The organism is Hydrogenophaga intermedia, assembly GCF_023715105.1.
GTDB classification, from domain to species: Bacteria; Pseudomonadota; Gammaproteobacteria; order Burkholderiales; family Burkholderiaceae_C; genus Hydrogenophaga; species Hydrogenophaga intermedia_A.
The window spans coordinates 57672-114155 of the sequence record NZ_JAMBNO010000003.1 but is presented as its reverse complement, the minus strand read 5'-3'; the positions used below and the strand labels follow the sequence as shown (position 1 = coordinate 114155).

Below are 56484 nucleotides of genomic sequence, written 5' to 3'. Positions count from 1 at the left end.
CCGCCGGCGATCAGGTGCCCCGTCATGGCCGCGATGATCGGCTTGGCCACGCGGCGCTGGCGGGCGTGGAAGGGATCCTTCATCTTCGTCAGGATATCGACGCCCTCTTCCTGCTTCACGCGCGCGGCCTCGCGCAAGTCCAGCCCGGCGCAGAAGGTGCCGCAGTCTGCGGACGTGAGGATGGCAACGCGGACGTTCCGGTCCGCATCGACTTCTCCCCAGCAGTCGTGCAGCCGGTTGGCCGCCGCCGGCGACAGTGCATTGCGGATCTCGGGCCGGTTGATCTTGACGGTGGCGATGCCGTCGCGGACTTCATAGATGACGGTGTCGGCGTCGCTCATGGCTGGCTGTCTCCTTCATGGGTGGGCACTGCGGCATCGACCTGTGCGACGAGCGCGCCCCGTTCGACTGTCTGCCCGGCGGCGACGGTCAGGCTGCGCAGGACACCCTCGTGCTCGGCACAGATCTTCATTTCCATCTTCATCGATTCCATCGTGACCACCACGTCCCCGGCGCGCACCATGTCTCCCACGGCCGCGTGCGTCTTCAGGATGGTGCCCATCATCGGCGTGCGCAGCTCGCCGGAAGTGACCTGGGCCGCGGCGGCCTGGGCTAGGTAATCGATGGCCTCGAAGTCGAAGGCCCCCTCGCCGGCTTGGACGTACAGCCGGCCGGCCCGGCGCGCGATGGCCACGTGCTCCACGGCGTCGCCCAGGTTCAGCTGCCACAGATCGCCGTCGGCCCGCAACGCCAGGCGCAGGCGCTCCTGGCCCACCTGCACCAGCATCTCGCCACCAGGCTGGCGCGCGCCGAAACGGACCTCGTGCAGCCTGACGCGGTCGCGCAGCAGCAGGCCGGGCACCGCAGACACCGGATCGTCGCCCGCGTGCATCTGCCAACCGGTGACATCGGGGGCAGACCAGGCGCCATAACCGGCGCCCTGCGCCCGCATATCGAGAAGCCACCAGGCTGCGGCCGCGGCAACCAGGCGCAGCGGCGCCACCATCGCGCCGGCGCCATCCTTCAGCAATTCGTCGACGGTACGCGTATGGAAGCTGCCATCGCGCGTCTGTGCAAGCGCGATCAACTGCTGCAGGAACCGGCCGTTCGTGGTCACCCCCAGCACCTGCGTTGCGGCCAGCGCGAGCGACAGGCGATCCAGCGCAGCCTGGCGGTCTGCGGCATGCACGATCAGCTTGGCGAGCATGGAGTCGTAGTACGGCGTCACCACGGAGCCGGCGCGCACGCCCGTCTCGACCCGCACGTCCCACGCGGGAAAGCGCAGCACGACGATCTCGCCGGTGGACGGCAGGAAATCCCGTTCGGGGTCTTCGGCGCACAGACGGGCCTCGACCGCATGGCCGCGCAGCGACACGTCCTGCTGGCGCAGGGGCAGCCCCTCGCCCGCTGCGATGCGCAGCATCAGCTCCACCACGTCGACCCCGGTCACCTCTTCGGTCACCGGGTGCTCCACCTGCAGCCGTGGGTTCACCTCGAGGAACCAATGACGATCGCGCGCGACCAGGAACTCCACCGTGCCTACCCCCCGGTAGTTCAGCCGCTGCGCCAGTCGCACCGCGTCGGCCAGCAACTGCTCTCTCAGGCCTTCCGGCAGCGGCGCGGCCGGGGCCTCCTCGATCAGCTTCTGATACCGGCGCTGCAAGGTGCACTCGCGCTCGAACAGATGGATGACGTGACCGCGCCCGTCACCGGCAATCTGAACCTCGACATGCCGGCCGTGTTCGACGTAGGGCTCCACGATCAGCGCGGGGTCGCCGAAGGCGCTGCCCGCCTCCCGCATCGCCGTGGCGATGGCATCCGCCAATGCGCCGGGGTGGCGCACCACATGCATGCCCTTGCCGCCGCCGCCGGCCGCGGGCTTCAGCAGCACCGGCAGCGGCAGCGCCCGTGCCCGGGCCGCCACCACCTCGGCGTCGGCGCTCGCCTCTTCGCCGCCGCCCAGAACCGCAATGCCGGCGCAGCGGGCCTCGGCCTTCGCCGAAGCCTTGTTGCCCAGCCGGTCGATGACCTCGGGGGTGGGCCCGATGAAGACCAGTCCGGCGGCCTCCACGGCACGGGCGAAGGCAGGATTCTCGGCGAGGAACCCGTAGCCTGGGTGGATGGCCTCCGAGCCCGTGCGCAGCGCGGCTGCGATCACGGCATCGATGCGCAGGTAGCTCTCGGTCGCCGTGGCGCCGCCAAGGCCGATCGACTCACCGATCTCCACCGTGTGCAGCGCGTCGCGGTCGGCGCTGGAGTGCACACCGGCCACCGCAATGCCCAGGCGCTTGCAGGTGCGCGCGATGCGGCAGGCGATTTCCCCGCGGTTGGCGATCAGGATCTTCCTGAACACTAGCGCCCCGCCCAGCGGGGCGCCCGCTTTTCGTTGAAGGCTCTCACCCCCTCGAGCCGGTCCTCGGACGATACGAGCACGTTGTAGGCCGCTATGTCGAGCGCGTAGCCGGAGTGGAAGTCCACCTCCCCTCCCCGAGACGCCGCCACCTTGACGTAGTGCGCGGCCATGGGCGCGGCCAGCACGATCTCGCGCGCCTCGGCCACCGCCGCGGCCAGCGCCTGGCCCGGCTCCGCAACGCTGGTCACCATGCCCCACGCCGAGGCCTGTTCGGCCGAGAAGCGCCGGGCCGTCAGCAGCAGTTGCTTCGCGCGACGTCCGCCGACGGCGCGCACCAGGTTCTGGATGCCGCCGCCGCCAGGCATGATGCCGCGCCGCACCTCGGGCAGCGAGAACGCTGCCGTGCGCGCGGCCACGATCCAGTCGCACATCAGAGCCAGTTCGCAACCCCCGCCATGGGCGTGGCCCTCCACGGCGGCGATCACGGGGCGCGGAAAGTCCTTCACCGCCAGCAGCACCTCCTCGGCAAGCTGGTGCTGCTTGCGCCACGCGAGATCGGTCATCCCGTCACGCTGCTTCAGGTCGCCGCCGGTGCAGAACGCACGCTCGCCGGCACCAGTGACGATCAGGACGCGCAGGCCATCGTCGAAAGCGAGTTCGTGCAACGCCTCGCGCAGGTCGACGAACATCTGCGTGTTCATCGCGTTCATCACCTCGGGGCGGTTCAGCACCAGGCAATGGATACCGTCCGCCGGTACGGTCCCGGGCGCAGCATGGATCAGCAGGGTGTCGTAGCCCATGGCGTTCCCACGTCAATAGGAGCGGGGCATGCCCAGCAGGTGCTCCGCCACCTGCGCCAGCACCAGGTTGTTGGAAATCGGCGCGGTGCGGAAGAGCCTGCTTTCCTTCCACTTGCGCTCGATGTCGAAGTCGCAGGCCACCCCGTAGCCGCCGAACGTCGTCATCGCCGCCTCGGCGGCCTCCCAAGCGGCTTCGCTGGCCAGGTACTTGACCATCGTCGCCTCGCGGCCGCAAGGCAGGCCCGCGTCGAACAGCGTGGCCGCCTTGTTGCGCATCAGCTCGGCGGCCTCCACGTTGATGTGCGCACGCGCGATCGGGAACTGCACGCCCTGGTTCGCACCGATCGGACGGTCGAAGACGACGCGCTCCGTGCCGTAGCGCGCCGCCTTTTCGACGAACCAGTGCCCGTCGCCGATGGCCTCGCTGGCCACCAGCAGCCGCTCGGAGTGCAGCGAATCGAGCAGGTAATGGAAGCCCTTGCCTTCTTCCCCGATACGGTCGTCCTCGGTCAAATGTAGGTCGTCGATGAAGACCTGGAAGGTGTGGTGATTGATCATCGTGCGGATGGGCGTCGCTTTCAACGACGCGCCTGCCTTCTTGATGTCGATGAGGAAAAGGCTCAAGCCATCGGTCTTCTTCTTCACATCATCGATCGGCGTCGTGCGCGCGATCAGCAGGTACATGTGGGAATGGCTGTAGCGGGACGTCCATATCTTCTGGCCGTTCACCACGTAGCCTCCCGGCACCTTGCGCGCGAAGGTCTTGATCGCCAGCGTGTTCGACCCCGCATCCGGCTCCGTCACGCCGAAGGCCTGCAGCCGCAGGCTGCCGTCGGCGATGCGCGGCAGCGTGCGCCGCTTCTGCGCTTCGCTGCCGTGGCGCATGATCGAGGCCATCGTGTACATCTGCGCGTGGCAGTGCACGGCGCTGCCGCCATTCTGGTTGATCTCCTGCAGGATCAGACAGGCGTCGAGTAGCGGCAGCCCGGCGCCGCCGTATTCCTCGGGAATCAGCGCCGCCAGCCATCCGGCCTTGGCCATCGCGTCGACGAAGGCTTCGGGGTAGGCCCCCTCCTGCGCGCAACGTCGCCAGTATTCGGGGCCGAAGCCCTTGCACAGGTCCCTGACGCCGGCGCGGATCTGGTGCTGTGTGTCGCTGTAGTCGAAGTTCATTGCCGGTTCTGCTTGGCGCGGCTCACATGCGGAACACGCCGAACTGCGTGTCGCGCTTCGGCTGCCGGCCGGCCATCTCGAGCAGCAGCGCCATCGTGTCACGTGTTTCCAGCGGGTCGATGACCATGTCGCACCACAGATGGGCGGCATAGTTGTAAGGGCTGGCGAACGCCTCGAACTGTTCGCGGATGGGCTGCTTGAAGCGCTCCTTCTCTTCGTCCGTCCAGCTCGTGCCCTCGCGCTGGTGAATGTTGTCGCGAACCATGCTCAGCGTGGTCGCGGCCTGCTCGGGACCCATGAGCGCCGCGCGGCCGGTGGGCCACATCATCATCACGTGCGGCTTGAACGGCCGCCCGCACATCGCCAGGTAGGCAGCGGCATAGGAGCCGCCGGTGATCAGCGTGTAACGCGGCACGTTGGCAGAGGCCATGGCGGTCATGAACTTGGCGCCGTGCTTGGCGATCCCCTCACGCTCGACCGCCTGCCCCACCATGAAGCCCGAAACGTCCGCGATGAACAGCAGCGGGATATCGCGCTGGCAGGCCAGCTCGATGAAATGCGCGCCCTTGAGCGCACTCTCGGAGAAGATGACGCCGTTGTTGGCCAGGATGCCGACCTGGAATCCATTGATGCGGGCGAAGCCGCAGATCATCGAGCTGCCGTACAGTGGCTTGAACTCCTGCAGGTCGCTGTCGTCGATGAGTCGCGCCAGCACCTCGCGGTTGTCGGTGGGGTGGCGGTTGTCGGCGCTCACGATTCCATAAATGTCGCGCGGGTCGAAGCGCGGTGGCTTCGGCGCGGCAACGTCCCAGCGCTGCCGCGGGCCGGTGCCGAGGTTGGCGACGATGCCGCGCACGATGGCGATGGCGTGGCTGTCGCTCTCGGCCAGGTGGTCGGTGACGCCGCTGACGCGGCTGTGCATGTCGCCGCCGCCCAGGGTTTCGACATCGACCACCTCCCTGGTCGCCGCATACACCAGTTGCGGCCCGCCCAGGAACATCGCACCCTGGTTGCGCACGATCACCGCCTCGTCGCACAGTGCCGGCAAGTAGGCGCCGCCGGCCGTGGACGGGCCGTGGACGGTGGCGATCTGCGTGATGCCCTCGCCCGACATGCGGATCTGGTTGTAGAAGATCGAGCCGAACTGCCCGTCGTCGGGAAAAATGTGCGCCTGCTCGGGCAGGTTGGCGCCCCCCGACTGCACCATGGTGATGCACGGCAGGCGGTGCTGCCAGGCGAACATCTGCGCCCGCACGTGCTTCTTGGCGGTGATTCCGTAGTAGGTGCCCCCCTTCACCGTGGCGTCGTGGATCATCAGCATGCAGGCGCGGCCGCTGACCAGGCCGACGCCGGTGATGATGCTGCCGCCGGGCGGAACGCCTTCGTACAGCCCTTCGCCGGCGAGCTGGCCGAACTCGAGGAAAGGGGAGCCCGGGTCGAGCACCGCCGCCAGCCTTTCCCGCGGCAGCAGCTGGCCGCGCTCCTTGTGCAGCCGGCGTGCCTTCTCAGGGCCGCCCGCCAGCGCGCGGGCGCGGCGCGCATGCAGGTCGGCGATGCGCGCCAGGTAAGCGTCCCGGTTGCGGGCAAAGTCGCCGCCACCGGGCGACACAGTGGTCGTCATCAGGGTCATGCAATGTCTTTCCCTGCGAACGGGGACATCGACGGTTGCATCCCGGCGCGGCGCCGCTGCACCATCACCCGGCCGCGCAGGGCGGCGAAGCAGTGGGCATGGTTGGGCCAGATCTTCAAGCCGTTGACGGCATAAGGGTCGCCGGCCGGCGTTGCGGGGGTCTTCAGGCTGGCCAGGTCGCAGCCGGCGTCATGCTCGAAAAGCTGCCGCTGGGCGCGATCATCCTCGCGGAACGACGGATCCATGCGCGGGATTTCCGGTCAGAGGGAAAGCCCGCCGCCGCAGATCAAGGTCTGGCCGCTGATGTAGTTCGATTCCGGCGTGCACAGCAAGTACACGGATCCGGCGGCTTCCTCGGGCGTGCCGCCCCGGCCGAGGGGGATGCTGCGCTCCATCATGGCCAGGAGGTCAGGGTTGACGCCGACCTTGATCTTGCGGCCCTCGACGTCGATGGAGGCGTCTCCGCCCGCCGGTGCCTCGGTCAGCCTGGTCCTGATCATGCCGAAAGCGACCGCATTGACGTTGACCTTGTACCGCCCCCATTCCTTGGACAGGGCCTTGGTCAGGCCGATGATGCCGGCCTTGCCGGCCGAGTAGTTGGCCTGGCCCGCATTGCCGCCGGTGCCGGCGACGGAGGAAATGTTGACGACCTTGCGGAATACTTCCCTGCCCGCCTCCGCCTCGAGCTTGGACTGGTGACGGAAGTAATCGGCGGCAGCCCGCAGGATCCTGAAGGGCGCCGTCAGGTGCACGTCCAGGATCGACTGCCACTGTTCGTCGGTCATCTTCTGGATCACGTTGTCCCAGGTGTAGCCGGCGTTGTTGATGATGATGTCCAGGCCACCGAACCCGTCGATGGCGGTCTTCACGAAAGTCTCGGCAAATCCGTCTGAAGTGACGCTGCCGGCGCACGCCATCGCCTGGCCGCCCGCGGCCTTGATGTCGGCCACGGTCTGCTCGGCGGGTGCGGCGTCGAGGTCGTTGACGACGACCTTGGCGCCTTCGCTGGCGAGCTTCATCGCGATGGCGCGGCCGATGCCGCGTCCGGAACCGGAGACGATGGCGACCTTGCGGTCAAGCTTCTTCATGGGTCTGTCCTCGATGTCGGGAAACTGTCAGTCCAGTGCCACAAGCGCTTCTCCGGCCAGCGTCACTTCACCGCTGTGCTTGGTGGCGATGAGTTCAATGCGCGCGCAGGGGCGCCCCGCCCGGGTCAGCTTCTCCACCACCTTGCCACTGCACTGCACGCGGTCGGCCACGTGTGTGATGGCGGCAAAGCGCACCGCATAGCTCAGGATGCGCTGCTGCGGAACCCATTGGGTCAGCGCGCGGGCCAGGTAGGCCATCGACAACATGCCGTGGGCGAAGACGTCCTTCATGCCGGCCTTGCGGGCGAAGTCGATGTCGATGTGGATGGGATTGTGGTCGCCCGACGCGCCTGCGAACAGTGCCAGCGTGGTCCGGCTGATTGGCGGCAGCTGCAGCACCGGCATCGCGTCGCCGATGGCGACCTGCTGGGGGTTGAATGTCATTGCCATTCCTTCATCCGTGGCGCACGACGATGACCGCATGCAGATCGGCGACATGCTCGCCGAACTGGTTCGTGACCGTCGTGTCGTTTACGACGAATTCCAGTGCGCCACCCTTCTTGTCGTAGATGTCGCTGACCCTCGTCTGGAAACGAAGCGTGTCGCCGGCGCAAACGGGCCCGTGGTAGTCGAAACGCTGCTCACCGTGCAGCACCTTGCCGAGGTCGATCTCCAGTGTCTCGATCAGTTTCATCGTCTCCCCCGAGTCCCCGGGGGCGCCGAAGATGAAGGTCGGTGGTGCGACGATGCCGCGGAAGCCGGCTGCCTTGGCCGCGGCTTCGTCGGTGTGGATTGGATCGGTGAGCCCGACCACCTTGGCGAAGAAGGCGATACGGCCCTTCTCCACGTCCCAGAGGATGGGCGGCGGCGCATAGCCGATATGCTTCTTGTCGATCACGTTCAGGCGGTCTCGTAAAGCGTCACGACGCAGGCGCCGCCCAGCCCCAGGTTGTGTTGCAGTGCCACACGCGCGCCGGCAACCTGTCGCTTGTCGGCCGTGCCGCGCAGCTGGTGCGTCAGCTCGTAGCACTGCGCCAGTCCGGTGGCGCCCAGCGGATGGCCCTTGGACAGCAGGCCGCCCGATGGGTTGGTGACCACCTTGCCGCCGTAAGTGTTGTCGCCGTCGCGCACGAACTTCTCGGCGCCACCTTCCGGACACAGGCCCAGGCCCTCGTACGTGATCAGCTCGTTCTGCGCGAAGCAGTCGTGCAGTTCCACCACGTCGATGTCGCCGGGGCCGATGCCCCCTGCCTCATAGACCTGCCGTGCGGCATCGCGCGCCATGTCGTAGCCGACGACGCGCATCATGTCCTTCGATTCGAAGGTGCTGCTGAAGTCGGTGGTCATGGCCTGCGCCGCGATGCTGACCCGGGTGTTCAAGCCGTGCCTTTTCGCGAACCCTTCCGAGCAGATCACGGCAGTTGCGGCGCCGCAGGTCGGCGGGCACGCCATGAGGCGCGTCATCACGCCTTCCCACAGCATCGGCGAGGCCATGACATCCTCGGTGCTGACCTCCTGGCGGAACAGCGCGAGCGGGTTGTTTGCTGCATGTCGGCTGGCCTTGGCGCGGATGGCCGCGAAAGTCTCCAGCCGGGTACCGTACTTGTCCATGTGCGCCTTGCCGGCACCCCCGAAGTAGCGCAGCGCGAGCGGGATTTCGGGATGGCCGACCAGTTCGTCGGTGATCCGGTCGAACTCGTCGAAGGGGGTGGGGCGGTCGGCGAAGGCCGCCCTGATCGCACCCGGCTGCATCTGCTCGAAGCCCAGTGCCAGCACGCAATCGGCCGCCCCCGACTGCACCGCCTGGCGTGCGAGGAACAGCGCCGACGATCCGGTGGAGCAATTGTTGTTGACATTGAGCACCGGGATGCCAGTCATTCCCACCGGGTAGAGCGCGCGTTGCCCGCAGGTCGAGTCGCCATAGACATAGCCCACGAATGCCTGCTGAACGGCCTTGTAGTCGACGCCCGCGTCCTGCAGGGCCAGCCGGGTGGCCTTCTCGCCCATGACATGGTAAGGCTCGCTGGCCCCGGGCTTGGCGAAGGGGACCATCCCGACGCCGGCGACAATGACAGTGTTCTTCATGAGAGTTCCATTTGGAGCGGACAGGAGGAATCGGACGGAGGGGCCGCTACCTGGTCAGGACGGCGGGCCGAGCCACATGCGCTCGATCTCGTGCCGCTGAATCTTTCCGGTGCTGCTGCGGGGAAACGCGGCCACTTCGACGACCCGGAACGACTTCGGCACCTTGTAGCCAGCCAATTGCTCACGGCAGGAAGCGGCGAGTGCGGCCGTGTCAGCGTCGACACCGGGCTTGAAGGCGACGAAAGCGACCGGCACCTCTCCCCAGCGCTCATCGCGCTGGCGCACCACCGCGGCGTCGGCAACAGCCTCGTGAGCCAGCAGGACACGCTCGATTTCAGCCGGATAGATGTTTTCCCCGCCGGACTTGATCAGATACTTCGCGCGGTCCACGAAATCGAGCGTGCCATCGTCGTGCCGCACGAACAGGTCCCCCATGTGGAACCAGCCTCCGCGAAAATCGTGGGCATTCACATCGGGTGCATTCCAGTAGCCCGAAAAAAGAGTGGGACCGCGCAGCGCGGCTTCACCCGGCGTTCCCACGGGCACATCGCGATCGTCCGCATCGACCAGGCGGACGCGGCAGAATCCGGATTCCTGCTTGGCCAGGCTGGTGGGCAGGACGCCGGGTGCGAGCAGCGCAGCAGAGGCCGGCGCCAAGCCCGTCTCCGTCGCGCCGAAACTGTTCAGGTAGGGCGCGTTCAGCAGCCTTGTCAGCTCGGCGATCTGCTGCAGGGGGACCAGATCGGCCATGGCACCGACCAATTTGACGCCGCGCGGCCGGGTGCCGTTTCTGCGGAGGCCGTCGATCAGGCCATCGATCATTCCGGGCATGGCCACCAGCCAGCCGATGCGCTCCCGCTGGATCGTGGCGCACAGCCGGTCGACGTCCAGGCCGTCCTGCACGATGACCTTGCCGCCGATGATCAATGTCGCCAGGCTGAAATCGGTGGCTGCCATATGAAAGAACGGCGACCACGCGACATAGCTGTCGTCCGGCCCGATGCCGTATTGCACCGCGAAGCACATGGCCCGCGCCATCATGGCGCGCTGGCTGATCACCGCCCCCTTCGGCAGCCCGGTGGTGCCACTGGTGTAGAGAATCACGAGGCCTTCTTCGGGGTCCACGTGTCCGGTCGGCTCCTCATCGAGCGACGCGGCCAGCAGGCCCTCGTATTCCCGCTCGATGTGGACGACACGAGCAACGCTGTGGGCCGCGCGTTGCAGCGCGGCCGCGAACCGGTCCGATACGAAGATCATCGCCGGGGACGTCAGCCCTATGCAGTGGCTCAATTCACCTGCAGACAACCGCCAGTTCAGGCAGGGGACGATCACGCCCAGCTTCGCGGCTGCGAGTTCCAGCTCGATATACGGGATGCAATTTTCGGAAAGTATCGCTACCCGGTCGCCCCGCTTCACGCCATGCGCGAGGAGCGCGTGGGCCAGCCGATTCACGCGGGTGTTCAGCTCGCGGTAACTGAGGCCCTTCGCCGCATCCTCGACAGCGATGACCTCCGGGCGCAGCGCGGCATGCTTGGTCAGCGCGTCCGCCACGCTGAACTGAAAGGTTGCACCGCTCGCTGCGATCGTCATGCGAGGAATCTACCTAACAATTGACAGGTAGGCAAGTCGGGACTAGAGTTGCCCGCTCAAGTGCCGTCGCGTCGTTGCGCCGCGTTTGGCGGCGCGAGCTCCATTTGCGGATCTGCCCGGCATCAGTCTCGATTGCGCCGATTTACCGAGAGCAAGTTACAGCATGCACTCCATCAAGAAATCAGTTGCAGGTGCCTTGGCGGCCCTGGCCGTTTCCGCTCCGTGCACGGCGCAGATCTCCGACGGCATCGTCAAGATCGGCCTGGTGGTGGACCTCACCAGTCTCTACGCTGACGTGACGGGCCAGGGCGTGATCGAAGCCATGAAAATGGCGATCACTGACGCGGGCGGATTGGTCAACGGCAAGAGGATCGAACTGATTGCCGGGGATTACCAGAACAAGCCGGACATCGCGGCCAGCAAGGCACGCGAGTGGGTCGACAAGGAGGGAGTCGACCTCCTGGTGGCAGCTACGAACTCGAGCGCGGCCTTGGCGGTCGCCAGGGTAGCGCACGAAAAAAGGCGCCCCCTGCTCGTCGTCAGCACCGGGACGGCGCGGCTCACCAACGAGGAGTGCAACCCGTACACCATCCACTACGGGTATGACACCGTCGCGCTCGCCAGAGGAACGGGGTCGGCCGTTGTCAAGCAAGGCGGAAAGTCCTGGTACTTCCTCACGGCCGACTACGCCTTCGGCTCCTCGCTCGAAAAGGACACGTCCGACGTCGTGAAGGCCAGCGGTGGCACTGTCCTCGGCAGTGTCAGGCACCCTCTTTCCGCATCGGACTTTGCGTCTTTTCTGCTGCAGGCACAGTCATCGAAGGCGCAAGTTCTCGGCCTGGCAAACGCCGGGGCCGACACCGTCAATGCCATCAAGGCGGCGAGGGACTTCAACGTCACCAAGACAATGAAGATGGCGGGCCTGATCCTGTTCGTGAACGACATCCACGCTCTCGGACTGGATCTCGCGCAGGGCATGTACCTGACGGACAGCTGGTACTGGGACCAGAACGAAAAATCGCGCGCATGGTCGAAGCGCTACTTCGAGAAAATGAAGAAGATGCCCAACGCGATTCAGGCATCCGGCTATTCGGCCACCGCGCATTACCTCGCATCGGTGAAGGCCTCGGGCACCGACGGTTCGGACAAGGTGATCGCGCACATGAAGGCTGCGCCGATCAGGGACATGCTGACTCCGAGCGGTGTGATTCGGCCGGACGGCAGGATGGTGAGCGACCTGTACCTGCGGCAGGTCAAGTCGCCTGCAGAGTCGAAATACCCGTGGGATTACTTCAAGGGTGGCGATCGCATTCCTGGCGCCGAGGCATTCACCACCAAGGAGGAATCCAAATGCCCGCTGTGGAAGTGATGAAGGCCGGGGCCGGCGAAATGTCCGCGACGACCACCATTCGCGTGGAGCAGCGCGCCGGTGTCGCCTGGATCACGTTGGATCGCCCCGACGCGATGAATGCGTTGTCTGACACGATGTGCGCCGAGCTGCTGGCGGCCGTCGAGCGCATCGAAAGCGACGCCGCCATTCGCGTGGTGGTCCTGACCGGCTCGGGACGCGCCTTTTGTGCCGGAGCCGACCTCAAGGGATTGTCGGAGCACACCAGCATACGGGGCGCGGCAGATGATCCTCTGCTGAAGTTCCTCGAACTCGCCGCCGGCATGATGGAACGCCTGCGCGCCGTTCCCAAGGTGACCATCGCGGCGCTCAACGGCCTCACCATGGCGGGCGGGCTCGAACTGGCAATGGCCTGCGACCTGATCCTCGCCGCCGAAAGCGCGCGCATCGGCGACGCGCATGTCAATTTCGGCGTCTTTCCGGGCGCCGGGGGCGCGGCAGTCTTGCCGCGGCGCATCGGCGCCCCCGCGGCCAAATACCTGCTGTTCACCGGTGACACGATGTCCGCCGCGGAGCTTGTGCCGCTGGGCCTGATCAACCGCGTCGTGCCCGACGCACTGCTGCTGGCGGAGGCCGAGAAGCTGGCTGCGAGAATCGCCAGCAAGAGCCCGCTGGTACTGCGTCGCATGAAGCAGGCGGTGGCCGACGGCCTCGAGCAGCCGCAGGCGGCCGCCCTCCGGATGGAGCGCCTCGTGCTGGAAGCGCATCGCCATTCACACGACCTCGCGGAAGGATTGGAGGCCTTCGTCGGCAAGCGCAAGCCGGAGTTCAGGGGCTACTGATCCCGGGCACGAACGCAGAAACCGAGACATGACAACCCCTCGACCCGCTGTGTACATCGCCGGCATTGGCATGACGCCGACCGGCAAGTTCCTCGACCGCAGCATCAAGCAACTCACCGCCGACGCGGTCACCGCCGCGCTTGCCGACGCCGGCCTGTCCGCCGGCGACGTCCAGTCGGCCTTCTACTCCAACGCTACGCAGGGCGTGCTGGAGGGCCAGACCATGGTGCGCGGCCAGGTCGCGCTGCGCAGCATGGGCTTCGAGTCCATTCCGATCTACAACCTGGAGAACGCCTGCGCCAGCGCCAGTTCGGCATTCAACCTCGCCGTGCAGGCGGTGCGCGCCGGCGAGGTCGAGATTGCACTGGCCGTCGGCGCGGAGAAAATGTTCTGCGCCGACAAGGCGAAGATGTTCAGCGTCTTCGACGGCGCCTGGGACGTTCACCAGGTGGATGCCAACAAGTCCACGCTGTTGCAGATGGGGCAAGGCGTCGAGCCGCCGGCAGGGAGCGCGTCCAAGGCCCCGTACAGTCTTTTCATGGACATCTATGCCGCGTTCGGGCGTTTCCACATGCGCGAGTTCGGCACCACCCAGCGGCAGTTCGCCGCAGTGGCATCGAAGAACCATGGGCACTCGGTCCACAACCCTCTGGCGCAGTACCGAACAGCCTACACGGTCGACGAGATCCTGGCCGCACCACCGATCACCTACCCGCTGACGCTGCCGATGTGCGCTCCGATCAGTGACGGGGCCGCCGCCGCGCTGGTCTGTTCCGAAGCCGCGCTCGCGCGCATCGCCGAACGGCGCCGCGCGATCCGCGTGCTTGCCTCGGTGGTCGCCACCGGAACGACGCGCCGGCCCGAGGAGGTTTCGAACCACGTGACGGTTCAGGCATCCCGGCTCGCCTACGAACGTGCAGGCGTCGGGCCACAGGACATCTCGGTGGCCGAAGTGCACGACGCCACGGCGATCGGCGAGATCGTGCAGACGGAGAACCTCGGCTTCTGCGAGTTCGGTGCCGGCGGCCGACTGGCCGAAAGCGGCGCCACCACGATCGGGGGGCGTATCCCGGTCAACACCTCGGGCGGACTTGAGTCCAAGGGCCACCCGATCGGCGCCACCGGCCTGGGCCAGTTGCACGAACTGGTCACCCAGTTGCGCGGCGAGGCCGGCAAGCGCCAGGTGCAGGGCGCACGGCTCGCCATCGCGGAGAACGGCGGCGGCCTGTACGGCATCGAGGAAGCCGTCTGCGCCATCACCATCCTGGGTCGCTGACGCGAAAGCCCCCGTGAACATTTCCTCCAAGGTCGCTCTGGTCACCGGTGCCGCGTCCGGGTTGGGCCGCGCGGTCGCCGAGGCATTGCTGCTTGCCGGTGCTCGCGTCGTACTGTTCGACCGCGATGCAGAGCGGGGCGCCGATTTCGCGGCCGCTGCGGGCCCTGCCGCCCTGTTCGTGGCCGTCGACGTGACCAGCGAGGCGCAGGTACAGGCAGGCATCGATCGCGCACTCGGGGAGTTCGGCGCCATCCACATCTGCGTCAATTGCGCCGGCGTGCCCGATGCAGCAAGGACTGTCGCCGACGGCAAGCCATTCCCGCTGTCGACCTGGGACAAGGTGATCGCCGTGAACCTGACCGGCACCTTCAACGTCCTGCGGCTCGCCGCCGTGGCCATGACTCGGAACGAGCCTGATGGCGACGAACGCGGCGTCATCGTCAACCTCTCGTCGGGCGCGGCGCACGACGGCCAGATGGGACAGGCAGCCTACGCCGCCAGCAAGGCTGGCGTCATCGGCCTGACGCTGCCCGTGGCCCGTGACCTTGCCGAACACGGCATCCGCTGCGTCGCAGTGGCGCCGGGGCTGTTCGACACTCCGATGGTGGCCGGGCTGCCGAAGAAGGTGGCGCAGGCCATTGTGGACCGCATGATTCTTTTCCCGCGCCGCATGGGCCGTCCGCAGGAGCTGGCACAACTGGTGCGCAGCATCGTCGCCAACCCTTACATCAATGCCACCTGCCTGCACATCGATGCGGGTGCGCGGATGAGCGCGCGTTGACGACGCCGCACCAACCCTCAGGGCCGCTTCATGAACTTTCTGCCGACAGACGAACAACGCCTCGCCGTGGAGGGATTCAACCGATTCCTCGACACGAAGCTCTCGCCCATCGTGCGGCGCTACCAGCCCGACAAACTGATCGAGAAGGAGCAGATGCTCGAGATCTTCCGCATGATGCTGCCCTACGGCATGGGCGGCAACGGACTGATCTCCGAGGGGCACGGGGGCATGGGCATGCCGTGGCTGACTTACGCGATGATGTATGAGCGGCTCGCGCGGTTGTCGGGGGACGTCGCCATCTCGCTGCTGATCCAGCAGCTGGGCGCCTACTCGCTCGAGGTGTGCAGCAACGAGGCGATGCGGCAGAAATACCTGCCGCGAATGCTGCGGGCGGAGATCATCGCCTGCAGCGGCATCAGCGAGCCCGGCGTGGGATCCAACGTGGCCGAAGTCACCTGCCGTGCGCGCGCCGACGGCGACCACTTCGTGGTCAGCGGCGAGAAGACCTGGATCTCCAACGGCCACTACTCGGACTTCTGCATGGTCATCGTTCGCACGGCCGACGAGGGCGCGCGGGGACTGTCGATGATCCTCGTCGACCGTGCGGAGCACGGATATGAAAGCCGCAACATAGACAAGCTGGGGCTGAACAGCACCTCGACGGCCCAGCTCTTCTTCGACGACGTCCGCGTCCCCGCCGCCAACATGCTGATCACCGCCGGCACCGGGCTGAAGAACACCCTGGTGCTGTTCGAAAAGGCGCGACCGATGGTCGGCCTCACCTCGGTAGGCATCGCGCAGGCGGCGCTGGACAAGGCGCTCGCTTATGCCAAGGAGCGTCGGCAGCACGGCAAGCCCATCGGACAGCACCAGCTGATCCAGGGCATGCTGGCCGACGCCGCGATCGAACTCGACGCGGCGCGCCTGCTCGTCTACCGCGCTTTCAACCTGATCGACCACGGAGTGCGATCCGAGGTCGAAAGCGCCATGGCCAAGTGCTACGCGACGGAAATCGCGGTCGACGTCGCCTCCAAGGCGGTCCAGATCCACGGCGGCAACGGCATCACGAAGGATTTCGGTGTCGAACTGCTGTTCCGCAACGCGCGGATGATGACGATTCCCGACGGCACGACCGAGATTCAGAAGCTGATCATCGGTCGGGCGCTGACGGGTCTCAACGCCTTCTCCTGATGTCCGCGGCAGTGTCGACCTCCGTCAAGAAGCGCTCAACGGCGGTGCTGCGGGCCGAGGGCATCACGCTGCGATTCGGTGGTGTCACGGCGCTGTCGGAAGTGAGCCTCGAAGTCCGCCCCGACGAAATGCTCGCCGTGATCGGGCCCAACGGCGCAGGGAAGAGCTCGCTGCTGAACGTCCTCAGCGGCTTCTATCGCCCGCAAGTGGGACGGGTGAGCTACGAGGGCCGGGACACCCGGGCCCGAGCCGTGCACGAGATCGCCCGGGACGGCGTCGTGCGCACGTTCCAGGGCACCCACCTTTTCCCCCACATGAGCGTGCTCGACAACATCCTCATCGGCCGTCACGCGCACATGCACTCGGGGCTCCTGCAGGCCTTTGTCTATTTTCCGTGGAGCCAACGCGAGGAGGCGCGGCACCGCGAGATAGCGGAGGACATCATCGAATTCCTGGAGATCGAGAACATCCGCCACCAGGCGGTGGGCTCGCTGGGGTACGGGCTGCGCAAGCGCGTGGACCTCGGCCGCGCGCTGGCCATGGAACCCAAGGTTTTGCTGATGGACGAGCCGATGGCCGGGATGAACACGGAGGAGAAGGAGGATCTGGCGCGCTTCGTCATCGACGTGCGAGAGGCACGAGCCATCCCCGTCGTGCTGGTCGAGCACGACATGGGGGTGGTGATGGACCTCGCCGACCGCATCGCCGTGCTGGACTTCGGGCGCAAGATCGCCGACGGCACACCGGGACAGGTGCAGTCCGACCCGGCGGTGATCCAGGCCTATCTGGGAGCGGCTGCATGAGCGCGCCGCCGCTTGCCGTCCACAAGGCCATCGGGGCGACGAGCCCTCCCGCCAGCGCATCCGCCCGGTCCCGCGCCGCGGCAAGAGGGCAGACGCTGCCGCAAATGTTGGTGGCGCACGCGCAGTCGCGGCCGGGTGACCTGGCCCAGCGCGTCAAGCGCAAGGGCATCTGGCGCTGCCACACCTGGGCCGATCTTGCCGAGAAGGTCCGGATGCTGGCGCTAGGCGCCGCGACGCTGGGCCTGTCGCGCGGCGACACCGTTGTGGTGGTCGGGGAGAACGAGCCGGAGCACTACTGGGCACTCTTCGCAGCGCAGTCGCTCGGCATGAAGACCGTTTCCGTGTACCCCGACGCCACTGCCGAGGAGCTTCAATACCTTTGCGACGATTCGCAAGCCCGCATGATCTTCGCGCAGGACCAGGAACAGGTCGACAAGGCCCTGCACATCGCGCCGGGGCTGACGGACCTGCGCGGAGTGGCTTACTGGGACGACTCGGGCATGTGGTCGTACAGGCACGACCTGCTGCACAGTTTCGACAGCCTCATGGCGGCCGGTCGCAGGGAGCACCAGCGCGACCCGCGCCGCTTCTACGAGCAGGTCGCATCCGGGCAGATCGACGATCTGGCACTCCTGACCTACACGTCCGGAACCACAAGCAAACCCAAGGGGGTGATGATCAGCCACCGCTGGCTCGTGGACAACGCCACGCGCATGCGAAGCGCGCTGCAGCTCGAAGCAGGCATGGAATACCTGTCGTATACGCCGCTGGCCTGGATCACGGAGCAGCTGCTCGGGGTGACACTGGGCCTGACAGTGCCTCTGGTCGTCAACTTCCCCGAAGGGCCCGACCAGGTGCTGCCGAATCTGCGTGAGCTGTCGCCCCACATCGTGCTCTTCGGTCCCCGCCAGTGGGAGAGCATCGCGGCCACCATCGAGGCGCGCATGCTGCACGCAAGCCGTGTGCCCAGGGCGATCTACCGTTGGAGTGTGGCGGTGGGCCATGCGGTGCGCGTGGCGAGGCTCGAAGGCCGCGCGGCGCCCCTCGGCGCGCGTGTGCTGCTGCCCCTGGCCGAAGCAATGTGCCTGCACGCGGTGCGCGACCAGTTCGGTTTCCTGCGCTCGCGGGTCGCGGTGTCGGGTGGCACGGCGATGGCGCCCGATGTCTTCCGCCTGTTCCATGCGCTCGGCGTTCCGCTGCGCAACATCTACGGCTGCTCCGAGTTCGGTTTGGTGGCCGGCCATCGCGGCACCCGGTACGACCTGGAGACAGTGGGACCGCTGCTGGATGTGGATCCGGCGTACGGCGAGCAGCTCCAGGCGCGCATCGAAAGCAGCGGCGAATTGCTGCTGCGTGGCGGCACCGGCTTCCTGGGCTACTGGCGCAAGCCGGACAAGACGGCCGCGCTCGACCGCGACGGCTGGTTTGCCAGCGGTGACGCCGTGCAACGCACCAGCAGCGGCGAGCTGGTATTCCTAGACCGCATCGAGCACCTTGTCAAACTCGCCAACGGACATTCCTACCCGCCGCAGTTCATCGAGACCCGACTGCGCTTTTCGCCCTTCATCAAGGACGTGATGGTGCTCGGCGATGCTTCGCGACCGTGGGTTGGCGCGCTGATCAACATCGACATGGCCGTGGCTTCACGGTGGGCCGAGGAGCGGCGTATCGCCTTCTCGACATTCACCGACCTGTCCCAGCGCCCCGAGATACTTGGCTTGGTCCGCGACGAAATCAGGCGCATCAATACGCTGCTGCCCCCAGCGTCCCGGGTGGTGCGCTTTGCCAACTTCCCAAAGGAACTCGACGCCGACGAAGGCGAGCTGACGCGCACGCGAAAGCTGCGCCGCGAGTTCCTGGAACATCGCTACAGGCCGCTGATCGAGGGGCTCTACGCCGGGGCGGCGGAGATCGACTGCAGCATTCCGGTGACGTACCAGGACGGACGCCAAGGCGTGTTGCGCGCCCGCGTGGCTGTGACCGACATCGAGAGCGGGCCATCGCGATGATCATCGAGTTCTTCAACTACGCCCTCAACGGCGCCCTTCTCGGCCTGCTCTACGCCCTGGTCGCGATGGGCTTCGTTGTCATCTACCGCGCCAGCAAGGTCTTCAACATGGCCGTGGGCGAGATGCTGGTGCTTGGAGCCTTCCTGGTCTGGTGGGCCATCGCCTCCCGGGGAATGCACCCTGCGATCGGACTCGGAGCGGCCGTGGCCATCTCGGTCCTCGTGGGTCTTGCGATCGAGCGGCTGCTGTTCCGCCGGCTGATCGGCGAGTCCGTGTTTTCAATGGTCATGGTCACCATCGGCCTGCTGATCCTGATGCGTGGCCTGGTGCTCGTGATCTGGGGACCGCAGGAACGCGCGTTCCCGGTCCTGATCCCGCTGCAACCGATCATCGTCGGCGAAATGATCGTTCCCCGCCCGCTGCTGGCCGCCGGCGTTCTGGCCGTGCTGTTTGCCTTCGGCCTGCATTGGTTCTTCAATCGCAGTCGCGCCGGACTGGCGATGTCGGCCGTGGCCGAAGACCACCAGATCGCGCTTTCCATGGGGATCAGCGTGCGCCGGTCCATCGCCTTTGCGTGGGCTTTGGGTGGGGTCATGTCGGTGGTCGCCTCCGTCGTCTACCTCAGCGGCAAGTCGCTCACTTTCCTGTCGTCCGAGGTGGGCTTCGCCTCGCTGCCCGTCGCGCTTCTCGCGGGGCTCGAGTCGCTGCGGGGCCTGCTGCTGGCAGGCCTGATCGTCGGTGTCGTCCAGGGTCTCACCGCTGCTTATGTCGACCCACTGATCGGCGGCAACGCCGCTTCCGTCGTCCCCTACATCTTCATGCTGGGCGTCCTGATCGTGCGTCCCACGGGGATGTTCGGCTGGCGGCGCATCGAACGAGTCTGAGCCATGGATCCCTCCGGCATCTTCTTCACACGCTACGAACAGGACAGTTCACTGGTGCGAACGCGCGCACAATGGACCGCACTGGGGCTGTTCGTCCTGGCCTTGGTCCTGTTTCCATGGTTCGCGTCGCCGCGCCTGGTCGCAGTGGCCAATCTGATGCTCGTCACGGCGATCGTCGTCGTCGGGCTGCAGATCACGACCGGGTACGCAGGACAAATCAACCTCGGGCAGGCGGCCTTCATGGGGGTGGGGGCCTACGGGGCTGCCGCCATGGAGGTGAGGCTCGGCCTGCCATTCTGGGCGGCCGTGCCGATCGGAGGCATCCTGGCGGCCCTGGTCGGCTGGGCGTTTGGGCTGACTGCAGCGCGCATCAAGGGCTTCTACCTGGCGCTGACGACGATCGCCGCGCAGTTCCTGTTCGTGTTCGTCGTGCTCAACCTGCCCTCGTCATGGCTGGGGGGCGTCAACGGCTTCAGCCTGCAGCCCGCGGCCGTCGGGCCCCTGGTCCTCGACAGCGACCGGAAGCTGTACGCGCTGTTCCTCCTTGGTGCCGCAGTGATGATCTTCGGTGCTTTCGGCATCGTGCGCAGCCGCCATGGGCGCTCCTTCGTGGCGGTGCGGGACGACGATGTCGCCGCCGCGATGATGGGAATCGACGTGCCCGCGACCAAGGCCCGCGCGTTCATCGTCGGCGCGTTCTACGCCGGCATCGGCGGCGCCTTGTGGGCGTATCAGATCCGCTTTGTCTCGGTGGACCAGTTCACGCTGTTCCATTCGATCTGGTTCATCGCGATGATGATCGTCGGCGGAATGGGATCGATCGTCGGCGCGCTCGTCGGCACTTTGCTGATCCGCGCAGTTCAGGAAACGATCACCACGGTCGGCCCCGATCTGGTCGAGCGCGTTCCCGCACTGAGCTCGGACTTTGTTTTCGCAAGCATGAACGTCTTCCTGGGAGCGATCATCGTCGCCTTTCTCCTGCTGGAGCCCAAGGGTCTCATGCACCGCTGGAACATTGCCAAGGCGAGTTACCGGCTGTGGCCGTTCCCGCACTAACCACGCAAGCACCGCTGCCGCGCAGCATCCACCACCGAGGAGCATTCATGCAAAGACGCACCCTTCTGGCCCGCAGTTTCGCTGCGCTCGCCGCCGCACTGCCGTTTGCCGCGGCGCAAGCACAGACCACGATCAACGTCGCAGCCATGGCGGACTTCGCGGGTCCTTACGCCAACGTGATGAACGAAATGCAGGGCGGGCGCCAGGCAGTGATCGATTGGTGGAACAAGGAAGTGGGCGAGTCGCTCAAGGTCCGCGTTGCCATGAAGACCTACGACACGCGCTACGACGTGGCGCAGACGGCGAGTCTGTGGCCCGGCATCAAGGCGGAGTTGAAGCCCGTCGCGGTGCTGGGCCTCGGCGGCCCTGACGCCGCTGCACTGCAGCAACGCTTGCCCGAAGACAAGGTGCCCATGCTGTTCGGGACGGCGGCCTACGGATTCGGCTGGAAACCCGGGCAGTGGGCGCTGAACCTGCGGCCGACCTATCCGCACGAGGCGGCGGCGTTCCTCGAGTGGTTCCGCAGCACGCGGCTGGAGAGCAAACGTCCCGTGAAAGTGGCCATCATCACGTCGGAAGCCACACCCGCTTATGCCGACATGGCCAAGGGCCTGCAGGCGTACACCAAGTCGAACCCGGACAAGGCCACATTTGTCGAGGCGATCTGGACCGAGGTCCAACCCGCGGACCTGACGTTGCAGATCCGCCGCTTGGCCAATGCCGGCACCGACGTGATCGTGATCCAGACGAACACCGCCCAGGCGGTGGCGACCAAGCGGGCCCTGCAAGCCCTGGGGAAGAACATCCCGATCGTGCTGTCGCTGCACAACGGCGTGCTTGCATCGTCGAAGGCCATGGGCAACCCCAACGCCTTCGCGGGTGATTACGAGGTTGGTGCGATCGCCGACGCCAGCGAGGACGACAGTGCGGCACGCCGCTTCTACCGGATGCTGCAGGAAAAGTACGGGCTGAAGTCCGGTTGGAATGCGATGACCACCATGGGGCTGGCGCAGGCCGTCACAACGGTCCGCACCATCGAGGCGGTCGTGAAGGCCAAGGGGCCCGCGGTCACCGGCGACGCCGTGCATGCTGCGCTGCTCGGAAAACAGTTCAGCGGCGCAGAACTGATGGGCTTGTTGCCGGGCATCGACTTCTCCCCGGAAAACCCGTTTCCCACCGGCAACGCGAAGGTGAACATCGCGACGATGAAGGACGGGAAGGTCGTCCGTGCAGCGGGGGATGTGGCCGTTCCGGCCATTCCGAAGTGGTGAGCCCATGAGGACCGGCAGCGAGGCGGCCTATGTTGAAGCCATGTCCGACGGGGCAGGCACGCGGCAGACAAACGGTGCGTCTCCGTCCCCTCCGCTGCTGGCGCTGTCGAACGTCGAGGTGCTCTACGCGGAGGTGATCCTCGCGCTCAAGGGAGTGTCGCTCCGGGTAGGCCCCGGCGGATGCGTCGCGCTGCTCGGCGCGAACGGCGCCGGCAAGAGCACCACGCTGAAGGCGATCTCCGGAGTGATCGGCTCCGACGACGGCCGTGTCTCGGCCGGGGGAATCAACTTCGAGGGCCGCGCGATCCGCGGACAAGACACCGCCGACATCGTGCGTGCCGGCCTGGTCCACGTGATGGAAGGCCGGCGGGTGCTGCCGCACATGACGGTGGAGCAGAACCTCGTCATCGGCGGGCACATGTTCCGGTCGTCTTCGGCGATGCGGCGCGCGCTCGATGCGGTGTTCGCAGCCATTCCGCGGCTGGCCGATCTGCGCTCGCGGACGGCCGGCTATCTCTCCGGCGGAGAGCAGCAGATGCTGGTGATCGGCCGCGCCATCATGGCCGAGCCGCGCCTGATGCTGATCGACGAGCCTTCGCTCGGGCTGGCGCCGCGCATGATCGAGGAGGTGTTCGCTGTGCTGCACCGGCTGCGGGCGCAGGGGCTGGCGCTTCTCATCGTGGAGCAGAACACGCGGGTGGCCCTCGAGATCGCCGACTACGGGTACGTGATGGAAGGCGGGCGCATCGTTCTCGAAGGCGACGCAGCCGAACTTCGATCCAACGAGGACGTGCGCGAGTTCTACCTGGGACTCGACCGCGAAGGCGTCCGCAGGAGCTTCCGGGAAGTCAAGCACTACCGCCGGCGCAAGCGTTGGCTCGGATGAGAGCGACGGAGCAGCATGAAATGACGGGTCCCTTGAAGAGTCTGAAGGTCATCGAGTTCGGCGGCATCGGCCCCGGCCCCTTCTGCGCAATGATGCTGGCCGATATGGGTGCGGATGTCATCCGCCTGGACCGCAAGTCCGACAAGGGCCGCGACCGCGGATCACCGGGATTCCTGACGGCGGGCAGGCGCAGCGTCCTGCACCGGGGCCGCCGTTCCATCGCCGTCGACCTGAAGTCGCCGGTCGACCGCGACAAGGTGCTGGCCCTGCTGGACGGCGCCGACGCGCTGATCGAAGGCTACAGGCCGGGCGTGATGGAGCGTCTGGGGCTCGGGCCCGACGTGCTGCTCGCGCGGAACCCGCGGCTGGTCTATGGCCGCATGACCGGCTGGGGCCAGGACGGCCCGCTCGCTCAGGCAGCGGGACACGACATCAACTACATCGCGCTGTCCGGCGCCTTGTCCACCATCGGCCGCAAGGCCGGGGGACCGATCGCGCCGGCAGCGATGGTCGGCGATCTCGGCGGCGGCGGCATGATGCTTGCCTTCGGCATCATGTGTGGCGTGTTCGAAGCCAGGAACTCAGGCCGCGGACAGGTCGTCGACGCTGCCGTGCTCGACGGCGCCGCGCTGCTCACCTCCATCGTGTGCGAGCTGCGTGGCATAGGCCACTGGAAGGACGAGCGCGAGTCCAACCTGCTCGATGGCGGTTCTCATTTCTACGACACTTACGAGTGCGCCGACGGGCAGTGGATCTCCATTGGCGCCCTGGAGCCGCAGTTCTATGCGCTGCTGCTCGAGAAGCTTCAAATTGAAGACCCGGAGTTCCAGCGCCAGCGCGATCCCGCCGCGTGGGCGTCGCTGAAGGCCAAGATGGCGGCTGTCTTCCGCAGCCAGCCCAGCGCCCACTGGTGTGCGCTGCTGGAGAATACCGACGTCTGCTTCGCCCCGGTGCTGAGCACCGGCGAGGCTGCGCGCCACCCGCACAACGCGGCGCGCGCGACTTTCTTCGAAAGCCAGGGAGTGGTGCAGCCATCGCCGGCGCCGCGCTTCAGCCGCACCCCGGCGCGCCGGCCCCTGCCCGCACCGTACATCGGCGAGCACGATGACGAACTGCTCTGAGCTGGAGGAGCGATGCAACTCGGACTGACGGACAAGGTCGCGATCGTCACCGGCTCGGGCCGGGGCATCGGCGCCGAAACCGCGCGCGCGCTGGCCGAGGAAGGCGCGCGCATCGTCGTGACCGACATCGACGCACGAGCCACCGCCGACAGCTGCGCTGCGCTCAAGGGCGACGGCTTCCAGGCCATCGCCGTGCCGGCGGACGTGACGAATTCCGCCGACGTGAAACGCCTGATGGAGGCTGCACTCGATGCCTTCGGCAGCGTCCACGTCCTGGTCAACAACGCCGGCTTCGCCCGGGACGCCCGCATCACGAAACTCAGCGAAGCGGACTGGGACGCGGTGGTCGACACCGTCCTGAAGGGTGCCTTCCTTTGCACCAAGGCGGTGGCACCATCGATGGCTGCGCAGCGCTGGGGCCGTGTCGTCAACGTCTCGTCGCGCGCGCACCTGGGCAATCCCGGCCAGGCCAACTACTCGGCGGCAAAGGCCGGCATCCTCGGCTTCAGCGCCGCTCTCGCCCTCGAACTCGGCCGCGACGGCATCACGGTCAACACCATCGCGCCGGGCTTCATCGAAACCGACGGCGTGCGCAATCTGCCTCACTACCAGAAGATCCGGGACAACGCGATCGCCCGCACGCCACTCGGGCGCCCCGGGGCGCCGAGGGACGTTGCCGCCGCGGTCGCCTTCCTGGCGAGCGAGGCCGCTGGCTACATCACCGGCGCGACACTGCATGTGACCGGCGGCCGCTACGCAACTTGAAGAAGGACCGCCATGGATTTCGGCTTCACCCCGGAGCAGGACGCGATGCGCGACTCGGTGCGCCGCTTCATGCGCGACCGCGTCACGCCGCGCATCCGGGAATGCGAGGAGCAACGGGACTTCGCCTGGGATCTGCTGCCGCAACTGCAGCCTTTCGGCTACCTCGGCGGCTTGCTGCCCGAAGAGGCGGGCGGCTTCGGGCTGCAGTACTCCGACTGGGCCGTCCTGATGGAAGAGGCCGGCTACTGCTGGCTGTCGCTGCGCGTCATGCTGAACTCACTCAACATCCTGGCCCAGCTGCTGCATCGAAATGGCACGCCGCAGCAGCAACAGAGCTGGCTCAAGCCCTTGCTGGCTGGTCGGTTGAAGCACTGGATGGCGATCACCGAGCCCAACCACGGTTCCAACGTCGCCGGCATCGAAACCCGCGCCGAGGACCGCGGCGACCACTATCTGGTCAACGGCAGCAAGCTGTGGATCACGAACGGCATCCATGGCGACTTCGGCGTGCTCGTGGCACGCACCTTCAGCGCGAGCTGCGATGGCGGCATCAGTCTGTTCATCATTGACCGCACCCAGACCCGGTACGAGGCACGGCGCGCGGACGTGATGTTCATCCGGGCCACCGGCACCTCGCAACTCGCGTTCCAGGATGCGGTCGTGCCCAAGGCCAACCTGCTTGGCCGGGAAGGAGAAGGCCTGAAGGCGATCCTCACGGGCCTCAACTTCGGCCGCCTCAACGTGGCCATGGGTGCGGTCGGTGCGGCGCGCTGCGCGCTGGACCTGTCCATTGAGTACGCAAAGCAGCGCAGGCAGTTCGGCAAGCCCATCGCCGGCTTCCAGCTCGTGCAGAAACTGATCGTCGACATGACGGTGCGCTGCGAAGCGGCGCGCGCGCTCGGCTACCGTGCCGCCTGGGCGCTGGACCAGGGTGGCAGCGCGCGCACCGAATGCTCGATCGCCAAGCTCTATGCTGCCGAGGCCGCGCACGAAGTTGCGAGCATGGCGCTGCAGGTGCACGGCGGCTCGGGGTACAGCGAAGAACTGCCCGTCGAGCGCATCTTCCGCGACACCCGCGGCGGCATGATCCCGGAGGGCACCACCGAGATCCAAACGCTGATCATCGGGCGCGAGGTGCTCGGTGTCTCCGCATTCCACTGAGGAGGCCATCCCGATGGGCATGACCTTGCTGCACGCGCTCCGCCTGAATGCGCGCCGCAACCCGCGGCGCGTGGCGGTCCGCTTCCGCGACAGCGCGCTCACCTACGCCGAGTTGCTGGCGAGCACCGAGCGGGCGATGTGCGCCCTGGCTGGTCTGGGCATCGCGCCGGGCGAAAAGGTGCCCATGCTGTCGCTCAACCACACCGACATGCTGGTGGCCTACTTTGCGCTCACCGGCATCGGCGCGATCCCGGCGCCGCTCAACTACCGGCTGTCCGACGAAGACCTCAGGCACGGGATGCGCGCGGCGCATTCCCGCTTCGTGCTTCTGGGTTCGGGCTTCGCCGAGCGCGCGGACGCGCTGGCCGCCCCGGCATGGCGCTGGATCTGGTTCGCGGACGCCGAGTCTCGGGCGTCGGAGGGCGCAGCGCGCTGGCAGGCGCTGTTGAGTGCGGCCGAAGGCCCCGTGCCCGAAGGCCGCGCCGGCAACACCGTGATGCTGCACACCTCGGGAACCACCGGCCGGCCGAAGGGCGCCTTGCGCTCGCGCTTCGGTTTCGAGGAGCGCGCGATCGAGCAGGGCTTCGGCATGGACGACCGCACGCTTTGCGTCCTTCCGATCTGCCTTGCCGCGGGCTGCGTTTACACCCTGCTGCCCTTGTACCTTGGAGCCAGCGTCCGGTTGCACGAACACTTCGACGCCGGTGCAGTGATCGACGCCATCGAGCAGGAGCGTATCCACTCGACGATGCTGCTGCCCGCGATGCTGCAGGCGATGGTCGAGCATCCGCGCTTCGACAGAGCCGACCTGTCCAGCCTGCGCGTCATCCAGTCCGGCGCCGGAGCGCTGTCGGGCGCCCTCAAGCGCACGCTGCTCGAGCGCTTCGGCGACGGGATCCTCAACATCTACGCCGCGTCGAGCGAGGTCGGCCCCTACGCCAACCTGAAAGGCGCGGAGGTGCGCGACCACCTGGAAGGCAACTGCGTGGGCCGGCCCTTCTTCGGCGTCGAACTGAAGCTGCTCGGCGAAGACGGCGTCGAGGTGGCACCGGGCGAGGTCGGCGAGATCTGCTGCCGCAGCGAATCGCAGTACGACGAGTACTTCGAGGATTCGGAGTTGACCCAGAGCACCCGCCGCGGGGAATTCCTGACCGTCGGTGACCTGGGCCGGATTGACGCAAACGGGCTGCTGCACTTCGTGGGACGCAAGCGCGACATCATCAAGAGTGGTGGCATCAACATCCATGCATCCGAGATCGAAGAGGTGCTGCAACGCCATCCGGCCGTGGCCGAAGTGCATTGCGTTGGCTTGCCGGACGACCGCTGGACCGAATTGATCTGCGCCGTCGTCGTGCCGCGTGCCGGCCACCGGCCGACGGCCGACGAGATCACCGCCTTTGCCGCCAGCCACCTGGCCGCCTACAAGAAACCACGCCGGGTGGTCTTCATGGCGGAAGTTCCGAAGAACCTGACCGGCCGCGTCGTGAAGACGCAGCTCGTCGAGCGGGTGCTCGCCCTGCCTGACCCGCAAGTCGATTCAGAGGACACCGCATGAGACCCGACATGGCCAGCCTGCACGCCGAACCCTGCTACTTCGAGGACCTGGGCGTGGGCAACACGTTCGACAGTCCGACGCGCACCGTCACCGAAGCCGATGTCGTCAACTTCGCCTGCCTCTCCGCCGATTTCAACCGCCTGCACGTGGACGCCGAGTTCGCCAAGGACTCCCCCTATGGCCAGCGGATCGCGCACGGCCTGCTGGTGCTGGCGGTGATGTCGGGGCTGGTCACACGCATGCAACTGAACCAGCACCTCGAGTCCAGCCTCATGGGGCTGCTGGACATCCAGTGCCGCTTCCCCAAGCCCACTTTCATCGGGGACACCTTGCGTGTGCGCGTCGAAGTGGCGGGGAAGAACGAGACCTCCAGGCCCGACCGCGGCGTCGTCGAATTCAGGCGCCAGGTCATCAACCAGCGCGGCGAGGTGGTGGTCGAAGGCGCCTGGAAGCTGCTGGTGCGCCGGCGTCCCGCGTGAGAAGTGAACTGCCATGACCATCAAGACCCCCATCGGCTACACCACGCGCGACGACATCTTCGTGCGCGACCGCAACATCGCCACCGAGATCATCGGCAAGCTCGACTTCGTGGACATGATCTTTCTTGCCGCCACAGGCGTCCCGCCGACCGGCGCGATGAAGCGCATGAGCAACGCGCTGATGGTTGCGGTCACGGACCATGGTCTCACGCCCAGCGCGATCGCCGCGCGACTGACCTTCCTGGGCGCGCCCGAATCGATCCAGGGCGCAGTGGCGGCGGGATTGCTCGGTGCCGGAAACCATTTCCTCGGCACGATGCAGCTCGCCGCGCAGTTGTTGCAGGACACGGTGGCAACGCTGGGAGCGGACGCCGGTGACGCCGAATTCGACGTCGCGGCAGCCGCGCTGGTTCGCGAGCATCGGGCCGGTAAGCGCATCGTTCCGGGCATCGGCCACCCGCTGCACGTCAAGGGCGATCCCCGCGTTCCGGCCTTGCGGGCGCTGGCGGCCGAGTGCGGTTTCGCGGGCCGCCACTGGCGCATGGCCGGGGCGATCGAGCGCGCGGCGCAGGCCGAGTACGGCAAGCTGCTGCCGCTGAACGCTGCCGGCGCGGTCGGAGCCTCGGTCGCCGACATGGGGCTGGACCCGATCTGGGCGCGCGGCTTTGCGCTGATCGGCCGGTCGGCCGGACTGCTGGCGCACCTGATCGACGAGAAGCGCGCACCGCTGGGCCAGCAGCTGTGGGACCTGGTGCTGGCGCAGGACGACAGTGCCGAACTCGCCGGCCACGACAACCCCATTCCGCAGCGCGCGAAGTTCCTCGCCGCGAAGAAGGCGTGACGGCGTCCCGGTCAGGCACCCCTACCGGGAGTGCGCCGCTCGCGAAGCTGCGCGTGCTCGACCTGTCCGAGTTGCTGCCTGGCCCCTACGCCACGTCGCTGCTGGCCGATCTGGGCGCCGAAGTCCTCAAGGTCGAGCGGCCGGGCGGGGACAACGCGCGGGCGATCGCGCCCGACATGGTGGAAGCGCTGAACCGCGGCAAGCGCAGCATCTGCATCGATCTGAAGACGGAGCCCGGCCGCGCCGTGCTCCACCAACTGGCCGAACGCAGTGATGTCCTCGTCGAGGGATTCCGTCCCGGCGTCACGCGCCGCCTCGGTGTGGACTACGAGAGCCTGCGCTCGCTCAACCCGCGCTTGATCTATGCCTCGGTTTCCGGCTACGGCGCGAGCGGCCCGAACTCGCTGCGGCCCGGCCACGACCTGAACTACCTCAGCGCCGCCGGCGTGGTAGGCCTGTCGCAGCGTGGCGGCGCGCCGACGCACGACGTCAACATCCCGGTGGCCGACATTGCCGGCAGCATGTTCACGGTGGTTTCCATCCTGGCGGCGCTCGCCCAGCGGGAACGCGACGGCCGCGGCCAATTCCTGGACGTGGCCATCGCCGACGCCGCGCTGCACTGGACCACGCCGCGGCTCGGACCGTGGCTGGCAGCAAGGGCCCGCGGTACGGCGGCGGGCGCAGGCTTGCCCCGGCAGCCGGCTTATGGCGTGTACCCGACGGCGGACGGCCTCTATCTCAGCATCGCGGCCATCGAGGACGCGTTCTTCGGCCGTCTGGTGGCCGCGCTCGGACTGACCGCCCTGCAGGTGCCCGAGCTCGCGCGCCACCACGACCGGGTCGCGCACGCCGCGCGTGTCGATGCAGCCATCGCCGACTGCCTCCGCAGGGAGCCGCTCGCCCACTGGGCCGCGCTGTTCGACGCCGAAGACATCCCGTATGCGCCGGTCAAGAGCCTGGACGACGTGCTGGCCGACCCCCATTACCGGGCCCGGGGCATGGTGGACGAGGTCGAGGACCAGCCGCGCCTGCGCTTTCCGGTCCCCCTGAGGAACCTGTCCGCACAGCGTGCGAAGGCGCCGGCGGTCGGCGAACATACCGAAGCCATCCTCGCGGAGTTGGGGCTGCCTGCCGACGCGCTGGGGAGCTCCCGCCAGGACCAACCAGGAGATCCGAGCCCATGACCCTCCAACCCTTCCTCACTCGCCTGCCCGGCACGCCTGAGCCTATGCACCACTGGCCCGGCCATGGCGGCGTGCGCATCGCCGGTGATGCCTGGGGTCCCGCCGATGGACCGCTGGTGCTGCTGCAGCACGGCGGCGGCCAGACGCGCCACGCCTGGAAAAGGACCGGCGAGCTGCTCGGTGCGGCCGGGTACCACGCGGTCGCCTTCGATGCCCGCGGCCATGGGGACAGCGACTGGGCGCCCGACGGGGCCTACGGGCAGGACGCGATGGTGCGCGACCTGCAGTGCGTCATGGCGGCACTGGGCCAGCGCCGCCCCGTGCTGGTGGGGGCGTCCATGGGCGGCGGCACCAGCCTGGTGGCCGCCGGCGAGTCGCACGTCGACGCGACGGCGCTGGTCCTGGTCGACATCGCACCACGCATCGAGCCCGCCGGTGTCGACCACATCCGGGCGTTCATGGGACTGAAGCCCGAAGGCTTCGGCTCGCTCGAAGAGGTCGCGCAGGCCATCGGCACCTACCAGCCGCACCGCCGGCCGCCGCCCACGCTCGACGGACTGGCCAAGAACGTGCGCCTGGGCGCCGACGGGCGGTACCACTGGCACTGGGATCCGCGCTACCGCGCCGCACCCTTGAACCTGGAACAGCGGGCCAAGCGGCTGGAGGCCTGTGCGCGGGCACTGCGCCTGCCCACCCTGCTGGTGCGCGGCGGCCTGTCCGACGTCCTGAGCGAAGCCGGTGCACAGGACTTCCTCGCGCTGTGTCCGTCGGCGGAATACGTGAACGTGCAGGACGCCGGCCACATGGTGGCAGGCGACCGGAACGACGTTTTCGCGAGCGCCGTGACGGACTTTCTCGCCCGGGTCGTGCCGGTTGGCGCTGCGCCGGTGCATCCGCCCCAGGCCGTGCGGCCGCTCGACGACACGGCTGGGGACACGGTCGACGTGCCGTGACCCGCTACTGCGTGGGAGGCGCACCAGCGCCGACGGCTTCGGCGGCGCGCGGGATCAGCGAAACCGGCTGAAGTCGGGTTTGCGCTTCTGCAGGAAGGCGTCGGCGCCTTCCTGCTGCTCCCCGGTCTTGAAATAGTCCGGCGCAATCTCCTCGATGAGTTCCTTCATGTCGCGGCCCATGATGGGCTGCATGTGATGGTAGAACGAGCGCTTGACGATGCGCAGGCACGTCGGGCTCAGCGACAACAGCTCGTCGGCATACTTGCGCACTTCCTCGTCGAGCTTCTCCTTCGGTACCACCGAGTTCACCAGCCCCCACTCGAGCGCCTGCTGGGCGGTATAGCGTCGGCACAGCATCCACAACTCGCGTGCCCGCTTGTGGCCGAGGACGTTCGCAGCATGGGAAACGATGTAGCCGCCCGCAGGCGAGCCGACGCGCGGTCCGTTCTGGCCGAAGATCGAGTGGTCCGCGGCGACCGTGAAGTCGCAGAAATAGGCGATGTGGTGGCCGCCGCCGATGGCATAGCCGCTGACGCGTGCGATCACCGGCTTCGGGCATTCCACGATCTGGCGGTTGAAGGTGAAGTTGAGGTCCTCGAGGCCGCTCTTGCCGCCCGCGCCCTTCTCCCAGTTGACGTCGCCGCCGACGCAGAAAGCCCGGTCGCCCGTGCCGGTGAGCACGATGACACCCACGTTCTTGTCGGTCGCCGCCACGTCCAGCAGCCGCTGCATTTCGACGATGTTGTCTCCGGTGAACGCGTTGAGCGACTTCGGCCGGTTGATGGTGATGGTGCCGACGTAGTCCTTGACCTCGTAGTAGATCTCTTTTTCCCACATGCGGGTTCTCCAGTGCTTGATGAAATGGGCTAAAGGGCGCGAGCAGCCGCCAGACGCGCGCGCAGTTGCCGTGCTCTTGCCGGTGCGCAGGTTTCAATTGACCTTGATATTGGCATCGCGGACCACCTTGCCCAGCTTGCTCATCTCCGAGCGGATGTGCGCGGCGAATTCTTCGGGCGTGGAAGTCGTGATCTCGGCACCGAAGCCGGCCATGCGCTCGCGTGTCTCGGGGTGTGCCATCACCTTGAGGACCGCCGCGTTGATCTGGTCGATGATGGCCTTGGGGGTGCCTGCGGGCGCGAGCAGGCCAACCCACGCCGTCGACTGGAAGCCAGGGTAACCCGATTCGGCTACTGTGGGCAGTTCGGGCAGGACCGTCAGGCGCCTGGGGCTGGTGGTGGCCAGCGCCTTGAGCTTGCCGGCCTTGACCTGCGCCGCGGAGGAGGCCACGCTGTCGACGAGGACCGGCACCTGGCCGGCGATGACATCGGCCACGGCGGGCGCGCTCCCCTTGTACGGGACGTGGACGATGTGGATGCCGGCGGCGGCCTTGAACATCTCCGCGGCCAGGTGCGTGGAGGTGCCGTTGCCCGACGACGCATAGCTGAGCTTGCCCGTGGCCTTGGCCAGGGCCACCAGTTCGGCCAGCGAGTTGACCGGCACTGAGGGATGGACCGAGACGATGTTGGGCACCGCCGCCAGCAGCGAGATCGGGGCGAAGTCGGCGACCGGGTCGTAGCTCAGCTTGCCGAAGAGCGCCAGGTTGGCCCCGTGCGTGGCGTTGAAGCCGATGAACAGCGTGTACCCGTCCGCCGGCGAGCGAGCGGCGGCTTCGGCACCGATGTTGCCGCCGGCGCCGCCCCTGTTCTCGATGACGATGGGCTGTCCGAGCTGGTCTGGCAGCCGCAGAGCCAGCGTGCGCGCCACATTGTCAAGCACGCCGGCTGGCGTCGACGGCACGATGATGCGTACAGGCTTGTTCGGATAGGCCGCCTGGGCCAAGGCCGATGCGAAGCTCACCCCGGACAGCACCAGCGCGAGTGCGGCACGCAGAGCGCCGCGGCGAAGATCGGGACTCATTGTGAACTCTCCTCCAGGTTGGCGGCCGGCTGGCCGCGTTGACGTGCGCGCCTGGCGAACCAGGTGCGCTGTCGGCGTCGGCGCTGGTCCAGCGCCAGCGACTCCTTCCCGCGGTCGAGAATGCCCACCATGCCTGCCTCTGCCTGGCCGCCGTGCGCGCCGGTGCTACTGCTTTGTCCGGGTGCGGTTGCGGAACGCCGCGATGCCCTCGCGGTGTTCGGGCAGGTCCTCCAGCACCGCCATGTGCGAGGACACCATGTCCAGGTGCGCGCCCAGTGTCATGGCCTGGCTCTGGTACACGGCTCGGCGGAAGAAGCGCACGGCCTCCTGCGGCTTGGAGGCGATGGTCCGCGCGAAGTCGTAGGTAACCTGCAGCAGATCGGCGTCGGGCACGCTGCGGTTGACCATGCCGATGCGTTCAGCCTCCTCGGCGCCGACCACCCGCCCCGACCAGAACAACTCCAGAGCGCGTGCCGTGCCGATCAGGCGCGGCAGGAACCAGGATCCGGCGTCGCCGGCGATCAGGCCGATGTTGATGTAGGTTTCAGCCAGAGTGGCCGAACGGGCCATGAAGCGCATGTCACACATCAGCGCCATGTCGAGCCCGGCGCCGCGTGCCGCGCCGTTGATCGCCGCGATGACAGGTTTGTCCATGCGTTCCAGCGCGAGCGGAATGCGGTGCACGTTGCGGTAGAGGAAGTTCTTGCGCTCCAGCCCGTTCATGTCGCTGAACCTGGCCATTTCCTCGAAGTCTCCGCCCGCACAAAAGGCGCGGCCGGCGCCGGTGACCACCACCACCTTCACGCGCTCGTCGGCCTCCGCGGCCTCCAGCGCGGCGCGCCAAGCTTCGATCATCTTCAGATCGAAGGCGTTGAGCTGCTCCGGCCGGTTCAGGGTCAGCGTGGCGATGCCGTCGGCATCGACATCCAGTCGGACGGGCGGCTGTTCGTGCATGTGCTGATTCTCCAAGCTGCCGATGTGGGGCGCCGGATGCACGATAACATAACAACTGTTAGTTTGATAACCGGCCTGCTTTCCTGCTGCTGTAGAGCTGGTCCCCGTGTATTCCCGCGCTTGACGCTCCCGCCTGGCGCGGATAACGTGATCCATGGATGGAACGATCGTTCCGATATCAGAACAAGGAGACAAGCGCCGTGCAGGAATTCCCAGCGCCGATGGGGGTGGCGAGGAGCACATTCCGACGCAATCCTGCGCCCGCTGTGGGGCACCGCGGCGACGCGGCTCCAATGGCACTGGAACGCGTGCTGCGCACCCTGCGGCTGCTCGCCAATGCTCCGGAAGGACTGACGCTGTCGCAGCTGAAGGAGCACATCGGTGCACCCAAGACCAGCGTGCATTCGCTGCTCCAGGGGCTGGCGGCCGCCGGTTATGTGCAGCGTCACGACTCGCTGTATCGACTCGGGGTCGAATCCTTCGTGCTGGGGGCTGCCCTCGTTGCCGCGCGTTCACTGGAGGTGGTCGCCACACCCTACCTGTGCGAAGCGCGCGCCCAGTCCGGCGAGACGGCCCTGCTGGCGGTCCTTGACAGGACCTCGGGCCGGCTCACCTACACCCAGATCGCGGAGAGCCACCAGCCCGTGCGCTATTCGGTGCCTGTAGGGACGACCCGGCCGCTTTTCGCCTCTTCGGCCGGACGTGTACTGCTCGCCTTCCAGGACGATGCCTGGCGTCGCGACTACCTGAAGACGGCGGATCTGCGAGCACTGACCGGGAAGACCGTCACCGACCGGCGCGAACTGATGAAGATCATCGAGCGTACCCGCGCCAACGGCCATGCGGCGACCATCGGCGAGGTGACGCCTGATGTCGCAGGCTTTGCCGCCCCCGTGTTCGAACCCGACGGGCAGGTCAATGCCGCTGTCATCATCGCCGCGCCTATCGAACGCGGGCGGGCTGCGGCGCAGCGCCTCGCCAGCATCGTGATCCATAGCGCCTCGCAGCTCTCGCAGGCACTCGGTTGCCGCGACGGGCGAACACCCACCCCACCCCTGAACGAAAAACGATGAGCAACGAACTGCTTTATGAAGTCAGTGATGGCATCGCCGTCATCACCATCAATCGTCCTGAGCGCAAGAACGCCTTGAACCGAGCGGTTCGCCAGGCCTTGTTCGAGGCCTGGCCCCGCTTCGAGGCCGATGACTCGGCGCAAGTGGCCATCCTGACGGGTGCCGGTGATACTTTCTGCGCCGGCATGGACCTGGTCGAAGCGGCCGACACGGTGCTGCGCATCCCGCCCAGGAATTTCATCCCAGTGCTGGGCGACAACATCGAAGTGACCAAGCCGGTCATCGCCGCGGTGCAGGGCTATGCCTACGCCGGCGGCTGGCTGCTGTCGCAGATGTGCGACCTCTGCGTCGCCGACGAAACGGCCAGGTTCGCCATCACCGAAGGCCGAGTGGGCCGCGGCATGCCCTGGGCAGCGCCTGCGATTCACATGCTGCCGCAGCGCATCCTGATGGAAGTGGCCATGACCTGCGAGCCGCTGTCGGCTCAGCGCGCCTACGAACTCGGCTACGTCAATCGCGTCATGCCCAAGGGTCAGGCGCTCGAGGGCGCCAGGGAACTGGCTGCGCGCATCATGGTCAATGCGCCGCTCACCGTGCGCGGCGCCAAGGAGATGGTTCGCATGGCGACCGAAATGGGCCGTACCGCCGCCCTGCGGGCGTCAAACAGGGCGTTTGATGCCGTCTACCTGAGCGAAGACGCGCTCGAAGGGCCGCGTTCGTTCCGCGAAAAGCGCAAACCTCAATGGAAGGGGCGATGACATGAGCATCCGACTTGCAACAGCGGCCCCAAGCGTACCCGCACGGCCAGCCTCGATGCCGCCCGCCAGGGTGACGGCGCGAGAAATGCGTTTCACCCACGCGCTCGCCAGCCAGAATGCCGCATGGACTTTCGAGAGCATTCCGGCAGATGCCCGAATTCTCGTACGCCATTGCCTGCTGGACTGGATCGCAGTGACGGTGGCCGGCGCCCAGGAACCGGTGGCGCACATGCTGGCCGAGGAAGCGCGGGAGCAAGGCGGGTTTCCACAGGCGACGGTTGTGGGCCACGGCTTTGCCGCCAGCAGCCGCCAGGCTGCATTGATCAACGGTGCGGCCTCGCACGCGCTCGACTTCGACGATGTCAACATGGCGTTCACCGGACACCCGAGCGTGGTGCTGGTGCCGGCCCTTCTGGCCCTGGCCGAGGCGCGGGGCGCCAGCGGTTCCGAGTTCATGACCGCTTTCATTGCCGGTTACGAGACGATCTGCCGCATCGGCGCGGCCTTGTCTCCCGGCCACTACGCAATGGGATTCCACAGCACCGGCACCATCGGCACTTTCGGAGCGGCCGCTGCATGCGCGCGCCTGTTGCAGCTCGACGCCGACGACACGGCCGTGGCCCTGGGGATCGCCGCGACCCAGGCGGCAGGACTCAAGTCCATGTTCGGCACCATGTGTAAACCCCTGCACGCCGGCAAGGCAAGCGCTGACGGTATGATGGCGGCGCAATTGGCGGCCCGCGGCTTCACCAGCCGCAGCGACGCCATCGAAGCGTTCCAGGGGTTCGCCGCGACGCACGGGCCTGATTTCGATTCGGCAGCCGCCCTGAGGCAATCCGCCAGCGGTTTGTACGTGCGGGAGAACCTGTTCAAGTACCACGCAGCCTGTTACGGCACCCATGCCGCCATCGAGGCCGCCCGCCATCTGCGCGAGCACCACGACCTCCGGGAAGGACATGTCCGCCGGGTGACCGTTCGTGCCGCGGCGATCAGCGACGGCGTCTGCAACATACCCACGCCGGGCACGGGGCTGGAAGCCAAGTTCAGCCTGCGGCACGTGGTCGCCATGGCCCTGGCCGGGGTCGACACCGCCAACATGGCCAACTTCAGCGACGAATTGACCAAGGATCCGGCGCTGGGAGCCCTGCGTGACCGGGTGCATGTGGAGCTGGTGCGGGAGTGCGGCGCGCTGACCTTGTCCGAGGTGCTCGTCGAGACGGTGGACGGCCGCGTCCTTCGCCGGCGTCACGACTGCGGCATCCCGATGGGAGACCTGAGTGCCCAAGAGGCCCGCCTCGAAGCCAAGTTCGGCGGCATTGCGCGGCCGCTGCTGGACCAGGAGTCGGCCGATGAGGTGCTGGAGCTGATCGGCCGCCTGGAGGAGCTGCCCGATCTGTCGCCTCTGGCGGGGCTGCTGGCCGGACACCCCGTTCGCGGCCTCCGTCATTGAACCCCGCAAGGAAGCAAACATGAACTTTCTGAGCGAGGAACAGCAGGCCTGGAAGGACTCCGTCCGCCGCTGGGTCGATCGCGATGTCGGCCGCGAGTACATCCGGAGATGCGACATGGACAGGGCCTTTCCGTTCGAGGCCTATGACAAGGCCGCCAAGCTCGGCTATCACAGCCTGCTGGTGTCGGAGGCCGACGGAGGCGACGGTGGGGACGTCTTCGCGTACGCGCTGATGTGCGAGGCTCTGTCCTGTTACGGCGTCGATTTCTCGGTGGCCATCGCTGGCGGCATCTTCACGGCGATGAACCTTTCACTGCATGGCACCGAGGACCAGAAGCAGCGCTTTCTGAAACCCTTCATGCGCGGCGAGATCCGGTTTCCGATCTCGATGTCCGAACCCAACGCGGGGTCCGACGTGGCGAACGTGCAAACCCGCGCGGAGCGCGTCGGCGACGAATATGTCGTCAACGGCCAGAAGCTGTGGTGCAGCGGCGCCGGCAACCGCGGTGCCGTCATCCTGATGCTGGTGAGAACGGCGAACACGCCGGACAAACGCGACGGCCTGTCGCTGCTGATCGTGCCGAACGACCTGCCCGGGCTCACCATCCGCCCCCTGCAAACGCTGGCCCGGCGATCGGTGGTGACGACCGAGATCTTCCTGGACAACGTGCGGGTGCCTGCCGCCAACCGGCTGGGCGAACCCGGCGACGGCTTCCGCATCATCGCGGGCGAGCACCTGGCGCTGGAGCGGGTGGCCGTCGCGGCCAGCTACGTCGGCAATGCGCAGGGCGCCGTGGACGACGCACTCGCCTATGCGCAGCAGCGGGTCCAGTTCGGCAAGCCGATCTACGAGTTCCAGGTGATCCGCCACATGCTGGCCGACATGCAGACGCAGACCGACGCGGCGCGTTTGATCACCTACCGTGCGGCCGACCTCGCCGCCCGGGGCCTGCCCTGCCGCAAGGAAGTGGCCATGGCGAAGCTGTTCGCCTCGGAAACGCTGCAGACCGTCACCCGCCAGGGCATGCAGATCCTGGGCGGCTACGGCATGACGCCCGAGGGCGACATGGAGCGCTACTTCCGCGAAGGCATGCAGTCCACGGTCGGAGGAGGTACTTCGCAGATCCAGCGCACGATCATTGCGCAGGAGATGCGGGTCTGATGGACGCGATCACGGGGGCATCCGCGCCGGTCGAGGCCAGGCTGGCGGCCACGCTGGTGCTGGTGCGGGACGGGTCTCGCGGCCTCGAGGTACTGATGATCGTACGCCATCACGAGCTGGCTTTCGCCAGCGGGGCTGCGGTATTCCCCGGCGGCAAGGTGACCGAGTGGGACGACGACCCCCGCCTCGCCGCGCGTGGCGCAGGGCGAGAGGGCCTGGACCGCTGGCAGCGTTCGGCGCACGTCGCAGCGATTCGCGAGACCTTCGAGGAATGCGGCGTGCTGCTGGCCCGGGAGGCCGGCGTCGCGACACTGCTGGGGCGTGAGCGGCTCGACGCGCTGCGCCTGCAGTGGCAGGAGGGTATCGCGGGAGGGGGCAGCGGCTTTGCGGACATGGTGTGCGAGGAAGGCCTGGAGCTCGCCGTCGACCTCATGCTGCCGTACGCCCACTGGGTCACACCGGCGGTTTCCCCGAAGCGCTTCGATACTCACTTCTTCATTGCCCCGGCGCCGCCGGAACAGCTGGCGCAGCACGACGGATCGGAGGCCGTGGCCGCCTTCTGGGTCCGCCCTGCCGATGCGCTGGCCGAATGCGCTCAAGGCACCCGCACGATCATGTACCCGACCTTGTCGAACCTGGCCCTGCTCTCAGAGAGCCCCGACGTCGCCAGCGCCCTGAACGCGACGCGAAGACGACCGCTGCGGAGGATCCAGCCGACCTTGAGTCGCCGCCCTGACGGCAAGCTGCTGCCGACGCTCGCCGCAGATGCGGGCTATCCGGCACTGCCCGACCAGCTGCTGGACCGGGTGGCGCGCTAGTTCACAAGCTTGCCGGCACGCATGGCGTGTCGGGTCTCGCCACGTTCATCATCGCGTCGCCGGCGCAGAATCATTTACCGCAAAAGGACTCCGCCATGGAAATGCTCGGCATCGGCCTCCACTTCGAAGATCTGCCTCTGGGCCGCCGGTTCCGCACCGTCGCCCGCACCATTACCGAAACGGATATCGTCAATTTCTGTACCTGCACCGGCATGACCGAGGTCCTGTTCACCGACCTGGAATTCCTGCGGACCGAATCCGACATCAAGGGCCGGGTCGCACCCGGTGCGCTGGCCTACACGTTCGCCGAAGGCCTGCTCGTGCACGCGACCATGCAGCACACCGGCTATGCCTTCCTTGAAATGGACCTGAAGGTCCACAACCCCGTGTTCGCCGGGGACACCCTTCATGTGGAGTGCGAGGTCATCGAATCGCGACTGAGCAGGAGCCGCCCCGGACGAGGCCTTGTCCGCACCCGCAACCAGATCATCAAGCAGGACGGCACGCTGGCGATCACCTACACGCCGATGCGGATGATCAAGTGCCGCGGCACGCCGGCGCCCTGAAAAGGCGCCCGCTCAATCGGGCGTGACGACGGCGACCACCGCATTGCGCTCGACGGTCTGTCCGGCCCGGCAATCGATGGAGATGACCGTGCCGGTGCACTCGGCGACGATGCGCATCTCCATCTTCATGGATTCCAGGATGGCCACGACCGCGCCCTTTTCGACCCGATCCCCCGGAGCGACATTCACCTTCAGGATCAGGCCCATCATCGGCGCCTTCAGCTCGCCGCTGGCCTGGGCGGAGATGCTGATGTACGACAGGTACGGAAGGACCTTCAGGCTGTGCGTGCCGCGGCGGTCGTGGAGGTAAAGCATGTCGCCGTCCCGGTGCAGCCGGATGACCTCCCGCCGCACGTCCGTGACGGCCAGGAAGCATCCAGCCTCCCCCGCGGCCGTGAGCAGCTGGAGCCGCACCTGCGCGTCGTTCACCCCCACGAGCATGCTGCCGTCGGACTCCACGGCGCCGAAACGGATCGCGGCGCTGACGCCGTCGCCCGTCTCGACGTGCAGGCTGGGGACGGGTGGCAGACCAGCGCCATCGACGCCCAGGTGCCAGCCGCTGCCCTGCCAGCGTGCCCAGGGGCTGCGCACATCGCCTTGGCGCTCAAGCTGCAGCCAGTGGCACGCCGCGACAGCCAGGCTGTGCATGTCGTGCGCTGCGGTTCGCAGCGACCAGCCGGCGATCTGCTCGTCGATCAGCCGGGTATGGAAGCGCGCAGCGCGGGTTTCGGGCAGGTCGATGAGGTGGCGCAAAAAGCCAAGGTTCGTGGTGACGCCGAACACTGCCGTCTCTTCCAGGGCGCGCTTCAGCCGGTCAAGCGCTTCGCCACGCGCCGGCGCATGGGTGATCAGCTTGGCCAGCATCGAGTCGTAATAGGGCGTCACCTCCATGCCGCTCTCCACGCCCGTTTCGACCCGGACCCCCGTGGAAGGAAAGCTCACCCATGACAGCTTCCCGGTGGAAGGGAGGAAGCCGGCGGCCGCGTCTTCGGCGCAGATGCGCGCCTCGACTGCGTGGCCGCCGAGGCGGACATCGCCCTGCTGCACCGGCAAGCCTTCCCCGCTGGCGACCCGCAGCATGATCTCGACGATGTCCAGCCCCGTCACCATCTCCGTCACCGGGTGCTCGACCTGGAGCCGGGGGTTGACTTCCAGAAAGTGGTAATCCGCGTCCCCCACGATGAACTCGACGGTGCCGACGCCGCGGTAGTTCAGCCGCTCGCCCAGGCGGACCGCGTCAGCGGCCATTCGGTCCCGCATCTCCGCGCTGAGATTGGCCGCCGGAGCTTCCTCGATCACCTTCTGGTGCCGCCTCTGCAAGGTGCATTCGCGCTCGAACAGATGGATGACGCGGCCACGGCCGTCGCCTGCGATCTGGATCTCGATGTGGCGGCCCTCGCGGATAAGCTTTTCGACGATCAGCCCGGCTTCGCCGAAGGAGTTCCTGGCCTCGCGCATGGCGGACTCGATTTCCTGGTCGAGTCCCGCGAGGCTGGTGATGCCGCGCATGCCCTTGCCGCCTCCGCCCGCCGCAGCCTTCAGCATCACAGGCAGGCCCACGCGTTGCACGATAGCCGCGATTTCAGCCGCATCGACACTGGGTGATTGACTGCCAGGGATGATCGGGACGCCTGCGGCATGCGCCTCGCGCTTCGCGGCGGCCTTGTCGCCCAGGCGCTCGATGACTTCCGGCGTGGGGCCGATGAACACCAGCCCCGCCGCTTCGACGGCGCGGGCGAACGGGGCGTTCTCGGCCAGGAACCCGAACCCCGGGTGAATGGCCTCGGCGCCCACCGCCCTGGCTGCGGCGATCACGGCTTCGATGCGAAGGTAGCTGCCCGACGCGGGAGCGCCGCCGATCTCCACCGACTCGCCGATCTGGCGCACATGGAGGGCGTTGCGATCCGCGCTGGAATGCACTCCCGCCACCGCGACCCCCAGGCGCCGGCAGGTACGGGCGATACGACAGGCGATCTCGCCCCGGTTCGCGATCAGGATTTTCTTGAACACGGTGTCGGCTCTCCCGTCACATCCGGAACACGCCGAAGCGCGAGGGTACGGACGGCACGCGCCCGGCCAAGTCAAGCAGCAGGGCCATCACATCGCGCGTTTCGGTCGGCGCGATCACCATGTCGCACCAGGTATGGCGGGCGAAGTTGTACGCATTGGCGAAATCCTCAAAGGTCTTGCGAACCGGCGCCTTGTAGGCCTCGCGTTCGGCGTCGGTCCAGCTCGTCCCGTCCCGCTTGTGCTGGTCGTCCTTGACCATTGCCAGGGTCGTCGCCGCCTGGTCGGGGCCCATGATCGCGGCCCGGCCGTTCGGCCACATCATGAGCGCGTTGGGCTTGAACGCCCGCCCGCACATCGCCAGATAGCCGGCGCCGTAGGAGCCTCCGATGATCAGCGTGTACTTGGGCACGTTGGCGCAGGTCATGGCCGTGATCATCTTCGCACCGTGCTTGGCGATTCCCGCCTCTTCGGCTTCGCGACCGACCATGAAGCCGTTGATGTCGGCCATGAACAGCAGCGGAATGTCTCGCCTGCAGCACAGGTCGATGAACTGCGTGGCCTTCATCGCGCTCTCGGAGAACAGCACGCCGTTGTTGCACAGGATGCCCACCTCGAAGCCCCTGATGCGCGCAAACCCGGTGATCAGCGTGTCCCCGTAGTCCGGTTTAAACTCGTGCAGGTCGCTGCCATCCACCAGGCGCAACACGATCTCCCGGTTGTTGGTCGGAACGCGGGGGTCGGCGCTGATGATGCCGTGGATCTCGCGGGGATCGTGCAGCGGCTCGACGGGTTCGGCCACGTCGCGCCGCTGGCGAGGCAGATCGCCGAGATGTGCGATGAGGTCGCGCAGTATGGCGATGGCGTGCGCATCGCTCTCGGCGAGCCGGTCGGTCACGCCGTGCTGGCGATTGGACCGTTCGGCCTCGGTCGGCAGGGGCAGGGCAGCGCCGAACGCCAGCGCGCCTCGGTCGCGAACCACCACCACTTCGTCGCACAGCGCCGCGATCCATGCAGCGCTGTCAGCCGCCGGCCCGTGCACGCTCGCGACCTGGGCAATGCCCTCGCGCGACATCCGCATCTGGTTGTAGAGGATGGAGCCGAACTGGCCTTCATCGGCGAACACCCCCGGCTTGTCGCCGGGGGCCCGCGCGCCCGGCTGCAGCATCGTCACGCAGGGCAGACGGTGCTGCCAGGCGAAGCGCTGCGCCCGCACGTGGCGCTTGCAGGTGTGTGCGTTGTAGGAGCCCCCATTCACGGTGGCGTCGCTGGCGATCACCATGCACGGACGCCCCGCGATTATGCCCACCCCGGTCACCACACCCGCACCCGGCGGATCCTCGCCATAGAGGTCTTCTCCGGCGAGCTGGCACAGCTCGAGGAACGGCGATCCCGGATCGAGCAGTGCGAAGACTCGCTCACGCACGAGCATCTGGCCCGCGTCGCGCAAGAGCTGGCGTGCCTCGGGCGAACCGGCCCCAATGGCCGCGGTGCGGCGGGCGTGCAGGTCGGCCAGGCGCCCTTCGTATGCCTGGCGGTTCGCCTGCAGTTCCGCCGCACTGGCCGTTATTGCGGACTGCAGGATGCTCATGGCGAATCCCGGTGCAAGGAGGGTCGTCTCATTTTACTGACCAAACATTTGTTAGACTGAGTATAGTGCAGCCAACGCGCGTGTTACCAGCCCAGTCAGTCATGAAACAGCCCGGATCCGAGAAATCTGCCGCCGCGCCGGAGCTCCAGCCCTGCGGCGATGCGTACCTGCGTGCCCGCGATTTGCTGCGCACGCGCCGCGCCGAAGCCTTGCTAGGAGGCACCGAAAAGGCCCGGAAGCTGCACCGCAGCCGCGGGCAGATGCTGCCGCGCGAGCGCATCGAGGCACTGCTGGACCCGGGATCGCCCTTCCTCGAAATCGGGCAGCTCGCCGGTGCCGACATGTACGAAGGCGTGCCGCCTGGCGCCACCATCATCACGGGGGTCGGCAAAGTCTGCGGGCGCTGGTGCATGCTGATCGTCAACGATGCCACCGTGAAGGGCGGCACGATGTTCGGCATGACGACGAAGCGTCACACCCGCGCGCAGCTCTTCGCCTGGCAGCACCGGCTGCCCTGCATCACGATGGTCCAGTCCGGGGGAGGGTTCCTGCCCGACCTGGCGAACATCTTTCCCGACGAGGGCCAGGCTGGATCCATCATGTACAACCAGGTCAAGATGTCGGCCGAGGGGATCGCGCAGATCGCCTTGGTGCACGGACCTTCGACCGCCGGCGGCGCGTACATCCCGGCGCTGTGCGACGAGGTGGTGATCATCCGCAACCAGGGGGCCATGTTCCTGGGCAGTCCGCAGCTTGTGTTCGCGGCCACCGGCGAGGTGGTCGACATCGAGCCGCTCGGCGGCGCCGAGATGCACAGCAAGGTGAGCGGCGTCACCGACCACATCGCCGACGACGATGCGCACGCGCTGTCGATCACGCGCCAGATCGTCGAGCACCTGGGCGAGCCGCCGCGGCTGCGGTGGACGCGCGCCGAGGCCGAGAGGCCGTGCGTGGATCAGACGCAGCTGGCTGGGGACAGGGGTGGCGGCGACGCCGGGCGCGCCGATTGCCGCGAGATGCTCGCGCGGCTCGTCGACGCGGGCCGGTTCCAGGAGTTCAAGCAACTGCACGGTCCCACGCTGGTATGCGGTTTCGCGCGCATCGAGGGCTTCGAGGTGGGGATCATCGCGGGCAACGGCGAACTCTCGGCGCAGGCCGGTGCCAAGGGAGCGCACTTCATCGAACTTTGTGCGCAGCGCGACATCCCGCTGGTATTCCTCGCCGACTCCCCCGGATTCGCCGCGAGCGACCGGCATGGGCAGGAAACCGTTGGCAAGCACGGCGCCAAGCTGCTCAACGCCACGGCCAATGCCGACGTGCCGAAGTTCACCGTCATCACCGGGAGCGTCCACGGCGCCGCCTATTACGCGCTGGGCGGCCGTTCGTTCAAGCCGAACGCGCTGCTGATGTGGCCGGGTGCAAGGGCATCGGCATCGGCCGATGCGCCTGACGAGGAGGCTGGCGCGCTCAACTGGGCGCGGCAACTCTGGTGCGACATGGTGGTCGAGCCCGAGGACACGCGCACGATACTTGCGCAGCTCCTTGACATGGCCGGCCGCGTTCCCGCCCGGCCCACCGAATTCGCCACCTTCCGGATGTAGCCCTGTCAGCGCGTCCGCACGGGGGCATGACGCCCCGTGAATTCGACGAGCAGCCGGTTCACCGGCCCGGGCGCCTCGTAGGCCACCCAGTGGCCGGCATCGGGAACGATGCGGCACTCGATCTGCGGCGCCATGCGGCGCAGGTACTCCGCACGCGCGGCCGTGTCGGGCTGCGGCAGCGGGTCGCGCTCGGGCAGGATGGCGAGCACCGGGCAGCGCACCCGCGCCAGACTCGGCCCGAGCGTATCGCGGTAGCCGAGGAAGCGCGACTTGAAGCGGGTCATCGAATGGTTGCGGCGTTGCATCGCCACCGCCAGCGGGTCGATGCGCGCGGGGTCCGAGATCATCATCATCCCGAGATTGGCGCGATGGATCGCGTCGGCGTCGTCATCGCTCGAGCCGGTCGGCACCGGTCGCAGCGGCGGCCGGTGCCACGCCCCCGGGGGAAAGCCGCCCGGGGCCAGCAGGCTGGCGGCGAACACCTGCCGGGGCAGCCGCGCCGCGAGCCACGCGGCCATGACGCCGCCCCAGGAGAAGCCGGCCACGGCAAAAGGCGCGCCCGCTCGCACCAGCCCGCCATGCACTGCGGCTTCGAGGTAGCTGCCGTAGCCGTCCAGGTCCGCGTCGGCCGGCACGTCGAGCGACTCGCCCATGCCCGGCAGATCAGGTACGACCACGCTGAAGTGACGCGCCAGCGGCTCGATGTTGCGCACCCAGTGCGTCCAGGAGCCGGTGCCGCCATGCAGCAGCAGCAGCGTCGGCCCGGTGCCGACGCGCAGTGCCTTCACGCCGGCGACGGCGGTCGTCTCGATACCCAGTGACGGAAAGAAGGCTTCAGGGATGATGGCGGACATCTTCGATGGCTCGAACTGCGGGTGCCTCATAGCGTCGCCTCGGTGCCCAGCACGTTGGTGATCTGGCTCGAAAGAACTCCGCCGTTCCCATGGCACAGCGCGAGCTGCGCGCCGGGGACTTGCCGCTCGCCCGCCTCGCCGCGCAGCTGACGCACGGCCTCCACCAGCGTGAACATGCCGTACATGCCTGGATGCACGCACGACAACCCGCCGCCGTTCGTGTTCACCGGCAGGCTGCCGCCCGGAGCGATGGCGCCGCTCTCCACGAACGGCCCGCCCTCGCCCTTGGCGCAGAAGCCGAGGTCCTCGAGGAAGAGGATGGTGTTGATGGTGAAGGCGTCGTAGAGTTCAACGACGTCGATATCCGCGACCGCGAAACCCGCCATGTCCAGTGCGCGGCGCCCCGAGTCAGTCGCTGCGGTGCGCGTGAGGTCGGGCATGGCGACGATGTTCATGTGCGTCGTCGCCGCCGCCGCGCCGAGCAGGTACACCGGCCTTCTGGGCAGATGGCGCGCGCGCTCGGCCCGTGTCATCACCAGGGCGGCGCCGCCGTCCGTGACAAGGCAGCAGTCGCGCACCGTCAGCGGACTGGAGACCATGCGCGAGGCGAGCACGTCGGTCACGGTCAGCGGGCCCCGCGCGAACGCCTCGGGATTGAGGTTCGCCCAGGCGCGCGCCGCCACGGCGACGGCCGCAAGTTGCTCACGGGTGGTGCCGTACTCGTACATGTGGCGCGACGCCGCCAGCGCATACGACGTGGCCGGGAAGAGGGGCGCGTACGGCGCCTCGTACGTGAATGGCTGCACGGAGGAGACGAGCTTGCCCGACGCCGTGCGCTGGTTGCTGCCGTAGAAGATCAGCGCGGTTTCGCACAGCCCCTCCCGCAGCGCCAGCGCCGCGGTCAACGTGTGCGACAGGAAGGCCGAGCCGCCCGTGCGACTGTTGTCGGTGAAGGCCGGCTGGATGCCGAGCGCCTCGGCGATCAGCAACGCCGACAGCGGATTCGAGTTGCCAGGAAGCGCACCGAACACCGCATCGACGTCCCGCGTCGTGAGCCCTGCTTCGGCCAGCGCCTTCACGCTCGCCTCGATGGCGATCTCTTCCGAGCTGCGCGCGTGCGCTTCGCCGAGCCCCGCCAGGGCGACGCCGACGATCGCCGCGCTCCCGCGAATGCCGCCGCTCATGGTCCGGCCCCCGCATCGGCATCTCCGGCTGCATCGAACACGACGCAGGGCTCGCCGGTCGCCGCCGAACCCACGCGCGCCTTGACGCGCAGGCCGATGCGAATGGAGTCGTGCGGCTGGCCGTCGACGCGGCCCATCATGCGCGGCCCCTCCTGCAGGTCGACCAGAACCACGTTGTACGGCCCGCCCTGCTCGCTGCGGCGGTGCACAATGCTGACGGCGTGCACCACGCCGCGCCCGCTCGGGCGGACCCAGCGCAGCTCGACGCTGCCGCAGTGACTGCACGCCAAGCGCGGGTAGAAAACATGGCCGTGGCACGACTCGCAGCGCTGGATGCGGAACTCGCCTGCCGCGATGAACTGCGCGAACACCGCGTCGGGGCCCGGCCCGCGCGTCCAGTCTCCGGTGGGCGTGTCTTCGTTCATTGGATCGTTCTCCACGGGGAGTCGCTCATTCGGGTGGCTGTCCAGGGCAGGCGTTCTCCGGACAGGGTCAGCCCGGCAGCTCAAGCACGCCCTTGGCCAGGATGTTGCGCTGGATCTCGTTGCTGCCGCCATAGATGGTGGCCGGACGCGCCGAGAAGAAGACGTTCGCGGGGTGCAGCGCCCCGCCGGGCAGGGCGAGCGAAGCGTCGGCGACGCCGCTTTCGCCGGCGGTCTCGAGCATCAGGTCGGCCACACGTTGCTGCGCCTCCGTCGCCCAGATCTTCAGCATCGACACCTCCGGGCCCAGTTCGAGGCCTCGACGCAGCACGTCGGCGCAGCGGACGAAGAGTGCATCGAGGTCGTCGACGTCAAGCTGCAGCTCGTCGTGGCGCGCGCGCCAAGCCGCGTCCTGCTCCAGCCCGCTGGCCCGCGCCAGTTCGCGCAATTGCAGAAGAGGTGCGCGCACGCCGCGAGGGTTGCCGATCATGATGCGTTCCGAACCGAGCAAGGACTTGGCCATCGTCCAGCCCTGGTTCAATGCGCCCACCAGGTTGGAGCGCGGCACGCGCACGTTGTCGAAAAACACTTCGCAGAACTCGGCGCCCCCGCCCAGGTTGCGGATGCGCTTGACCGTGATGCCCGGGCTGCGCATGTCCGCCAGCAGGAAGCTGATGCCGTCCTGCTTCCTGGCCCGCGGGTCCGTCCTCACCAGCAGGAAGATCATGTCGGCCTCGTGCGCGAAGGAAGTCCAGATCTTCTGGCCGCTGACGATGAAATCGTCGCCGTCGGCTACGGCACTGGTGCGCAGGCTGGCGAGATCGGAACCGGCGGACGGCTCCGAATAGCCCTGGCACCAGAGCACCTGGCCGGACAGAATGCGTGGCAGGATCTCGCGCTTTTGTGCTTCGGTGCCGTAACGGATGATCAGCGGGCCAAGCATCACGATCCCCATATTGGGTGCGATATGGATGCCATGCCGGTCGAACTCGGATTGGAGCGCGACCTGCTCAAACGCACTCAGCCCCATGCCTCCATGTTCGGTGGGCCAGTTCGGCGCGGCCCAGCCGCGGCCATGGAGCCGGGCGTGCCACTCCCGCGTCTCGCGCAGGCTCAGCCGGTTGGGCGGAAAGCGCCATTGCGGCGGGAAGTTGTCGACGATCCAGCGCCGCAACTCCTCGTGTGAGATCGATGGCCTGCCGCCCCCGATCGCTCCAGGCGCGGTCTCGCCACCGCCGGAGATCGGTCCCATGTCGTTGTAGCGGCGCCGGTGCCACCCTGCGCCGCCCAGCCAGGCGGCGCCCACCATGGCCTTCTTGAGGTAGAGGCCGATCGCGCATTCATCGGTGTAGCCGATGCCGCCATGCAGCTGGATGCATCCCTTGGTGACCGCCAGCGCCGCGGCCGAGGCGCGCGCCTTGGCCTGGCTGGCGGCGAGGGCCAGTCGTCGCAGATCACCCGCTGCGCCATCCGCCGCCTCCGCGGATCGCGCAACGACGGCGCGTGTGAGCTCGACCTGGATCAGCAGGTCGACCGCCCGGTGCTGCAAGGCCTGGAAGCTGCCCACCGGGCGTCCGAACTGCTCGCGCACGGCGATGTATTGCACGCTGCTGTCGAGCGCGCGGCCCATGACGCCCAGCAATTCGGCGGCAGTGGCGATGCGCGCCAGGTCCAGCGCCCGCTGCAGCACGGCGTCGGCCTCCACCGGGCCGGCCAGGATCTGCTCCGCGGCCACTGCGACCTCTTCGAACTGCAGTTCCCCCCAGAAGCCGCCGTCGACCCGCGGCCGTTCACCCAGCGCCAAGCCGGGCCGCCCGGATTCGACCAGCACCAGCACGGGCCCTTGCGGCGCCTGTGCTGACACGATGTAGCCAGCGGCGGCGCCGGCCGCCGCCACGAAACGCTTGGTACCGTCCAGGATGAAGCCGCCCCCGTGCGGCGTGGCGCGCACGTGCTCGGCCCGGGCGGTCTGGTCGTGCTCACCTTCCTGCCAAGCCACCCCCAGCGTTTTCTCACCGCGCGCCATCGCCGGCAGCCAGCACGCGCGCAACGCCTCATTGCCGCCGCCCAGGAGTAGCCAGGCGGGCAGCAGCGCGCCGCCGACCAGGGGCTCGGGCGCCAAGGCACGGCCGCACTGCTCGAGCAGCTGCACGGCCTGCGCCAGACCGCAGCCGCTGCCGCCATAGCGCTCCGGGGTGCACAGTCCGAGCCAGCCCAGTCCGGCCATCTCGCGCCAGCGCGCAAGATCGTAGCCCGGCGATCGCCCGCGCCACTCCCGCAGCCGACGGCCTTCTGCCTCGCCAGCGAAGAAGTCTGCGCCGGCGTCGCGCAGCATGCGCTGCTCGTCGCTCAGGTCGTCGAGCTTGCGGACCAGGTCGATCATGGGACCTCGAGGTTAGAACTGGCGCGCGCGCCATGTCTGTGGCATTGTTCAAGTCTAACAAACAACAGTTTGGTCGCCAAACGCGGCCTGATGCGGGCCGTGCGGCGACGGCCGGTGGCCGAGACGCGACAAGGAGATCACAGCATGTTCAACGGCAGGGCACTCGAGAGCAAGGTGGCGATCGTCACCGGGGGCGGCCAGGGCATCGGAGCGGCGGTGGCGCGTGCCTATGGGGCACAAGGCGCCAAGGTGGCGGTCGTCGACTGGAACCTGGAAACGGCCGAACAGGTGGCGCAGTCGATCCGCGGCGACGGAGGTCAGGCCACGGCGCTGCGCTGCGACGTTTCCGACCGCACCGCCGTCGACGCGATGGTCGCCGCCACGGTGGACCGGCTCGGCCCGGTGGATGTGCTGGCCAACAATGCCGGCATCACCCGGACCGCGATGCTCCACAAGATGACGTTGCAGGAGTGGGACCAGGTGCTGGCCGTGCACCTGACCGGCAGCTTCAACTGCCTGCAGGCAGTGGTCGGCGGCATGATGGAGCGCCGGCGCGGCTGGATCATCAACACCATCTCCACCGCCGGTATCCTGGGGACCATCGGCCAGATCAACTACGGCTCGGCCAAGGCCGGGCTGATCGGCTTCACCAAGTCGGCAGCGCGCGAGCTGGCGCGCTACAACATCCTGGTCAATTGTGTCGCCCCAGGGGCTGCGACCCCGATGACCGAGACCATCCGTACCGACCCGCGCTTCAAGGACACCTATCTGGCGCGCGTGCCCCTGGGCCGGTGGGCCGAACCCGAGGAGATCGCGCCGGTATGGGTTTTCCTGGCCTCCGAAGGCGCAAGCTACGTCACCGGGCAGCTGATCGGCGCAGACGGCGGCATGTCGATTCACTGACCGCGCGATGAGCTCCGCTCCCCAGATCCCTCGCGCGTCCCTGGACCCGCTCTTCCACCCCCGTGCGATCGCGATCTATGGGGCGTCTTCGGATCCCGCGAAGATTGGCGGTCGGCCACTCGACTTTCTCAAGAGCAGCGGTTTCGACGGGCCGCTGTATCCCATCAACCCGAAGGCGGCCGCGATCCAGGGCCTGCCGGCGTTTCCCACGGCGTCTTCAGTGCCTGGCGCGGTGGACCTCGCCATCGTCGCGGTCCCGGCTCCGGCGGTGCTGGCGGCGTTGCAGGACTGCGCCGGCCACGGTGTCCGCGCAGCGGTGGTTCTGAGTTCGGGGTTCGCGGAAGTCGGCGGCGCCGGCGCCGAATGGCAGCGCGAGATCACCGCACTGGCGCGGCGAACCGGGATGCGGGTCGTCGGCCCCAACTGCATGGGCGTGATCAACGTCAGGCGGCGCATCCTCGGCACCTTCACACCCAGCGCCGCGGGATTCGGGCTCCTGCCGGGCCGCATCAGCCTGGTCAGCCAGAGCGGTGCCTTCGGCGGCTACTGCCTGTCCCTGATCCGCCAGCGCGGTCTGGGGCTGAACCTCTGGATCACCACAGGCAACCAGAGCGACGTCGATTTCGCGGACTGCGTCGCCCACTTCGCGCAGGACGCGGGCACGGATGTGATCGTCGGGTACATCGAGGCGGCGACCGACAAGGAACGGCTGATCGCCGCGCTGGATCTGGCGCGCTCCAACGGCAAGCGCATCGTGCTCATGAAGGTGGGCAGCTCCGACGCCGGTGCGCAAGCGGCGGCTTCCCACACCGCTTCGCTGGCCGGGTCGGACCAGGTCTACGAGGGGCTGTTCAGGCAGTATGGCGCCTACCGCGCGCGCAGCATCGACGAACTCTTCGACGTGGCCTACGCGTGCTCGCTGTCGACGTCGCAACCCGCGGGCCGCAGGCTGGGCCTGCTCACCGTTTCCGGCGGCGTCGGGGCGCTGATGGCCGACGTGGCCGCGGAGTGCGGGCTGGACGTGGCCCCCATGCCGGCGGACGCGCAGCGGCGGCTGAAGGAGATCCTTCCGTTCTGCGGCCCGCGCAACCCCGTGGACATGACTGCGCAGCTGGTCAACGACCTCACCCTTTTCGAGAGGAACTTCGAGCTCATGCTGGAGGAAGGCGGGTACGACTTGATCGTGGCCTTCCTGTCCAGCGTGGGGCAGGTGCTGACCCTCAGCAGCGCGCTGCTGGTCCAGCTGCAGAAGGTGCTGGCCCGCTACCCCGATCGCACGGTGATCGTCTCCATGCTCGCTACGCCGGAGGTGCGCAAGCTTTACGAGGCCGCCGGGGTGATGTTGTTCGACGAGCCCACCCGGGCCGTGCGCGCCGCCCGTGCATTGGTGTACTTCGCGCAGGAGGCGCGACGCATCCGGAACCGGTCGGCCCCGCCGCCCCTGCCGGCCGCGGCGCTCGCGCCGCCGCGGCATGCCGTCAACGAGGTGGAGGCCAAAGCCGTCCTCGCCAGCGCGGGCATCCCGGTGGTTCGGGAACTCGTCGCTCCATCCGAGGACGCCGCGGCCCGGTGCGCGGCGAAGATCGGCTACCCCGTGGTGCTGAAGATCGCCTCGGCCGACATCCCGCACAAGAGCGAGATCGGTGGCGTGATCGTCGGCGTTCAGGACGAAGCCGGCCTGCGCGCGGCTTTCCGCACGCTGATCCAGCGCGCCGGGCAGAATGCGCCACAAGCCCGGCTCGACGGCGTGATCGTCGCCCGCATGGCTGGCAACGGCGTCGAAACCATCCTGGGCATGGTCCGTGATCCGGTCTTCGGCCCGGTCGTGATGTTCGGTCTGGGCGGCATCTTCGTCGAGGCCTTCAAGGATGTCGCCTTCCGCGTTGCGCCCTTCGGCGTGGGGGAGGCCCGGGCCATGATCGAGGATGTCAAGGGCCGCATTCTTCTGACCGGGCTGCGTGGCCAGCCCCCTTCCGACGAGGAGGCACTCGCCGAAGCCATCGCCACGCTGTCCGTGTATGCCGCGCGTCATGGCGACGTCCTGGAGAGCATCGACATCAACCCGCTCCTCGTTCTTCCGCGCGGCGAGGGCGCACTGGCGCTGGACGCGCTGATGGTGCCGCGGGCGTGCGACTGACCTGTCGCGGTCAGACCAGGTCGTCGACCCGGCCGCGGCGCATCATCAGCTTTTCACCGAATTCGAACACCTGCTCGGCGCGCTGGTTGAACACGCGGACCCGCCCGCTCATGATCCCCCGCTTGCCGTCGGAGAGATTCTTCTTGCCCTCGACCGTGATCTCGGCGCGCAGCGTGTCGCCGGGACGCACGGGCACCGTGAACTTGAAGTCGGTAAGCTCCAGCGCGGCAATGGTGGCCGGCCCGAGAATCTCCTCCATCATCCCGGCAGCGATGCTGGCCGTCAGCAAACCGGGGCAGATGCGGCCGCCGAACTGCGTGTGCTTCCTGGCGAACTCCTCGTTGATGAAGATCGGCAGCTTCAGGCCGGCCAGGCAGGTGAAGTTGACGATGTCGGTTTCGGTCACGGTGCGCCCGTAGCTCTTGAATACGTCGCCTGGGTTGAGATCGTCGAGCGAACGATTGGACATGGATGGAACCTCGGTTGGGTTGAAGAGCCGGAGAAGCCAAACTAACAGTTGGCAGGATACCTGTTTCGGTGCATGATGCGCCAGCCGCCGGCCCCGATCGCGTCACCGGGTCCGACCCCGCCCCACCCAGCCCGCATCACGCCTGCCGCATGCTGTTTCTTCAACCTGAATTCGCGCTGCCCTCTGTGGGTGCCGGCACAGCCACTCTGCGCCGTGCGGTGCGGCAGTTCGTCGCGGCAGAGATTGCTTGCGGCCGCATTGCGGCGCGCTGCAACTCCTGGACGGAGGGCATCGATCCGGAGTTCAGCCGGCGACTCGGCGAGCGCGGCTGGATCGGCTACCACTGGCCCACGCGCTATGGCGGGCGAGGCGGCAACGCCTTCGACACGCTGACCATCAACGAGGAATTGCTGGCCGCCGGCGCACCGGTGGGTGCGCACTGGATCGCCGCGCGCCAGAGTGCTCCCCTGCTCATGCGCTTCGGCAGCGAGGCCCAGCGCCAGAAGTTCCTGCCGCGGATCGCTGCCGGGACGACCTATTTCGCCATCGGCATGAGCGAGCCCGATGTCGGCTCCGACCTGGCCTCCGTACGCAGCCGTGCCGAGCTGGTGGGGGGGGCCTGGGTGCTCAACGGGCGCAAGGTCTGGACCAGCGGCGCCCACCTGTGCCACTACGCCATCGTTTTGTGCCGCACCGTCCCACCCGATCCGGGGGCTCGTCATGCCGGCCTCAGCCAGCTGATCGTCGACCTGAAGGCACCCGGCGTGACCATCCGCCCGATCCGCATGCTGGACGGCAGCCATCACTTCAATGAGGTGCTCTTCGACGGTGTGCGGGTGCCCGCCGAGTTCCTGGTGGGCAACGCCGGCGACGGCTGGAAGCAGGTTACCAGCGAACTGGCCTACGAGCGCAGCGGTCCCGAGCGCTTCCTCAGCACCATGCCGCTGATCGAACGCTGCCTGGAGCTCGTGCTGGCGGGGGCGGCGGCGCCGGGCGACATTGCCGGCGGCCGGCTGCTGGCGCGCCTCATGACCTTGCGCAATATGAGCCTTGGCGTGTGGAGCGCGCTTGGGGCCGGGCAGTCGCCGGCCATCGAGGCTGCGATGGTGAAGGACCTTGGAACGAACTTCGAGCGCGAGGCGATCGAAGCCGTGCGCGAGGCGATGGTTGCCGATGACCGGCTCGCCGGCGACGAGGCGCTTGCGCAGCTGCTGGCGGACGCACTGCCGCTCGCACCCACCTACAACTTGCGCGGGGGCACCAACGAAGTGCTGCGAAACATGATTGCCAAGAAGCTGCAAGGCAAATGAGCGACCTCGCCCGCCCCCTGGCCGAAGCGGCCGAGCGCCTTTTCGCGCAGCGCTGCGCCACAGCCGTGGTCGGCGCGGCCGAGGCCGGTGAGTGGCCGCAAGCGCTCTGGCAGCACATCGAAGAGTTGGCCCCCGCCCAACTGCTGGTGCCCGAGGACCGGGGGGGCGCGGGCGGCGACTGGTTCGACGCTTGCGCCCTGGCCGAAGTTGCGGGCGAGTTCAACGTGCCGCTGCCCCTGCCGGAAAGTGTGCTGGCCGGCTGGCTGCTTGACAACGCGGACGCCCCGCCGCCGAAGGGTCCCGTGGGACTGGCGCTCACGTCGACCAATCTCGCCTCGGCAGCCGCGGCTGGCCACGTCACCGTCGACGAGCGCGCGGTCCCTTGGGGGGCGGCTGCCGCCGGCGTGGTCCTGGTCGGCCCGGGGGAAGGCGACGATGCCTGGCTGCTGTTCCTGCCGCGAAGGACCTACGCTGCAAAGCCCGGCCGGGCGCCGGCCGGGGATCCCCGCGACCACATCACCTGCCACAAGCTGGCGCTGGCGCAAGCCGGCATCCGCTGCCACCGCCTGCCCGGGCGGCGGGCTGCGGACGTGAAAGGCCGCGCTGCGCTGCTGCGCGCGGCGCAGATCGCCGGCGCTTGCCGGCGCATCCTGGACCTGAGCCTGGCGTACACCAGCGAGCGGGTGCAGTTCGGCCGCACCATCGGACAGTTCCAGTCGGTGCAGCACCAGCTGGCGCAACTGGCCGAAGAAGTGTCCGCGGCGCGTGTGGCCGTACGCGCTGCCGCCCAGACCCCCGACGGACCCTGGGCGATCCCTGCGCTGGCCGCAGCAAAGATGCGTGCGGGGGAGGCCGCAGGCCTGGGCGCACGCATCGCCCACCAGCTGCACGGTGCGATCGGCGTGACCGCCGAACATCCGCTGCACCAGAGCACGCGCAGGCTGCTGGCCTGGCGCGACGAGCATGGAGCAGAAGCGTGGTGGTCGCGGACCCTGGTGCAGGCCCTGCGGGACGCCGGCGCGCCCGGGGCCTGGCAGGCGGTGGTTGCCGCGACCTCCCGATGAGCGACCAAGCCAGCAACCAACCACCCACGCCATCGCCCATGCCCCCCCTGCACGGCATCACGGTTCTGGACATGACCGCCTACCTGATGGGTCCGTTCGCCACGCAGATCCTCGGGGACATGGGTGCGGACGTGATCAAGATCGAGCCGCCCGACGGCGACGTGGTGCGGGCGATCGGTCCGGCGCGAAGCCCGGGAATGGGCGGCTTTTTTCAGCAGAACAACCGGAACAAACGCGGCGTGGTGCTCGACGTGAAGCAGCCCGCCGGGCGCGACGCCGTGCTCAGGCTGGCGGCCCGCGCCGACGTTTTCGTCTACAGTGTGCGGCCGCGGGCGATGGCCCGGCTCGGTCTGGGCTACGAGGACGTGTCCAAGGTCAATCCGGGCATCGTGTACGTCGGCGCCGTCGGCTTCGGCCAGGACGGCCCCTATGCGGCCAGGCCAGCGCTCGACGACCTGATGCAGGGCATGTCCGGCATCCCCAGCCTGTTCGAGCGTGCCGGCGCGGAGGGGCCGCGCTACATCCCGATGGCGATGGCCGACCGCTACTCGGGGATCTGCCTGGTGAATGCGGTGCTCGGCGCAGTGGTCCACAAGCTTCGCAGCGGCGAGGGGCAGGCCATCGAGGTGCCGATGTTCGAGTCGCTCGTGCAGGGCGTGCTCGGCGACCACCTCATGGGTGCAAGCTTCGAGCCACCGCTGGGCCCTCCGGGCTACCCACGCCACCTCAGTCACGA

Annotated in this window: 53 protein-coding genes (2 of these 53 running past the window's edge); 31 read left to right on the top strand and 22 right to left on the bottom strand. The window is 67.7% G+C overall.

Features of this window, described 5'->3' with window-relative positions:
- The 11 genes in view from M3149_RS03845 to M3149_RS03795 are tightly spaced (at most 54 nt apart) and all read right to left on the bottom strand, a layout consistent with a single transcriptional unit that may run on beyond the window.
- On the bottom strand, window positions 1–341 hold the start of the coding sequence (locus tag M3149_RS03845) for an enoyl-CoA hydratase/isomerase family protein (RefSeq protein ID WP_251708021.1). 448 nt of this gene lie to the left of the window's left edge; 341 of the gene's 789 nt are visible here — the first part of the coding sequence; the start codon lies at window positions 339–341; its stop codon lies beyond the left edge, outside the window.
- The gene (locus tag M3149_RS03840) at window positions 338–2353 is read right to left on the bottom strand and encodes an acetyl/propionyl/methylcrotonyl-CoA carboxylase subunit alpha (protein WP_251708020.1); all 2016 of its coding nucleotides are present in this window, start codon (window positions 2351–2353) and stop codon (window positions 338–340) included. Before M3149_RS03840 ends, M3149_RS03845 begins: the two co-directional genes overlap by 4 nt.
- On the bottom strand, window positions 2353–3153 hold the full coding sequence (locus M3149_RS03835; RefSeq protein ID WP_251708019.1) for an enoyl-CoA hydratase/isomerase family protein: 801 nt from the start codon (window positions 3151–3153) through the stop codon (window positions 2353–2355). The genes M3149_RS03840 and M3149_RS03835 overlap by 1 nt, the downstream gene beginning before the upstream one ends.
- Window positions 3154–3165: 12 nt before the next feature.
- Window positions 3166–4326, bottom strand: a complete 1161-nt coding sequence (locus M3149_RS03830; protein WP_251708018.1) for an acyl-CoA dehydrogenase family protein — start codon at window positions 4324–4326, stop codon at window positions 3166–3168.
- A gap of 22 nt (window positions 4327–4348) precedes the next feature.
- Complete coding sequence (locus M3149_RS03825) at window positions 4349–5956, bottom strand: acyl-CoA carboxylase subunit beta (RefSeq protein ID WP_251708017.1); 1608 nt, start codon at window positions 5954–5956, stop codon at window positions 4349–4351.
- Window positions 5953–6201 carry a hypothetical protein gene (locus M3149_RS03820; protein ID WP_251708016.1) on the bottom strand — a complete coding sequence of 83 codons (249 nt, stop codon included), beginning with the start codon at window positions 6199–6201 and terminating at the stop codon, window positions 5953–5955. Before M3149_RS03820 ends, M3149_RS03825 begins: the two co-directional genes overlap by 4 nt.
- A gap of 15 nt (window positions 6202–6216) precedes the next feature.
- Entirely contained in the window at window positions 6217–7044 is an 828-nt protein-coding gene (locus M3149_RS03815; RefSeq protein ID WP_251708015.1) for an SDR family NAD(P)-dependent oxidoreductase, read from the bottom strand.
- 27 nt (window positions 7045–7071) lie between these two features.
- Complete coding sequence (locus tag M3149_RS03810; protein WP_251708014.1) at window positions 7072–7488, bottom strand: MaoC family dehydratase; 417 nt, start codon at window positions 7486–7488, stop codon at window positions 7072–7074.
- 10 nt (window positions 7489–7498) lie between these two features.
- Window positions 7499–7942, bottom strand: a complete 444-nt coding sequence (locus tag M3149_RS03805; RefSeq protein ID WP_251708013.1) for a MaoC family dehydratase N-terminal domain-containing protein — start codon at window positions 7940–7942, stop codon at window positions 7499–7501.
- A gap of 2 nt (window positions 7943–7944) precedes the next feature.
- Window positions 7945–9129, bottom strand: coding sequence for a lipid-transfer protein (locus M3149_RS03800; RefSeq protein WP_251708012.1), 1185 nt, complete (start codon window positions 9127–9129; stop codon window positions 7945–7947).
- Window positions 9130–9183: 54 nt separating this feature from the next.
- Window positions 9184–10719 carry a class I adenylate-forming enzyme family protein gene (locus M3149_RS03795; protein ID WP_251708011.1) on the bottom strand — a complete coding sequence of 512 codons (1536 nt, stop codon included), beginning with the start codon at window positions 10717–10719 and terminating at the stop codon, window positions 9184–9186.
- Window positions 10720–10882: 163 nt separating this feature from the next.
- Here M3149_RS03795 and M3149_RS03790 point away from each other — a divergent pair, with 163 nt between their 5' ends.
- The 19 genes from M3149_RS03790 to M3149_RS03700 are packed head-to-tail and all read left to right on the top strand — an operon-like array spanning window position 10883 to window position 31125.
- The gene (locus M3149_RS03790) at window positions 10883–12088 is read left to right on the top strand and encodes an ABC transporter substrate-binding protein (protein WP_251708010.1); all 1206 of its coding nucleotides are present in this window, start codon (window positions 10883–10885) and stop codon (window positions 12086–12088) included.
- A gap of 20 nt (window positions 12089–12108) precedes the next feature.
- Complete coding sequence (locus M3149_RS03785) at window positions 12109–12909, top strand: enoyl-CoA hydratase/isomerase family protein (protein WP_251708170.1); 801 nt, start codon at window positions 12109–12111, stop codon at window positions 12907–12909.
- A gap of 28 nt (window positions 12910–12937) precedes the next feature.
- Window positions 12938–14185 (top strand): thiolase family protein, encoded by a 1248-nt coding sequence (locus M3149_RS03780; protein WP_251708009.1) that lies wholly within the window; start codon window positions 12938–12940, stop codon window positions 14183–14185.
- A gap of 13 nt (window positions 14186–14198) precedes the next feature.
- Window positions 14199–14966, top strand: a complete 768-nt coding sequence (locus tag M3149_RS03775; RefSeq protein ID WP_251708008.1) for an SDR family NAD(P)-dependent oxidoreductase — start codon at window positions 14199–14201, stop codon at window positions 14964–14966.
- Between the two features lie 30 nt (window positions 14967–14996).
- Window positions 14997–16157 carry an acyl-CoA dehydrogenase family protein gene (locus tag M3149_RS03770; RefSeq protein WP_251708007.1) on the top strand — a complete coding sequence of 387 codons (1161 nt, stop codon included), beginning with the start codon at window positions 14997–14999 and terminating at the stop codon, window positions 16155–16157.
- Complete coding sequence (locus tag M3149_RS03765; protein WP_251708006.1) at window positions 16157–16960, top strand: ABC transporter ATP-binding protein; 804 nt, start codon at window positions 16157–16159, stop codon at window positions 16958–16960. Before M3149_RS03770 ends, M3149_RS03765 begins: the two co-directional genes overlap by 1 nt.
- Window positions 16957–18969 (top strand): AMP-dependent synthetase/ligase, encoded by a 2013-nt coding sequence (locus tag M3149_RS03760; RefSeq protein ID WP_251708005.1) that lies wholly within the window; start codon window positions 16957–16959, stop codon window positions 18967–18969. The genes M3149_RS03765 and M3149_RS03760 overlap by 4 nt, the downstream gene beginning before the upstream one ends.
- Window positions 18966–19853, top strand: a complete 888-nt coding sequence (locus tag M3149_RS03755) for a branched-chain amino acid ABC transporter permease (RefSeq protein ID WP_251708004.1) — start codon at window positions 18966–18968, stop codon at window positions 19851–19853. Before M3149_RS03760 ends, M3149_RS03755 begins: the two co-directional genes overlap by 4 nt.
- A 3-nt stretch (window positions 19854–19856) precedes the next feature.
- Window positions 19857–20909, top strand: a complete 1053-nt coding sequence (locus tag M3149_RS03750) for a branched-chain amino acid ABC transporter permease (RefSeq protein WP_251708003.1) — start codon at window positions 19857–19859, stop codon at window positions 20907–20909.
- Window positions 20891–22180, top strand: coding sequence for an ABC transporter substrate-binding protein (locus M3149_RS03745; protein WP_251708002.1), 1290 nt, complete (start codon window positions 20891–20893; stop codon window positions 22178–22180). The genes M3149_RS03750 and M3149_RS03745 overlap by 19 nt, the downstream gene beginning before the upstream one ends.
- A 40-nt stretch (window positions 22181–22220) precedes the next feature.
- The gene (locus M3149_RS03740) at window positions 22221–23066 is read left to right on the top strand and encodes an ABC transporter ATP-binding protein (RefSeq protein WP_251708169.1); all 846 of its coding nucleotides are present in this window, start codon (window positions 22221–22223) and stop codon (window positions 23064–23066) included.
- A 20-nt stretch (window positions 23067–23086) separates the two neighbouring features.
- Complete coding sequence (locus M3149_RS03735; protein WP_251708168.1) at window positions 23087–24187, top strand: CaiB/BaiF CoA transferase family protein; 1101 nt, start codon at window positions 23087–23089, stop codon at window positions 24185–24187.
- Between the two features lie 12 nt (window positions 24188–24199).
- The gene (fabG, locus tag M3149_RS03730; protein WP_251708001.1) at window positions 24200–24952 is read left to right on the top strand and encodes a 3-oxoacyl-ACP reductase FabG; all 753 of its coding nucleotides are present in this window, start codon (window positions 24200–24202) and stop codon (window positions 24950–24952) included.
- 12 nt (window positions 24953–24964) lie between these two features.
- Window positions 24965–26113: an acyl-CoA dehydrogenase family protein gene (locus M3149_RS03725; RefSeq protein WP_251708000.1), complete on the top strand. Its 1149-nt coding sequence runs from the start codon at window positions 24965–24967 to the stop codon at window positions 26111–26113.
- Window positions 26114–26126: 13 nt separating this feature from the next.
- Complete coding sequence (locus M3149_RS03720) at window positions 26127–27668, top strand: class I adenylate-forming enzyme family protein (RefSeq protein WP_251707999.1); 1542 nt, start codon at window positions 26127–26129, stop codon at window positions 27666–27668.
- Window positions 27665–28147 (top strand): MaoC/PaaZ C-terminal domain-containing protein, encoded by a 483-nt coding sequence (locus tag M3149_RS03715; protein WP_251707998.1) that lies wholly within the window; start codon window positions 27665–27667, stop codon window positions 28145–28147. The genes M3149_RS03720 and M3149_RS03715 overlap by 4 nt, the downstream gene beginning before the upstream one ends.
- A gap of 13 nt (window positions 28148–28160) precedes the next feature.
- Window positions 28161–28988, top strand: coding sequence for a citryl-CoA lyase (locus tag M3149_RS03710; protein WP_251707997.1), 828 nt, complete (start codon window positions 28161–28163; stop codon window positions 28986–28988).
- Window positions 28889–30172, top strand: a complete 1284-nt coding sequence (locus tag M3149_RS03705) for a CaiB/BaiF CoA transferase family protein (RefSeq protein ID WP_353056794.1) — start codon at window positions 28889–28891, stop codon at window positions 30170–30172. The genes M3149_RS03710 and M3149_RS03705 overlap by 100 nt, the downstream gene beginning before the upstream one ends.
- Complete coding sequence (locus M3149_RS03700) at window positions 30169–31125, top strand: alpha/beta fold hydrolase (protein WP_251707995.1); 957 nt, start codon at window positions 30169–30171, stop codon at window positions 31123–31125. The genes M3149_RS03705 and M3149_RS03700 overlap by 4 nt, the downstream gene beginning before the upstream one ends.
- A gap of 54 nt (window positions 31126–31179) precedes the next feature.
- On the opposite strand, the gene M3149_RS03695 is transcribed toward M3149_RS03700, so the two are convergent.
- The 4 genes from M3149_RS03695 to M3149_RS03685 form a co-directional block, all read right to left on the bottom strand.
- On the bottom strand, window positions 31180–31962 hold the full coding sequence (locus M3149_RS03695) for an enoyl-CoA hydratase-related protein (protein ID WP_251707994.1): 783 nt from the start codon (window positions 31960–31962) through the stop codon (window positions 31180–31182).
- A 93-nt stretch (window positions 31963–32055) separates the two neighbouring features.
- A complete protein-coding gene (locus tag M3149_RS03690; RefSeq protein ID WP_251707993.1) occupies window positions 32056–33042 on the bottom strand; it encodes a Bug family tripartite tricarboxylate transporter substrate binding protein in 987 nt (328 codons plus the stop codon).
- Window positions 33039–33173, bottom strand: a complete 135-nt coding sequence (locus M3149_RS22990; RefSeq protein WP_285886412.1) for a hypothetical protein — start codon at window positions 33171–33173, stop codon at window positions 33039–33041. Before M3149_RS22990 ends, M3149_RS03690 begins: the two co-directional genes overlap by 4 nt.
- Window positions 33174–33207: 34 nt before the next feature.
- Window positions 33208–34152, bottom strand: coding sequence for an enoyl-CoA hydratase/isomerase family protein (locus tag M3149_RS03685; RefSeq protein ID WP_251707992.1), 945 nt, complete (start codon window positions 34150–34152; stop codon window positions 33208–33210).
- 137 nt (window positions 34153–34289) lie between these two features.
- Here M3149_RS03685 and M3149_RS03680 point away from each other — a divergent pair, with 137 nt between their 5' ends.
- The 6 genes from M3149_RS03680 (at window position 34290) to M3149_RS03655 (ending at window position 39823) form a co-directional block, all read left to right on the top strand.
- Window positions 34290–35069, top strand: coding sequence for an IclR family transcriptional regulator (locus tag M3149_RS03680; protein ID WP_251707991.1), 780 nt, complete (start codon window positions 34290–34292; stop codon window positions 35067–35069).
- Window positions 35066–35827 (top strand): enoyl-CoA hydratase-related protein, encoded by a 762-nt coding sequence (locus tag M3149_RS03675; RefSeq protein ID WP_251707990.1) that lies wholly within the window; start codon window positions 35066–35068, stop codon window positions 35825–35827. The genes M3149_RS03680 and M3149_RS03675 overlap by 4 nt, the downstream gene beginning before the upstream one ends.
- Window positions 35828–35912: 85 nt before the next feature.
- Window positions 35913–37277 (top strand): MmgE/PrpD family protein, encoded by a 1365-nt coding sequence (locus M3149_RS03670; protein WP_251707989.1) that lies wholly within the window; start codon window positions 35913–35915, stop codon window positions 37275–37277.
- Window positions 37278–37296: 19 nt separating this feature from the next.
- A complete protein-coding gene (locus M3149_RS03665) occupies window positions 37297–38439 on the top strand; it encodes an acyl-CoA dehydrogenase family protein (protein ID WP_251707988.1) in 1143 nt (380 codons plus the stop codon).
- The gene (locus M3149_RS03660; RefSeq protein ID WP_251707987.1) at window positions 38439–39257 is read left to right on the top strand and encodes an NUDIX hydrolase; all 819 of its coding nucleotides are present in this window, start codon (window positions 38439–38441) and stop codon (window positions 39255–39257) included. The genes M3149_RS03665 and M3149_RS03660 overlap by 1 nt, the downstream gene beginning before the upstream one ends.
- A 95-nt stretch (window positions 39258–39352) precedes the next feature.
- Window positions 39353–39823 (top strand): MaoC family dehydratase, encoded by a 471-nt coding sequence (locus tag M3149_RS03655; RefSeq protein WP_251707986.1) that lies wholly within the window; start codon window positions 39353–39355, stop codon window positions 39821–39823.
- 12 nt (window positions 39824–39835) lie between these two features.
- Here M3149_RS03655 and M3149_RS03650 read toward each other — a convergent pair whose 3' ends face one another.
- Together M3149_RS03650 and M3149_RS03645 are read right to left on the bottom strand one after the other, a co-directional pair.
- Window positions 39836–41833, bottom strand: coding sequence for an acetyl/propionyl/methylcrotonyl-CoA carboxylase subunit alpha (locus tag M3149_RS03650; RefSeq protein ID WP_251707985.1), 1998 nt, complete (start codon window positions 41831–41833; stop codon window positions 39836–39838).
- Between the two features lie 16 nt (window positions 41834–41849).
- Window positions 41850–43280 carry a carboxyl transferase domain-containing protein gene (locus M3149_RS03645; protein WP_251707984.1) on the bottom strand — a complete coding sequence of 477 codons (1431 nt, stop codon included), beginning with the start codon at window positions 43278–43280 and terminating at the stop codon, window positions 41850–41852.
- Window positions 43281–43522: 242 nt separating this feature from the next.
- Here M3149_RS03645 and M3149_RS03640 point away from each other — a divergent pair, with 242 nt between their 5' ends.
- A complete protein-coding gene (locus M3149_RS03640; RefSeq protein ID WP_251707983.1) occupies window positions 43523–45022 on the top strand; it encodes an acyl-CoA carboxylase subunit beta in 1500 nt (499 codons plus the stop codon).
- Between the two features lie 5 nt (window positions 45023–45027).
- Here M3149_RS03640 and M3149_RS03635 read toward each other — a convergent pair whose 3' ends face one another.
- The 4 genes from M3149_RS03635 to M3149_RS03620 form a co-directional block, all read right to left on the bottom strand.
- Window positions 45028–45876: an alpha/beta fold hydrolase gene (locus M3149_RS03635; RefSeq protein WP_251707982.1), complete on the bottom strand. Its 849-nt coding sequence runs from the start codon at window positions 45874–45876 to the stop codon at window positions 45028–45030.
- A 26-nt stretch (window positions 45877–45902) separates the two neighbouring features.
- Complete coding sequence (locus M3149_RS03630; protein ID WP_251707981.1) at window positions 45903–47060, bottom strand: acetyl-CoA acetyltransferase; 1158 nt, start codon at window positions 47058–47060, stop codon at window positions 45903–45905.
- Window positions 47057–47485 (bottom strand): Zn-ribbon domain-containing OB-fold protein, encoded by a 429-nt coding sequence (locus tag M3149_RS03625; protein ID WP_251707980.1) that lies wholly within the window; start codon window positions 47483–47485, stop codon window positions 47057–47059. The genes M3149_RS03630 and M3149_RS03625 overlap by 4 nt, the downstream gene beginning before the upstream one ends.
- Before the next feature lie 67 nt (window positions 47486–47552).
- The gene (locus tag M3149_RS03620) at window positions 47553–49865 is read right to left on the bottom strand and encodes an acyl-CoA dehydrogenase (RefSeq protein WP_251707979.1); all 2313 of its coding nucleotides are present in this window, start codon (window positions 49863–49865) and stop codon (window positions 47553–47555) included.
- Window positions 49866–49934: 69 nt separating this feature from the next.
- Between M3149_RS03620 and fabG (M3149_RS03615) the strand changes: the two genes are divergently transcribed.
- Both fabG (M3149_RS03615) and M3149_RS03610 read left to right on the top strand, forming a co-directional pair.
- Window positions 49935–50768, top strand: coding sequence for a 3-oxoacyl-ACP reductase FabG (gene fabG, locus M3149_RS03615; protein ID WP_251707978.1), 834 nt, complete (start codon window positions 49935–49937; stop codon window positions 50766–50768).
- A gap of 7 nt (window positions 50769–50775) precedes the next feature.
- Complete coding sequence (locus M3149_RS03610) at window positions 50776–52905, top strand: acetate--CoA ligase family protein (protein WP_251707977.1); 2130 nt, start codon at window positions 50776–50778, stop codon at window positions 52903–52905.
- A gap of 10 nt (window positions 52906–52915) precedes the next feature.
- On the opposite strand, the gene M3149_RS03605 is transcribed toward M3149_RS03610, so the two are convergent.
- Entirely contained in the window at window positions 52916–53374 is a 459-nt protein-coding gene (locus M3149_RS03605; protein ID WP_285886407.1) for a MaoC family dehydratase, read from the bottom strand.
- Window positions 53375–53523: 149 nt separating this feature from the next.
- Here M3149_RS03605 and M3149_RS03600 point away from each other — a divergent pair, with 149 nt between their 5' ends.
- The 3 genes in view from M3149_RS03600 to M3149_RS03590 are tightly spaced (at most 38 nt apart) and all read left to right on the top strand, a layout consistent with a single transcriptional unit that may run on beyond the window.
- Window positions 53524–54684 carry an acyl-CoA dehydrogenase family protein gene (locus tag M3149_RS03600; RefSeq protein WP_251707975.1) on the top strand — a complete coding sequence of 387 codons (1161 nt, stop codon included), beginning with the start codon at window positions 53524–53526 and terminating at the stop codon, window positions 54682–54684.
- A complete protein-coding gene (locus M3149_RS03595; protein ID WP_251707974.1) occupies window positions 54681–55748 on the top strand; it encodes an acyl-CoA dehydrogenase family protein in 1068 nt (355 codons plus the stop codon). Before M3149_RS03600 ends, M3149_RS03595 begins: the two co-directional genes overlap by 4 nt.
- Before the next feature lie 38 nt (window positions 55749–55786).
- On the top strand, window positions 55787–56484 hold the 5' portion of the coding sequence (locus M3149_RS03590; RefSeq protein ID WP_251707973.1) for a CaiB/BaiF CoA transferase family protein. It continues 508 nt past the right edge of the window; the window shows 698 of its 1206 coding nt (coding positions 1–698); it begins with the start codon at window positions 55787–55789; the stop codon falls past the right edge of the window.

Bases quoted from the DNA above. Each gene is read 5' to 3' on its own strand.
- M3149_RS03670 (WP_251707989.1), top strand. From the start codon at position 35,913: ATGCGTTTCACCCACGCGCTCGCCAGCCAGAATGCCGCATGGACTTTC.
- M3149_RS03820 (WP_251708016.1), bottom strand. From the start codon at position 6,201: ATGGATCCGTCGTTCCGCGAGGATGATCGCGCCCAGCGGCAGCTTTTC.
- M3149_RS03770 (WP_251708007.1), top strand. From the start codon at position 14,997: ATGAACTTTCTGCCGACAGACGAACAACGCCTCGCCGTGGAGGGATTC.
- M3149_RS03720 (WP_251707999.1), top strand. From the start codon at position 26,127: ATGGGCATGACCTTGCTGCACGCGCTCCGCCTGAATGCGCGCCGCAAC.
- M3149_RS03685 (WP_251707992.1), bottom strand. From the start codon at position 34,152: ATGGATCACGTTATCCGCGCCAGGCGGGAGCGTCAAGCGCGGGAATAC.
- M3149_RS03675 (WP_251707990.1), top strand. From the start codon at position 35,066: ATGAGCAACGAACTGCTTTATGAAGTCAGTGATGGCATCGCCGTCATC.
- M3149_RS03710 (WP_251707997.1), top strand. From the start codon at position 28,161: ATGACCATCAAGACCCCCATCGGCTACACCACGCGCGACGACATCTTC.
- M3149_RS03815 (WP_251708015.1), bottom strand. From the start codon at position 7,044: ATGAAGAAGCTTGACCGCAAGGTCGCCATCGTCTCCGGTTCCGGACGC.
- M3149_RS03620 (WP_251707979.1), bottom strand. From the start codon at position 49,865: ATGATCGACCTGGTCCGCAAGCTCGACGACCTGAGCGACGAGCAGCGC.
- M3149_RS03715 (WP_251707998.1), top strand. From the start codon at position 27,665: ATGAGACCCGACATGGCCAGCCTGCACGCCGAACCCTGCTACTTCGAG.
- M3149_RS03605 (WP_285886407.1), bottom strand. From the start codon at position 53,374: ATGTCCAATCGTTCGCTCGACGATCTCAACCCAGGCGACGTATTCAAG.
- M3149_RS03810 (WP_251708014.1), bottom strand. From the start codon at position 7,488: ATGACATTCAACCCCCAGCAGGTCGCCATCGGCGACGCGATGCCGGTG.
- M3149_RS03725 (WP_251708000.1), top strand. From the start codon at position 24,965: ATGGATTTCGGCTTCACCCCGGAGCAGGACGCGATGCGCGACTCGGTG.
- M3149_RS03660 (WP_251707987.1), top strand. From the start codon at position 38,439: ATGGACGCGATCACGGGGGCATCCGCGCCGGTCGAGGCCAGGCTGGCG.
- M3149_RS03600 (WP_251707975.1), top strand. From the start codon at position 53,524: ATGCTGTTTCTTCAACCTGAATTCGCGCTGCCCTCTGTGGGTGCCGGC.
- M3149_RS03625 (WP_251707980.1), bottom strand. From the start codon at position 47,485: ATGAACGAAGACACGCCCACCGGAGACTGGACGCGCGGGCCGGGCCCC.
- M3149_RS03700 (WP_251707995.1), top strand. From the start codon at position 30,169: ATGACCCTCCAACCCTTCCTCACTCGCCTGCCCGGCACGCCTGAGCCT.
- M3149_RS03825 (WP_251708017.1), bottom strand. From the start codon at position 5,956: ATGACCCTGATGACGACCACTGTGTCGCCCGGTGGCGGCGACTTTGCC.
- fabG (WP_251708001.1), top strand. From the start codon at position 24,200: ATGCAACTCGGACTGACGGACAAGGTCGCGATCGTCACCGGCTCGGGC.
- M3149_RS03835 (WP_251708019.1), bottom strand. From the start codon at position 3,153: ATGGGCTACGACACCCTGCTGATCCATGCTGCGCCCGGGACCGTACCG.
- M3149_RS03630 (WP_251707981.1), bottom strand. From the start codon at position 47,060: ATGAGCGGCGGCATTCGCGGGAGCGCGGCGATCGTCGGCGTCGCCCTG.
- M3149_RS03735 (WP_251708168.1), top strand. From the start codon at position 23,087: ATGACGGGTCCCTTGAAGAGTCTGAAGGTCATCGAGTTCGGCGGCATC.
- M3149_RS03800 (WP_251708012.1), bottom strand. From the start codon at position 9,129: ATGAAGAACACTGTCATTGTCGCCGGCGTCGGGATGGTCCCCTTCGCC.
- M3149_RS03780 (WP_251708009.1), top strand. From the start codon at position 12,938: ATGACAACCCCTCGACCCGCTGTGTACATCGCCGGCATTGGCATGACG.
- M3149_RS03790 (WP_251708010.1), top strand. From the start codon at position 10,883: ATGCACTCCATCAAGAAATCAGTTGCAGGTGCCTTGGCGGCCCTGGCC.
- M3149_RS03610 (WP_251707977.1), top strand. From the start codon at position 50,776: ATGAGCTCCGCTCCCCAGATCCCTCGCGCGTCCCTGGACCCGCTCTTC.
- M3149_RS22990 (WP_285886412.1), bottom strand. From the start codon at position 33,173: ATGGTGGGCATTCTCGACCGCGGGAAGGAGTCGCTGGCGCTGGACCAG.
- M3149_RS03640 (WP_251707983.1), top strand. From the start codon at position 43,523: ATGAAACAGCCCGGATCCGAGAAATCTGCCGCCGCGCCGGAGCTCCAG.
- M3149_RS03695 (WP_251707994.1), bottom strand. From the start codon at position 31,962: ATGTGGGAAAAAGAGATCTACTACGAGGTCAAGGACTACGTCGGCACC.
- M3149_RS03665 (WP_251707988.1), top strand. From the start codon at position 37,297: ATGAACTTTCTGAGCGAGGAACAGCAGGCCTGGAAGGACTCCGTCCGC.
- M3149_RS03755 (WP_251708004.1), top strand. From the start codon at position 18,966: ATGATCATCGAGTTCTTCAACTACGCCCTCAACGGCGCCCTTCTCGGC.
- M3149_RS03655 (WP_251707986.1), top strand. From the start codon at position 39,353: ATGGAAATGCTCGGCATCGGCCTCCACTTCGAAGATCTGCCTCTGGGC.
- M3149_RS03795 (WP_251708011.1), bottom strand. From the start codon at position 10,719: ATGACGATCGCAGCGAGCGGTGCAACCTTTCAGTTCAGCGTGGCGGAC.
- M3149_RS03595 (WP_251707974.1), top strand. From the start codon at position 54,681: ATGAGCGACCTCGCCCGCCCCCTGGCCGAAGCGGCCGAGCGCCTTTTC.
- M3149_RS03830 (WP_251708018.1), bottom strand. From the start codon at position 4,326: ATGAACTTCGACTACAGCGACACACAGCACCAGATCCGCGCCGGCGTC.
- M3149_RS03690 (WP_251707993.1), bottom strand. From the start codon at position 33,042: ATGAGTCCCGATCTTCGCCGCGGCGCTCTGCGTGCCGCACTCGCGCTG.
- M3149_RS03760 (WP_251708005.1), top strand. From the start codon at position 16,957: ATGAGCGCGCCGCCGCTTGCCGTCCACAAGGCCATCGGGGCGACGAGC.
- M3149_RS03750 (WP_251708003.1), top strand. From the start codon at position 19,857: ATGGATCCCTCCGGCATCTTCTTCACACGCTACGAACAGGACAGTTCA.
- M3149_RS03765 (WP_251708006.1), top strand. From the start codon at position 16,157: ATGTCCGCGGCAGTGTCGACCTCCGTCAAGAAGCGCTCAACGGCGGTG.
- M3149_RS03635 (WP_251707982.1), bottom strand. From the start codon at position 45,876: ATGTCCGCCATCATCCCTGAAGCCTTCTTTCCGTCACTGGGTATCGAG.
- M3149_RS03680 (WP_251707991.1), top strand. From the start codon at position 34,290: ATGGCACTGGAACGCGTGCTGCGCACCCTGCGGCTGCTCGCCAATGCT.
- M3149_RS03740 (WP_251708169.1), top strand. From the start codon at position 22,221: ATGTCCGACGGGGCAGGCACGCGGCAGACAAACGGTGCGTCTCCGTCC.
- M3149_RS03785 (WP_251708170.1), top strand. From the start codon at position 12,109: ATGTCCGCGACGACCACCATTCGCGTGGAGCAGCGCGCCGGTGTCGCC.